The sequence below is a fragment of the Virgibacillus byunsanensis genome, from assembly GCF_042675965.1.
Taxonomy (GTDB): Bacteria; Bacillota; Bacilli; order Bacillales; family Amphibacillaceae; genus Virgibacillus_R; species Virgibacillus_R byunsanensis.
Map to the genome: position 1 here is coordinate 1 of NZ_JBHTKJ010000007.1, position 57,671 is coordinate 57,671.

Here is a 57,671-nt window from a genome sequence, read left to right on the forward strand (position 1 = left end):
ACGCGCCAGAACGGAATAAACACGCGCCAGAACGGAATAAACACGCGCCAGAACGGAATAAACACGCAGCCAGAACGGAATAAACACGCGCCAGAACGGAATAAACACGCGCCAGAACGGAATAAACACGCGCCAGAACGGAATAAACACGCGCCAGAACGGAATAAACACGCGCCAGAACGGAATAAACTCGCGCCACATCTCATGAAACCCGCGCCGAAGGGTTATCCTTCAACAAGCAGTGATCTTTCCTGTCGAAAAGTTTTCCCACTAAAACAGTTGCATTTATAACTTTTTGGTATATAATAACATTAAATCAAATATATTTGATTTATAGAAGTGATTACAGAGTTGAAATTAAATAAAGGAACTTCTAGTGATCGAAATACGCTTGATCAAACGTTTGATCAAATTTTTTATACAGTACAGTACATTAATAAAAGGTGATCTAGTATATTTTTTTCAAAATAAATCAACTTAATTTGATTTAATGCTAAAACAGCGTGCTTATATATTTTTACACAATACATCAAAAAAAATTGATTAAAAGGAGGCACTAAGATGGAAACATTAAAAAGCTTTTTATTTATTGCTCTTGAATTAACAGCTTTATTTTTCATCATCACATTCGCCCTAAGTGCACTTCAAGCCTACATTCCATACAAAAAAATCGAGGGTTATCTTAGTCAGAGCAATACATGGGTGGGAATTATTGCTGCCTTAGTTTTCGCTTTTATTACACCATTCTGCTCATGCTCAACCATACCCGTTATTGTAAATATGCTTCGGAAAAATATGCCATTTTCGATTACAATGATCTTTCTATTCGCATCACCAGTCCTTGACCCGACCATCCTTACCCTTATGGGCGTCATCCTTGGCTGGAAAGTAGCGATCATCTACACCGTGGTTACAGCAGTATTCTCAGTCATTGTCGGACTCACATTAAACAAACTGGGCTTTTCCCGCTACGTCAAAAACGTCACAATGACCGGGTATGAAGAGGAAGAAAAGAAATTCAACTGGAAAAACGCCTGGAACGAAACGCTGACTTTAATGAAAACAGTGTATCCCTATTTACTCATTGGTGCAGGAATCGGCGCAGTCATTCACGGATTAATGCCAACCGAATGGATCTCACAGTGGCTTGGCCAGGAATCATGGTGGATCGTTCCAATTGCGGCAGTCATCGGAATCCCGTTATACATTCGCCTTTCGAGCATGATCCCCATATCACATGTGTTTATCATGAAAGGAATGGCGCTCGGGCCAGTCATGGCAATGATGATCAGTTCAGCGGGAGCGAGCCTGCCAGAATTAATTCTCTTAAAATCAATCTTTCAAAAACAACTAGTCATCGCGTTCGTAGCATCTGTTATAAGCTTGGCGACCATTTCAGGATTTATCTTTTACCTAGTTTAACGATGGGAGGTGACGAGAATGAAAGACTTACTTGCTAAGATATTCAAAACAGACAGTAAAACAGACTGCTGTGACATAAAAATTGAAGAAGTAAAGAAAGAGGTTGAGCCTTGTTGCCAGGAAAACTAACCTATCTGTTTATATTTCATGAAATGGTGAAAATTAGTATTAATAGTATAGATAAAGTAGGGAAAATGGACAGAAATAAAAATATGGAATATTATAAAAATAGTATAAAAAATAATGAGGTGGTAAAGATGGCAGCTATTCCTCAACCAAGAGAAGTTGACCAAACGACACCTATGAAACGACACGCTAATAAGGTAAACAAGAATAAAAGAAAGAATGCATTGGAGATTTCAGAGTCCATTGGTGTATACGGTGCATTTAACCGGACACTATCCGATCTCCACAAGCAAGGTAAATAGCATGTATTTTATTCTTGACGGACAACAAATAGATATGGAAGACATTACGATTCATTGGCAGAACTCCCCTTATTTCAATGAGGGGAGTTCTGCCAAGGCCTTTTTTAAATATTTGTAAATTCAAGGGTTATGGTCTAGTTCACCGAACGTACAGAAGCACGTAGATGTTTGTCTTATTTTAACGACAACTGGTTAATGACAGAGGTAAACTTAAAAATCCTGCTTTTTGTGCATAACATCTAATCTCCGAGCACCCCACCCACAAAAAATCCTCCAAAAGAACCAAGAAGTAATCTATAATAGAATAAACACTACATACATAACCAACGCAAAAAACATAGACAGTACCAAAGAGGAGGATTCTTATGCCTATCCAACCGAAATTCCAAATAGGTCGTAAAGAGCGGAAATATTTTGCCACCAAGCAATTTACCGACCGGAACATTCCAAGAGAATTATTTCTGCATAAAGTTAACGCAATCAAAAATAGAACCGCGGAAGAAGCGAATCATGATGTGATCATGTACTACGGGGTGGGTGGAATTGGGAAGTCCAGTCTGCAAAAACAGTTAAAAATTGAGTTACTTGAAAATGACCCCAACGCTTTATATACAGCCATTGATTTTAAAGACAGTAACTTCCACACTCCGGCCAGGGCATTGCTGGAACTGGTTCGGGAGGTTACCTTTAAACATAAAATAACGTTCCCACACTTTGAGATTGCTTATTCTATCTACTTTTATAAACGAAATCCAGACATAACCTTTAATGAGAAAAAACTTCCATTTGAAAAAGAACTCGGCATCCTTGGCGATGTAATTAGTGTACTGGATGGCATGGGGATTGCTGGGACGATTTCGGGTATCGTTGGAAAAGTTTATGATACGAAGAAGAATTGGAACCTCAATAAAGAAGTCAAAGGCCATTTGAAAGATCTTGAAAATCTCACAGTCCAAGAAATCGAAGAGCAGCTCGTCGCCTTTTTTGCATATGACATCCAAAAAGCGATTGAGAAACACCTGATCCCAAGTACTGTAATATTCCTCGACACGTTCGAAGCACTCTGGTCAGGACTGAGCAACAAAGCAACCGTACATACGAAAGACAAATGGGTGAGAGATTTAATCGGATCATTGCCGAACGTACTATTCGTAATTTGTGGCAGGGAGTATTTGGAGTGGGAAAAATATGATAGCGACTGGAAGGACATTTTAGATCATCATATCATTGAAAACCTTGATCATCATGATGCCGCTCACTTTTTGGAAAACTGCGGGGTCGCCGAGGAAGCTATTCGCAATAAAATGATTTCTTCTAGTAGCGGGCATCCGTATCATTTGGATTTATCAGTAGATACATATTTTGAAATGAAGAATCGGGGCGAGGCAATACATGTAGAAAATTTCGGTTCCAATCAACGTGAAATTCTCGACCGTTTTTTGCAGTATTTAACCGATGAAGAAATCGAAACGTTGAAAATTATGTCCATACCAAGATTCTACAACAAGGAGATTTTTGCTCACCTGATAGCTGAGCATCCCACCGGATATCCAGTGACAAAGTATGATGACTTTAACAAGTTCTCTTTTATTACAAAAGAAAACGATAAACTGTTTATTCATGCACTAATGCGCCAAGGAATGCTCGATTATACGAGTAAGGATTTGGATGAACACGTACATCAAACGATGGCTGAACACTATGACGAAAAATTCACTGAATACGCTGCAACCACTATTAACAAAGAAAAAGAAGTGCAAGTTCTCGGGGAGAGTATCTTCCACCGGAAAGCTTTTATGAAACAAGATGCCTTTATACACTGGTTGTCTCACGACTGCCTCCCAACATTACAAAAATTACAGCTCCGCGGAGAGTCACGTTTTTTACGGGAAACGTTAGGGAACTTATACGAGGATTTAGGGGCACGAGACCTAGGCATCTCACTCCTGCAAATTTTAATCGATATGGTCCACCTGAACGGGGAGTATAAACGTGCAATCGCTATGATTGATGACTATTTTTCAGGAACCAACAGGCTTGAATCCAAGCAAGCGGCACATCTTGCTATCCGAAAAGTACATCACCAAATGTTCTTTATGCCGGTAGACCCGTTAATCCAAGAACTTTTACAATTAGAAGCGGATCTTAGAGCGAAAAATTGGCCCGCGCAATATAACGAGTTACTGTTCATGCTCGGTGGGAATTTAGGCGTATTGTCAGGTGATCTAACATTCAGCCGTAAATGGTTGATCAAATCGATTCGGCACGCCGAGCAAACAGAGCAAAACAACTACCTTTGCCGGTCGCTCCGGAAATACACCGACATTCTAAAAGAGTACGGACACCTCAGCTGGGCAAGAGCGTTTTGTGAAAAAGGAATAGAAGTAGCTAGAAATAGTGGATATGAGCGTTACGAAGCCATTCTTATATGCACTTTAGGTGACATTTATCGTATGGAAAAGAAATACGAAGTTGCCGAAGATCTATTCGAAAAAGCAATGAAAATGATCAAAAAGGTAGGCATCAAAGGATGGGAAGGCCACATTCATTCCTCATATGCCGAATTAAACTATCAAAAAGGCGACTACCAAGGGTCTGTAAATAAATACCAGGAAGCCTTGGAAATATACAAGAACATCCAGCAAAAGTGGGGCCTGATTCAAGCTAATATCGGACTGGAGCGATGCAAACTTAAAGGAGTTACAGTAGAATCAGAACATCCTTTTGACTACTGGAAAAATGAAGCTAAACGACTTAAGTATAGAAGAGAGCAGAGGCTAATAGAAGAAACGATAAGCGGAGAAACTAGTATAGTACCATTGATATTTTTATAGAAATTTACGTAGAGGAGGAATCTTAGGGTTCCTTCTTTTTAGTCTAGGAAATTATAAAATTTGGAGACTCTGGATAATTTATTGACTGTGTAAGCCACATCCAGCTCCAGCGCCCAACGACTAGTGTGCTTCCTTATCCTCCTTTCGATAAGTCAACATCGATTCGCTTTCGCTCTTCGTGTTTCCTTTATCTCACGCGGATATGGAAGATCGACTAAAACCATCGCTTTGCGCGGAAACGTCGACCCACCCGCGATGCGCGGGCGCAGCCCATACGTCGCTAAACGGGCGCTTACGCTTTTGTTCTTATTTTGAAGAAGTGTGAATACAATAGGTTATATGAAATCTATTAAATCAAATAGTTGACGAGGGGGCGGAATGTTGAAAAAGAAAGTTATTATTATTACCCTAGTTGCATTACTTTTCGGAAGTGGAGTGACATATGCTGCAGCAAATAATTATTATAGTAAATTATTAGCTGGTCAACAGGGACAAATGAAAGACATCATAGAGGAAAAATATGACGAGCGCAGTAGTGAGGTAGGAGAGCAAGTTCATCATGATATGGTTATGTTCGTTTCAACTGAACGAGATCGAATCCTTAAGGAAGCACAAGCTTATCTGAAAACAAAGATGGACATGGATCAAAAAGAACGTATGAATGAACATTCGCAGGCGATCCAGGATGAATCAGAACGTATCCTTAGAGAACTGAAATTAAAGATTGATGAACTTACAGAAGGTGAATAAGCTGTACACTACCTACATTAGATAAACTGGATTTCGGGTTTGATGAGAGACGAGAATAGAGACCTATCTGCTTAAAAGCGGAAGGTCTATTTTTATATTCTAGGAAATTATAAAATTTGGAGCCTGTGGATAATTTATTGACTGTGTAAGCCGCGTTCAGCTCCAGCGCCCGTGCTGTTAGTGGACTTCCTTATCCTCCTTACGATAAGTCAACATCGAATCGCTTACGCTCTTCGTGTTTCCTTTAAGGAAGATCGACTAACTTCGCCGCTTTGCGCGGCAACGTCGATCCACCCGCGATGCGCGGGCGCAGCCCATACGTCGCTAAACGGTCGCTTGCGCCTTTGTTCTATTACCAACTTAAGCTAACAAGGATACAATTGAACAAGCTTTTCTTATGTATGTATGGATACAACTAAGCAAACAATAACAAAGCAATGGAATTAAAATCGATTTGGGCTATCTATAAAGCCCCAGTATTCATACAAATAGACTCATAATTCCATATTTCATGAATTGAAGAGCAAAATACGGCCACATGATTCCTCAAGCCCTGATATGCCTAGCAAAACCAACATTGAGTAGCAAATCATAATTTGGTATAAAGGAGAAGTGAATAATTCGACAAGTCACAGGCATCACTCGGAATTTGTCGGAAAGAAAAAATAAAGGAGTCGAAGCATGAAAGAGCGACCGAAAAATATGGAAGAAAGAACGACGCTTAAAAAATCATTAAAGGCACACTGGGTATGGGCAATCGCCCTAGGATCCTCAATTGGTTGGGGGGCATTTGTTCAGCCAACGACCTGGATGGCAGCTGCAGGACCGTTAGGGGTAATACTCGGGTTTGTAATTGGTGCATTATTAATGATGCTAATTGCCGTAAGTTATGGATTTCTTATAAAAAGTTTCCCGGTATCAGGTGGGGAATTTGCCTATTCGTATATTAGTTTAGGCCGTACACACGCTTTTATCAGCGGATGGTTTTTAACACTTGGGTACATATGTATTGTCGCACTCAACGCATCGGCATTTGCATTAATGTTTAAATTTGTTTTCCCAGCACTAATCGAAAATTTACATTTATATCAAATCGCTGGATGGGACGTTTATGGAATGGAAATTATTATAGCATCCGTTGCCCTTGGCGTATTTGGATTTCTTAATATAAAAGGAACAGGCTTAACAGGCCGCATGCAATTTATTTTCTGTAGCATCATGATTATTGGGGTTGTTGCGATAACATTTTTAGTAGGAGCACAACCTGGCGCGGGACTTTCAAACGTTGGTCCACTATTCCCAGCAGAAACAACAGCATTTGCAGCAATTATTTCGATTGTAGCCATTGCACCATGGGCATATGTTGGGTTTGACAATATTCCACAGGCTGCAGAGGAATTTAAATTCTCATCAAAAAAAGCATTCACATTAATTATTCTAGCGATTGTTTTCGCAGCAGTACTTTACAGTCTTATGATCCTTGCAACCGCAATGACACAGCCTTGGCAAGGTCTAGTAGCAGAAGGCCAAGTATGGGGCACAGGGGCTGCGATGCAGGAAACACTAGGTACTATGGGACTAGTTATTTTAGTAACAGCACTAACGATGGGTATTTTCACCGGCTTAAATGGTTTTATCATCTCATCAAGCCGGTTACTTTTCGCTATGTCTCGTGCCAAAATCTTACCAGAAGCATTTTCAAAGCTACATCCCAAACACAAGACACCATATGTCGGAATTATTTTCACGGTGATCATTTCAATGTTCGCACCATGGTTTGGCCGTGACGCATTGTTATGGGTGGTAGACATGTCATCAATCGGTGTCACGATTGCCTATTTCTATACATGTTTTACCGCATTTTCATTATTTAGAATGAATAAAGATACTAACTTTAACCCCGAAAAACATACCGTATCACCATTGAAAAAAGTTATTTCAGCAGTCGGTATGCTAGCAAGTTTAACATTCTTATCACTCTTATTAATTCCTGGATCACCAGCATTCTTAGGAATCGAATCGAGAATCGCATTAGGTGCCTGGATTGTACTCGGTATCATCTTCTATCTTGTAAAACGGAAGGAATTCAATAACATACCAAAAGAAGAACTGAATTATCTTATCTTAGGGAATAAGGAAATTTTGGCGAAGAATAGAGAATAAATAAAGGGGACTGTCTCCCATCTATGCGTCGGGTGGGGGAACATTTCCCTAATTTATTTCTTCACCTTCACCAGTTATTAGTTTCATTTGGCCATTTTCGTATCCTACTGTATAGGTTACTTTATATTTATTATAGGTTAAGTTTCCACTTATTTGTTCTTCAGCGGTAATAATGGCAGTGACTTCTACTATTTCTCCGTCTTTAGATGAAAAAATATCATCAATGATGATTAAATTGGTATATAAATAACCATTACGAAAATGATCATATGATGTATTTGATTGCCATGAGCTTCCTAACAAGGAGTAAGCTGTTACATAGTCATCATAGTTTATGTTTTCATAAAAATAGTTTACTAGATTAAGAGCAAGGTTTTCATCGGTGGCGTATGGAACTTCTTCATTCTCAGATTCCTCTGTATGCTGGACAGCATTTGGCAGGGAAGTCATTGGATTGCTAGACCATCCTTCAATTAATGCTATAACGTTCGTAATTGGGATGCTGAACCCGATCGAACCCTGATCAGAAGCCGCTGAATTAATACCTAGCACTTCTCCAGTCGTAAGATCAATAAGTGGACCACCACTATTCCCGGGTGCAATTGGTGCGGAAATTTGGTACACATCTTCATAATGATAGGGTGCTAAATCAAAGTCACGATTAACACCACTTATAATACCATTCGTTACCGTATTTTCAAGACCGAATGGATTTCCTAGTGCAAGCACTTCATCACCGATTTCGGCTGATTCGTCTGTACGCATCTTCAATGGCTCCATCCCTTTTAACCCGTCAACTCTAACAACAGCAACATCTGTATCACCACTTATGCCAATTACCTTTCCTGAAAATTCACGTGAATCAGCAGTAGTAACATTTACATCTATAACATCAGATACAACATGGGCATTTGTTATAACATCCCCTTTGTCGTTATAAAGAAACCCAGATCCAAGAGACCCGTTTGGCACTTCGATCATTACAACACTCTTCTGATTATCATGGATAATTTCTTTCATATCTTTGGGTTCAGCAATATCACTTACAACGGCACTTGTTGGTTCACTTGCCAGGATTTTTGACGGCTCATTCAATTGCCCTGGAATGGCGTTGCTAAAATAAACATAGCCATACACACTCGCGCCCAAAATTATTACAGTGGAGATGATGCTGAACATCCACTTTATCTTCATACCCTTCACCTGCCTTATTCTAGATACCACGTTATATTATCAATCTCAACGGTAACTTCCTCATTCACATAATAGAAAACATCCTCAAATGATCCTGCTTCACCAGGGTTTAAATAATAAGGATAGACATTAGTGTAACCATCATCATAGTAATTCCCATCCACATCATATATCGTATAGTGAATTTTGACGGTATCAATCGCTTTGGTCGCTACATTTCTAACATCCCCGTAGATATAAAGATCCCCGAATTCATCCATTTCAACTTCAAAGGAGGTAAGTTCCACAGCTTCTGTGCGATTTTTTAAATCTTCCTTAGCTGCAGCTTCCATCGCTTGTTCTATCCGTTCTTGCTCAGCATTTTCAAAAGCACTCTTTGCTTGTTCAATCTCTTCCTTCAAAGAAATCAGTTGTTCATTTTCCGTTTTATATTCCAAGCCCTTATTTACGGTTACTAAAGCATTTGAAAACTGTTTATCATCCAATTCTACAGTAGCCTGATCCGTTGTTATTTGAACAATTTTATTTAAAATTTGATGACGTACTTTTTCTCCGCTATCTGTTGATAATGTTTCCATAACACTAAGTTTGTCTGCTAAAGCTTCAACAGTTGTTAAATCATCCAGTTGATTTTTTATTTTTCCAACGGTAATGGTTACTTCTTTGGAAGCTATCATCTCGTCGAATGATCCATATAGCGGACTTGAATCAGCATTTATAGTAACTTTTAAGGCGGAAAGTTGCTCTTCAGCCTCACCGTATTTTTGATTTTTGATTTTCTCATCTATATCATCGAGATTTGTCAAAACTTCATTAACCTGCATTATTATTTGTAAGTCAGCCTCTAACACATCATAGTTCGGTCGCATACTTTTCGCCTGAGTTAAAAGTCCTTTCGCATCCTCATATTCACCTTCCAAAGCCGCATCTTCAGCTGATTTTTGTAAGGCCAATACTTTATTATTAATGTCTTGTTCATAGTAGTAATAAGCGCCTAATCCACCACCGGCAAGAAGAATACTAATAATTGGAATGAGGAAAGGAAGAATGGAGGTAAAGGTGCTAGAAGATTTTCGTTTGCTTCTCTTTTGACGATCCTCTTGGCTATTATCTGTTTTTGATGGTTTAACATCATCTATTTCGTTCGTAGCTGAGTCGAGTTCATTTGTCGAGTCCTCTTCAGTAAGTTCCACATTATCATTAATGTCCAAGTCTTCTATCTCATTTTCTTCTTGTGGAACCGTCACGGGATCTACTTTTGATCCGCAGTTCATACAATAAATCGACGCTTCGTTTATCTGCTTTCCACACTGTTGACAAAACACCTGTATCCCCCCAAACCCCTAGGTAATATATATTAATATTTTAACATTTTTTTCAAATTTTAAATAGTAGCGTTTTGGAAAGGGACTGTCCTCTTTTATACAGCTAATAAATGGATGGCAACTAGGGGGATTTCAATGTCCCGCTCATCATTTGCCCTGAAGCATTACTATGGTAGAAGACATTTCATTTGTCGGTGGAACTTTCTAAAAAAGGTTCAACCATTACTAAAATGGCTTTGTCATACATAAGTATTAATAAAAGGAATCCATCTTTTTTGAAAGGCTGTTCAAATGAAGGAGGGTTGTCCGATGAAAGTCCGAAAAGCGATCATACCTGCAGCGGGATTAGGCACCCGTTTTTTACCAGCTACAAAAGCCCAGCCAAAAGAAATGCTGCCGATTGTAGATAAGCCAACGATTCAATATATTGTTGAGGAAGCAGTAAATTCAGGAATTGAAGATATCATTATCGTAACGGGAAGAGGAAAAAGGGCAATCGAGGACCATTTTGATATTTCGTATGAATTAGAAGAAGAATTGGCTAAAAAAGGAAAATTCGATAAACGGAAAATGGTTCGATCTATTTCGGAGTTAGCTAACATCCATTACATACGACAAAAAGAAGCGAAGGGTTTGGGTGACGCTATTCTTTGTGCAAATAGGTTTGTTGGTGATGAGCCGTTCGCTATTCTATTAGGGGATGACATCGTACAATCAGATCCTCCTTGTTTGGCCCAATTAATGCATGTATATGAGGAATACCAATCCTCTGTAATTGGTGTGCAAGAGGTCTCTGATGAAGCTATTTCAAAGTACGGCGTAATAGATCCCGCAGATAATCAGAATTCATATATAAGAAAAATTAACACCCTTATTGAAAAGCCAACAATTGAAACAGCACCTTCGAATTTAGCCATTATGGGCCGTTATGTTCTTACTCCAACTATCTTTGAAATTCTAAGAACATTACCACCAGGTAAAGACGGCGAAGTGCAACTAACAGATGCCATCAATATAGTAAACGAAAGAGAACAAGTCCTGTCTTATACCTTCTCTGGAAGGCGATATGACATCGGAGATAAATTAGGATTCATTCAAGCGACCATCGATTTTTCTTTAGATCGTGAAGATTTGAAATATGATGTACGTGCGTATTTAGAAAAAGTCTTAGGAACTCCAATATAATAGTAAGGCGGGATATCAACATGAATATTGCTGTAATTGGTACTGGTTATGTAGGTCTCGTTACAGGTGTGTGTTTAGCTCATATTGGTCATGATGTGACATGTATAGATATAAATGAGGAAAAAATAAAACAACTAAGAACAGGTCATTCTCCTATATACGAACAAGGCTTAGAAGAACTTTTGCAGACAACTATTCATAAAAATAACTTACATTTCACATCCAGCTTTCAAAATGGTTTAACCAATAAAGAGGTTATCTTTATAGCAGTTGGAACGCCACAAAGTGATGACGGATCCGCAGATTTATCTACACTATATACCGTTTGCGAGGAAGTTAGAAAATACATACATAGAAATACAGTGATTGTTACCAAAAGTACGGTACCTATGGGAACAAACGGACAAATAAAAACCATTATAGAACAGAAAACAGCAGAAAATATTTCGATTCAAGTCGTCTCCAATCCTGAATTCCTCCGGCAAGGATCAGCAGTCTACGATACGTTTAATGCTGATCGAATTGTCATAGGTTCTGATGATAAAGAAGCCATAAAAACGATGGAAGAACTCTATAAACCATACAAAATCCCAATTGTAAAAACAGACCTAAGAAGTGCAGAAATGATTAAATATGCAGCAAATGCTTTTTTAGCAATGAAAATAAGCTTTATCAATGAAATTGCCAACCTATGTGAACAGGTTGATGCAAATGTGGATGATGTAGCGCAGGGTATTGGAATGGATAATCGTATAGGAGAGCACTTTTTAAAGGCAGGTATTGGGTATGGGGGATCATGTTTTCCCAAGGATATGAATGCAATCATAACGCTTGGAAAAAGAAGCGGATATACCTTGTCTATATTAGAGGCTGTTAAATATGTGAACGAAAAGCAAAATGACTGGATAGCCGATAAAATCCTGAAAAGATTTGGTGATCTGAAAGGTAAAAAAATTGCTATATTAGGCTTAGCATTCAAGGCAGGGACGGATGATATGAGGAACGCCTCGTCTATTCCAGTCGTACAAAAGATAATCAGCGCAGGGGCCAACATAACTGCCTTTGATCCAGTCGCTATCAGTAATGCAAAACATATTCTTCCAAAAGAAGTAAACTACACAGAGTTATTAGAAGAAGCATTAGATCATGCTGACTGTGCAGTTATATTAACCGATTGGAAGGAAATAAAGGACTACCCAATTCATCTATTCAAACAGTATTTGGCTCATCCGATTATTTTTGATGGAAGAAACTGCCTTTCGCTACAAGCAGTGAAAGAATGTGGTATAGAATACTACTCTGTTGGAAGACCAACCATAAAGAGTTAAAAATCAAAGGTGCCCGAGCGGGTACCTTTTTCTATTCCGTTTAAACTTGGAAAAAATGACTAATAATAGGTAAAGGAATTTATCTGGTGCCTTTAGAGAAAGGGGGAGTTTCCCCTCATGAATCTGGAATTACAAAAAAATCATAAAGTAACGAGCAAAATAGAAACAATGCTTATTTATTTTTTGCTTTTACAACCTGTTTTAGATGTAATGGCTTATTTCAACATACCAGTCTCGATCGTCTTTAGAGTTTTGGCAATGGGGGTTGGCTTTATATATATACTGCTGCAGCCAAATACTAGACTTAAGAGACTATCTATTATGTATATAGCAGTCCTCGCTCTATTTATGGCAACTCACTTTATGATTAATTATATGATGAAAATTCAATTTACGGCCTCACTTGAAATGACGTATATGATAAAAACAGTATTCTTTGTTGAACTACTTATCGTGTACCTATTTGTAATGAAGTCATTTTCTATAAGAGAAAGTTGGCAAAGAATAGTGCAGGTCTGTATTTTTATTAATATGGCAATCATAGGAGTAGTAATGCTAGTAGCAAGTCTTACGAATACTGGTAAAAGAAGCTATGGTTCTCTTGCTAAAGAAGGCCATTCTGGTTGGTTTTTTTCAGGAAATGAGCTTAGTGTCATTTTGGCGATGGGCTTTAGTGTGATGATTTTGTACTTTGTTAATAGGAAAACAGTTCGACATAAAATCACGTTACTGCCCATAATCGGTCTTGTTATTTGGGCTATGCTTACAGTGGGAACGAAAGTAAGTTTTGGAGCTGTCATCATAGTGCTGGGTGTTGCCATTCTACTATCCATACTTGAAGTTATACGTCGTAAAAAAGACGTGCTTAATGTCACAATTCTTTCGACGTTATTATTGGTCACGATCGTTGTAACTCCAAGTTCGCCAATAGGTAATAATTTAAATCTTACGTTTGGATTGAATTTTACTAACGAAGAAAACGGTTCTTTTATTGACGAGGAAGATCAGCTTGAAGCCAAACAACTCCAGCAGGATTTATTAAGTGGCAGAAATGATTTCCTGAACAACGTGAAAGAGCAATACGGGAAAGCTCCACTATCTCAAAAGGTATTTGGAATGGGGATTGGTGGTAACTATGTAGATGCTCCTAAATTAATTGAAATGGATGGATTGGATTGGTACTACAACTTTGGATTCTTGGGCTTTGTACTATTAATTCTTCCGTTGGTTTATATTGGCTATCATATTTTGGCAACTATACTCAAAACCCGTTTAAACATATTAAATGTTTCCATAATTTTTGTTGGTTTATCAATTTGTTTAGGGTTAGGCAGTGCGCTGGTCGCCGGCCACGTTCTCTCATCACCTGCATCTGGTATATATTTGGCCACTTTAATTGGTTATTTATACGTTATCACGAAACAACAGAGATCCGACTACATAAAAAAATAGAAAAAGGACATGTATAAGATGACGGAAAGAGTGGAGAAAATACTAGTTATAAGTACGATGTATCCAAGTGAAACAAATCCTACCTTTGGCATCTTTGTAAAAAATCAGGTGAAAGAACTTAAGAACCGAGGACTGAGTGTAGATGTAGCAGCGGTTAATGATCCACGTGCGGGAAAATTAGTTGTTCTAAAAAAATATCTTATCTGGATACTTCAAGTGATCTATATATTACTAACCAGAGGCTGGAAATATGATGTCGTACATGCCCATTATGTTTATCCAAGCGGTCAACTAGCACTATTGTTCAAAACATTATTCCGCACCCGTATCATCGTGACTGCACATGGTGGAGACTTAGACAAAATGGCTAAAAAAGGCCAATTCTTCTTTAAACGTACAAAACAGGTTTTGCATGAAGCAGACCATGTCATAGCAGTTGGAGAAAAATTGAAGATTGATATGGTGACAGCGTTTGAAGTGAGCGAAGATAAGATTTCAGTTCTAAATATGGGTGTTAACCGCAAGATATTCACACCAATCAGCCAGGAAATCGCTAAGCGCACTCTAGAAATACCTCCACCATCCATAATGATTCTATTTGTAGGAAACATCATTAAGGCAAAAGGGATAGAAGAACTTACAGCAGCGTATCGTCACTTGAAAGAAAATTATCGTAACTTAGAGCTCCACCTAATTGGAGCCCAGAAAGAGCCAGCCTTTGTAAAACGTCTACAAGATAAAATTACAACTAATTCAATTAAGGATGTCACGATTCATCCCGCTATGGAACAAAGAGACATAGCAATCTGGATAGCTGCTGCAGATGTTTTTGTGATTCCATCATACATGGAAGGTTTTGGACTAGTTGCACTAGAAGCAATGTCCTGCCACACACCAGTAGTTGGAAGTGATGTTGGTGGGTTACATTATTTACTCCAAGACCAAGCTGGAGTATTGGTGAAGCCAAAAAATAAAACTTCTTTAAGCAACGGGATTGAATCCATACTAAAAAATGATAATTTGCGCAATGAGCTTATTGCTAATGGGGAAGAGAAAGCACAGTTGTATGACCAAGAAAAATTGATAGGACAACTTATAAAAATCTATCATCAAGAATAGGAGCGAAATAAAGTTGAACCCAAAAAAATTACTTCTTATTTCTTCTGTAGGCGGACATTTAACACAACTATTGCAGCTCGAACCCCTTTTCAAAAATTATCAATACCATATCGTAACTGAAAAGTGTGCGATTACAATGGATCTGAAGGATAAGTACCCTGTCTCTTTGCTTGTTTACGGTGCCAGAAATTATCTATTTCGGTATATATTTAAGTTTTCCTATAATATGATGAAAGCACTCTGTATTTTTATCCATAAAAGACCCGATATAATTATCACGACAGGAGCACACACAGCAGTACCAATGTGTTATATTGCTAAGCTTTTCCGGAAAAAAGTTATCTTTATCGAAAGCTTTGCGAAAACCAGCAGTCCAACCTTATCAGGAAGATTAGTTTACCCAATAGCAGATTTATTTATTGTTCAATGGGAATCAATGAAAGGGATCTATCCTAAAGCTATTTACGGGGGGTCTATCTATTGATATTAGTTGTGTTAGGTACCCATGAATTGCCATTCACAAGGCTATTAAAGGAAGTGGACCGGTTAAAGAGTGAGAACATCATCAAAGACGATATTATAGTCCAGTACGGCCATACCACATATGAAAGTGACCTGTTGACGTTAAAACAATTTGTCAGTTACAAAGAAATGGATCTATTATGTGAGCAGGCTCGAATCATTATCACACATGCAGGCACAGGTTCGATTATTACTGGTATAAAAAAGGGAAAACCCGTCATTGCGTGTGCACGTTTACAAAAATATGGTGAACATAACGACGACCATCAGCTGCAGATTGTATCGGCGTTAGTTAACCAAGAACATATTCTAAGCTGGGAAGAAGAGAAGCGGCTGGAGGATGTTATTCAACAAGCAGAAGCGTTTCAGCCTAAGCCATTTCATTCTGGCAGAGAACAGATATATCAACTAATTGAGAATTTTATAAAGGAAGTGTAACAGAGTCCCTTGTTTGAAAATAAACAGGGATTTTTATGTGTTATTATATAAAGTATTTATTAAACGTTTACTTGATTTACCGTTTGAATACTTGTTCCATTCGTTAGCAAAATCACGAACTTGCTCTAAACGGTATTCGCCATTCTTCAAAACGTCAATAAGTTCTCCAGTAGTTTTTACAACAGGTCCAGGAACAAGTTCCTCATAATCCTCCCAGAATCCTTTATTCTGTGCATACTCTTCTAAGTCATAAGCAAAAAATACCATAGGTTTGTTCAATAACGAAAATTCAAATGGGACAGAAGAGTAATCTGAAATTAAAACATCAGCAATAACGAGTAAATGGTTTATGTGTACACCACCGGAAGCGTCAAACACAAAATCAGGATACTCATTTTGTATAGACACACTAGCCTTTGGATGAAGACTGAGGAATAAAACATATTCATCGCTGAGCACTTCGTACATTTTCTCGATATCAAGTCTTAGATCACCAGCTTGCAGTCTATGATCACGGTAGGTAGGAGCATATAAAATAACCTTCTTTTCACCGATAATGGGAAATTCCTGTATTAAAAATTTTGCAGCTTCATGCTTTGCTACAGTATCAAAAAAGAAATCCGTCCTAGGGATCCCAGTTCGTAAAATACGCTTAGCAGATAAATCAAAGCTTTCTCGGAAAATAACAGCCATCTTCTCGGAACCAACTACAACAAAGTCAAATCGGCCATAAACCTTCCTGAATCGTTTACAGGCCCTAGGATGTCGGTTCTCAATAGACAGGTCTTTTAGTCCAAACTTTTTGATCGCACCGGCTGCGTGCCATAATTGAATGCATTTGGTACCTGACCTAAATTTAGTCACAGCTAAAAAACCATAATAATTATCAACAAAAACCATACGAGAAGTAGCTAAATGATAAATAGATCGAAACCAATCCATAATATGTGGGGCTTTTAATTTTATAATCGTCCTGTTTGGGTTATCTTCAAAAGTAATAAAGCATTGGTGGGTTTTTAGAATAATGATATCTTCATCTGAACATTTTTCCAACTCTCTCATAGTAAATAAAACATTTGTACAAAACGAAGCTACAAAAGTGGTTTTCTTCTTTTGGGGAAGTAACTTAAACATATTGAAAAAAAGGCGAAAGACAAAAAGGTATAAAGTAATTACAATTTCTCTAACCATTTTTATTCAAATCTGTCTTAATCTTTGTAGTAGATATTCCTATTGTTCGAGGTAAATAAACCACTTCACAATAATCTTTTAAATAATCAAATTGGCCTTTCCAATCATCTCCCATTATAAGAATATCAATATCATATTTCTTTACGTCTTCTAATTTTTGTTCCCATGTATCTTCAGCAATCACCTCATCAACATATCGAATTGATTCAAGAATAGTCTTACGTTGCTCGAAAGTATAATAAGCCTCTTTGCCTTTTAAGGCATTAAATTTATCTGAGGAGATAGCAGCTATCAAATAGCTGCCGTACTTTTTGGCACGGCGTAATAAATTTATATGTCCAGTATGGAGAATATCAAAAGTTCCATATGTGATAACTTTTTTCATAAATAAAACCCCCGTGATAAAATAAGGTTTATGTTATGTAGTAGTATGCTATATTTATGAAAAGTTAACCATAAGTTTAGGTAGAAAAAACCAGAGAGTACAGTTATAACTATACACTCTGGTTATACTTTATCTGCAACTTTATATGGTTCCTCTTCAGTGTATAAAGCATTTATTAAATGCTTACTTGAGGAGCCTTTTGAATATTGATTCCATTGATCGGCAAATACTTTCACTTGTTCCATATTAAAATTCTCACTTTTTACTACGTCGATGAGGTCTTCTGTATTTTCAACAACAGGTCCGGGAACAAGATCTTCATAATTCTCCCAAAATCCCCTTGTCTTGGCATACTCATCAAGGTCATATACAAAAAACACCATCGGCTTGTTCAATAACGAGAATTCAAACGGAATAGAGGAGTAGTCAGAGATCAAAATATCTGATACAACTAATAAATGATTCATACTAGGATAGCTTGTAACATTGAAAACAAATCCAGGGAACTTATTTTGATATTTCCCATCAACTGCGGGGTGAAGACGTAAAAATAGTACATACTCATTCTTAAATTCACGATACATCTTTTCAATGTCTAATTCTAAATCAGTATTATTAAGCTCATTATCCCGGTATGTTGGTGCATATAAAATAACTTTCTTCTTATTAATAATTGGAAAATCCTCGTGTAATGATTTTTCGGCTTCTTTTTTAGCGATCCCATCAAAAAAGAAATCACTTCTTGGTATACCAGTCCGTAAAATACGATCATTTGAAATATTGAAGCTCTGACGGAAAATAGATGCCATGCGTTCAGAACCAACAACAACAGAATCAAATCGATGGTAAACCTTTTGGAAGCGTTCATATGCACGTGAAGAACGGTTTTGAATCGATGGATCCTTTAATGCAAATTGTTTAACCGCTCCTGCAGCATGCCAAAGTTGGATACATTGTACGTTGGTATCAAATTCAGTAACAGCTAAAAACCCGTAATAATTATCAGCAATAATTTTTTCAGATGTTGCTAGGTGATAGATAGACCGAATCCAATCTATTATATTACCAGTCTCAAAGTCTAGAACTCTTCTACTCAATGAATCTTCAAAGCTTAGCCTACATTGGGAGGATTTTAGAATAACAACTTGATCATCCGTCTGTTTTTCGAGTTCCTTAATAGTGTACAAAATATTATCCCCAAACGAAGCAACAAAAGTTGTTTTCTTCTTCTGGGGAAATAGTTTAAACATATTAAAGAGTGTTCGGAAAATAGAAAGGTACACGATAATAGCAAATTCTCTAACCATTGTTAACCTCATTCAAATCAGTTTTAATTTTTGTTGTTGATATTCCGACAGTTCTTGGTAAATAAACAACTTCACAATAGTCTTTTAAGAAGTCAAATTTACCTTTCCAATCGTCTCCCATTACGAAAATATCAATCTGATGTTTCTGAACGTCAACAATTTTTTGTTCCCAGTTATGTTCGGGAATTACTTCGTCGACATAACGTATAGCTTCAAGTATAGCTTTCCGTTGTTCAAAGCTATAATATGCTTTTTTATTTTTTATTGCATTAAATTCATCAGAAGAAATTGCTACAATTAAATAATCGCCAATTTCCTTTGCGCGACGTAATATATTTATATGGCCTGTATGAAGCAAGTCGAAAGTTCCGTATGTTATTACTTTTTTCATTTTAACAACCTCCATTAAATATGACGATAAATTTATTATACTATATTCCCTTTACAGTAATTTAACAAACAGTTTTCATTTACTTAAAAATATACTATCCTATTATACAATTAAAAATGGACAAAATAAAGATACATTTACTTACCATGGAGAAGTTGATCGCAAATTTTATATAATTATATATATAATAAAAAACCAAATGCTAGATTAGTAGCATTTGGTTAATGTATGAATTTATTTTACAAAATTCATATATTCTGTTGAATTAGAGGTGGGACCAGTGCTCACCCAAGCTGTATTGTCACCGTAGTAAATTTCATACCACACGTAACCATCAGCTTCTTTTTTATCTAAATTCATGTTTGTTAATACAGCAGTAACTAGATCACCTTGTTCTAGTTGATCATCGTACTTATTATCCGATATTTGTGGGCTTTTACGGATATTCACTGTGTCCTTAGATTTTAGTAGGTTTAATAAAACAACATAATCTCCATGAACCCACCCGGTTTTACTGTTGTATTTAACGTTATACCAACTGCCATTAGTTCCAAGGATATCTAATTCAGAACCATTAGGAATGCTTCCTATAATATTATCATTGTCAGCAGAGTTTGGTGTACTTCTAAAATTCAAATCTGTTTGAGTGTTTGTTACACCAATCACACCAGCTGGATAAGTAGTAACTTTAGAATCAAGAGTTGATGAACTACCTTGCCATGTTGTACTACCCTTAGGTGCATTTTGTTGGCCAATAAAATGTGGCACTTCAAATACCAAGGTGAAATTACTTGCTACTGATTGATACATGTCATATATTTTATTGGTTTGTTTGACTGCCCACCCAACATCAGAAGCGTATTGATGAGAAGCATAATTATACTTTTCTAAATGTCCAGGATTCCATCTCATTTCATATAATGTATTCTGCCCATTATTAATATAATTTTTTGATGCAAAGGCAGCACCTTCTGTGATTGCTGTTTCAGGATCAAACCAACCGTTATCATATGCTCTTTGTGCTCCGCAGTCGTATGGACAGGAATCAAAAGCTCCTATACCATACATGTTATAAACCTTTTTAGGCGATATGTCCATTATAATAGGATTACCACTTTTGTCCTTAACAATGTTTCCGCTAGAAGTTCTCTTGGTCCAAGTGCTTACACCTTTTGCTAATGTGGAACCTCCATAACCTGTTTCCAATAATGCGTGCGATAGTAAATAAAGTTCATTAACATGATACTTATTACCACCATTTATAAATGCTTGTGCTCTTCCGGAAAGAGTACCTGTGTTATTTAAGAACTTTTGATTTAATATTGTTGCATCATTTTTATCTAATCCAGCAGAATGAGAAATATCTAAAAACTGAAAATAAGCTTTTGTACCTTCTTCAAAGTTATTAGGATGGGTATAATATTGCACCTGATTTTTGGATGCATGTTGCCATCCTTTACCACCAGTTAGATCAGTTTGGGGATTGGCATTCATTTGTGCGCCTACCATTTTATCCAACCCATAACTGTAATTTATTATATTTGTTACATCTTCAGTAGTTACATCTTCACGATGAATATACCCAATCCTAGGCTTATCATTTAAGTATACAGTAGCTTGATACCAATTTGGCGAAAAGGTTTTAAACTTTAATATACTACCCTCACCATAATCTTTTAGTACTCTTGAACTCTTAGAAGCTAGTGAATATATATTAGTAGGTTTTTTTAGTGCTCTACCCTCTAGTTTTTTATGAGTGTCATAAATACCTTCAACGTGGTTCGTGTGAATATAACCAGTTTTTGCCTTACCATTTAAGTAAACGGTAGCTTCATACCAGTTACTCGAAAATGTTTTATATTGCAGTACTGTCCCTGCATTATAAGACTTAAGAGCTTTTGATCCAGTTGTAGCTCTTGAATAAATTGGAGTTGAATTTTTTAATCCAATACCCTTCAAATTAATTTGTTCCTTAACAGCATTTTCTACATGTGATCTATGGATATATCCAGTTCTTGGTTTACCATTAAAGTACACAGTAGCCTTAAACCAGTTTTCAGTAAAAGAGCGATAGTATAGAATGCTGCCAGCAGGGTATGACTTTAATGCATTTGAAGCTGTAGAGGCCTCTAAATGAACATGAGTAGAGTCTCTAAGAGCTATTCCCTTGAAACTAGTATTCTGTTGTGATTCACCATCTACATGTGATTTGTGGATGTAACCAGTTTTAGGTGTACCATTCGTATAAATGGTGGCTTCATACCATTCGGAAGAATAAGTTCTGTAGTACAGTTTAGATCCTATGTTATATGACTTAAGTTCTTGAGAATTTGTTGAAGCCTCTTTATACACAACTGTTGGTTTTTTTAACCCTATTCCAGAAACATTACTTTGGTCTTTGACAGCATTGTCCACATGACTTTTATGGATATATCCTGTCCGCCATTTGCCGTATGCATAAACAGTTGCTTCGTACCATTGATCTGTAAAAGTTTTATAAATCAAAATGGATCCTTTTCGATACGATTTAAGTTTTCTAGAATCTGTATTAGCTTCACCATAGATTGTTGTAGGGCTTTTTAAAGCAACACCTTCTAAGTTAGTTTGTTTACTTGTAGCAGTGTCTACATCGGACTTGTTAATAAACCCTTTTTTCCAACCACCATTAGTATATACAGTTGCACTATACCAAGAAGAGTTATAAGAATCATATTTTAGTATAGTACCTTTTTGGTAATCCTTTAGTACATTCGAATTCGTTGAAGTGTTTTCGTATACGTTTGTTGGACTCTTTAAAGCAACACCTTGTAAAGAACCAGCTGCATGTATTGTATTCGTGTTAAATGGTAGGATTGATACTATGAGAACTAGCAGTAAGAAGCAACTGATTATTTGAAATGTTCTATGTTGAGATTTTCTCAATTAAACATATCCCTCCCTTTTGTGTATTCTGATGACCTTTCATTGTTGACGAAAAAAACTCCTCTCTCTTAAATAAAATTTAACAACTCTATTATCGCAATAATTGGCGAAAATGTTAATAGTTTCTTGTAAAAAAACTTGTATTCTGTGATAAAATGCTGCTTAATATCTAATTATGTCGGTTTTATTAAGTGTTTCTAATCCATTAATACTAATTAAGTTCAAGTATCTATGAGTCTATTTTATTAGGTGGTGTAAGTTAATAGTGTTTATCACTAGTTCAAATAAGCTATTTAATATTACAGCTTAAATAATTTTTAATGACACAACAGATAAATTATTGACTATGTATTATAATAAGTGGGTAGAATATGATGAGGGTAATGGGTTGTTTGCTTAGAAAATATTCTTGCACAATAATTTAAACATACATGCTAGGAGAGAATGGACGTGAAACTAAGGAAGCTATTAAAGAGAATTAAAAAACGATTAGTAAAAAAAGTAACGTTATACGAATCCACAAACCATAGTGACTTTTTGGAGTTTAAACTAAAGCTTGGTAATTTCTGGGGATTAAAAAGAAAAGTAACAATTGAATTTACCAATAGTGAAAACACTCAAACCTTGCCGTTTAAAAGAAATAAGAGTGTTCTAGTAGCAAGAGTACCAAAAAATTTCCTATATACCACTGATTCTAAAGCTACAATTAAAATTTATATAAATAATAATTTAATGTGGATAAAACCATCAGAAAATTTTGAGTATAATTCTGAATCTATTATAGCTGGAAAAAAATATTTTGGTATAATGGTTAAAAAAAATATAATACTTAGAAGTCAATTTCCTGAATTTGAATTCAGCAAAGAAAGGTTACTTTCTGATAATATAACAACAGATTATAATTCGTTGCAGTTTAGATTAGAGCATCCTCCACTGGTTAATGATAATAAAAAAATAGAAATTCATGCTTTTCAGAATAGTAAAGTAAGAGTAATTGAAGGTTTTTTTAATAATAACATCGTTGAAGCTTATGACTTTTCCATTCTTTCAATTGGTTTGTGGCAACTATTTCTTGTTGTAGATGGGGTGTTACACCCAATTAGTAATAAGAATGAACAAAAAGAAGCATTTAATACTTATAATCATAAAGTTGAAATAGTGAATAAGTATAATAATCTCTATTTGAATTTGAAGCCACATAAACTTGATAGTAGTTCTATTAACATAGATAGGTTTTCAAATGATCAAGTAACAGTTCAGATACAACCAACGAATATAAATGAAAATTTAGAATACGAACTAGTGATGAATGATACTAAAAGTAATGAAGAGTTTTTTTATTCCTTAATGAAGGATTCTCAAGGGTTAGTTGCTAAGGTCCCTTTAAAAGATATTTATGAAGTACTTTCGAATAAACGCTTTTTTGTAGTTCAATCTGGGGAAAAGTCGTTTAAATATCAAATTAATCTAAACGGTGCGTCTATAGCAGGTGACAGTACATCTTTTGAGGAAACGATTCGCTCTCAAATAGTATCTTTGTCATTTTATAAACGCAAGGATTTTTCACTTGGAATAAAGGTGAGTGAACCAAGATTAAAGAAGATGATTACAAAAATAGATAAATTTAATGTAAGTGGTACGCTAGGTTCAACATTAAATTTTATCAATTGTGACGCATATTTGTATATTGAAGAAAGAAATTCACAAGAAGCTATAAAGGTTCCAATAGAAGGGAGTTTCAACATAGATTTAAACTCACTAAATTTAATAAAATTAAAAAGTAAAGATAAAACAATTTTTGATTTTTATGTTGTAGTTTTAAATAAAGAAAAAGAAATAATAAGAAAGGAAAAAATAAAATACAAATTTTCGAACTATAAAAAGGACAATTACTATGACTATATGTCAATTGAAGATAATGATTTAAATAAACATCATTTTCTAATTACAACAACACCTTTCAATAACTTAAAAATCGAGACATTTTCGATTCCAAGTAATATTGTGGTACCCAAAGACACTTCTGTAAAGGACGGTAATATTTGGTTGTTAGGAGAAAGGTATAATACTGCTCAAGATAATGGTATTGTATTATTTAATTGGTTACAGGAAAATACAAACGTAGAATCTTATTATGTTATTGAAGGTGATTCACCTGAGTATGAAAAACTTAAAGATAACCCTAATGTGTTGGAATTCGGATCCCAGAAACATTATGATATCGCTTTTAAGGCAAAAGTCTTATTGGGGACCCATGATTTAGAAAACATTCTTCCTTATAAGCCTGCCAAAGGTTTTTTCCATTATGAAAATACGTATAAAGTATTTCTTCAGCATGGAGTATTGGGCAGGAAAAATGTTGAGTACCATAAAAAATATTACGAATTACCTTTTGATTTATTTATTGTTAGTAGTGACCCGGAAAAATATGAAGTAGTTATGGAAAAATTAGGTTATGATAAAGATGAAGTAGTTGTAACTGGATTAGCTAGGTTCGATAATTTAGATCAATTTGAAAAACCAAAAAATATCTTACTAATGCCTACATGGAGAGATTGGATAAATACGGATCAACATTTTTTGGATAGTGAATATTATACGGCGTATTCTAATCTAATTAATAACGAAAGATTATTAAATTTATTGGATGAATATAATGTGAATTTAAACTTTTACCCTCACTATCGTGCGCAGGATTATTTCCAGAAAGAGTCATCGACTTTAAACAACAGGATAAAGTTTATCCCCTTAGGTAAGTATAGTGTTCAAGAACTTTTAATTAATCATGCATTGCTTATAACCGACTTTAGTAGTGTTAGCTTTGATTTCCTGTTGTTGAATAAACCAGTTATTTATTATCATTTTGATGTAAAGCGGTTTTTCAGAAAAGGCATCTTAAGACCTGTAGAAGAAACATTTATAGGTAGAGTGGCTAATACAGAAGAAGGGATGATAGACCTTATAGAAGACAGATTAAAACATAATTTTGATAACTATGATGTTGATATTTCTAATATAATAAAGTATCAAGACAGATCAAATAGTGAACGCATATATAAAGCTGTGCGTTCAAATATTCAAGAATAACTTGTGTTTTTTAAAGGGGTAACACGTTAAATGAAGTTAATTATATCTATTATAAAAAGAGTTAGACAGATAAAATTAGTATCTAAATTTTACAGGTATGCTTTTCGTATCATTGGTTTCTTGCCAGTGGATAAAAAGCTAGTTATTTTTGAAAGTTTTCATGGTAAGCAGTATAGTGATAACCCACGAGCAATCTATGAATATATGCTAGAAAACCGCAAACAATATAAGATGTATTGGAGTGCGGATAGAAGAAATACTAAATTATTTGAAAGCCAAAACGTTAAGTTTATTAGAAGATTTTCTGTTAAATGGCTACTAATGATGCCCAGGGCAGCCTATTGGATAACTAACAGTAGACTCCCTTTATGGTTTCCAAAACCAAAACATACTAAATATATACAAACTTGGCACGGTACACCTTTAAAGAAATTGGGTTCAGATATCGAAGAAGTACTTATGCCTGGCACGGATACGGTTAAATACAAAAAAAATTTTCATTATGAAGCAAGTAAGTGGGATTATTTAGTATCCCCTAATGCGTATTCCACAAAAATATTTAGAAGAGCATTTGGTTTCAAAAAGGATGTAATAGAGTCAGGATATCCAAGAAATGATTTTATTATAAATTCAAATAATGATGTGACAATTACAAACCTAAAAAAGCAGTGCAATATACCTGTTGACAAAAAGATTATTTTATATGCACCTACATGGAGAGACAATCAGTTTTATGCTGTAGGAAAGTATAAATTTGAATTGCAATTGGATTTGGATAAGCTATACACATCATTAGGGGATGAGTATATAATCCTGCTAAGACTTCATTATTTAGTAGCAGAAAATATAGACCTGAATGGGTATGAGGGATTTGTATTTGATTTATCATACCACACTGATATTAGAGAGTTATATTTAATATCTGATATTTTAATTACAGACTATTCATCTGTGTTTTTTGATTATGCAAATTTGAAACGACCTATGCTTTTTTTCGTATATGATATAGAGGATTATCGAGACAATCTACGTGGGTTTTATTTTGACTTTGAAGAAAAAGCCCCTGGTCCATTCGTTAAAAAAACGGAAGATATTATAAATGAAGTCCTAGATATTAATGAAAATGGCTTTCAACCTTCAGCTAAAATTGAGGACTTTTATAAAAGTTTTTGCTATTTAGAAGATGGCAATGCAAGTGAACGAGTTGTTGACGAGGTGTTCAATTAATTGATAAAATATTAGGCTTATTCCTATATGGGTAAGTCTTATTGTTTTTTATGAAAAATGCTTGTATAATTTAAAAGCGTATTATGTATTGAAAGGATATATTTATGAAATCTGCAATCAAAATTGTAAAAGAACAAATAGAACATTTTTATTTAATACGAAGGTTGTCATTGTATGAACTGAAGAGCAAAAACCGAAGTAATTATTTAGGTATGGCATGGGAACTTATAAACCCTTTGATTCAAATCCTAATTTATTGGTTCGTATTTGGTAGTATTCGTCAAAGAAATGACGTAGATATAGCACCAGGAATGGATGCTGTACCATTTATTAATTGGCTATTAGCTGGTTTTATTTTATGGATTTTCTTCTACCAGTCAACTATTCAAGGCTCTAAGTCGATTTATTCCAGGTTGCGGATGCTATCTAAAATGAATTTCCCAATGAGTGTAATACCAAACTTTGTGATTTTTTCACAATTTTATATTCACTTAATTATGCTAACAATTACAATAATTATATTTAACTTTACAGGGTATTATATAAACATTTACTATCTTCAGTTGTTATATTTTATCTTTGCTACTTTTTGTTTGTTATTTGCCATATCACTTATAACTTCCACACTCTCAACTATTATAAGGGATGTGCACATGTTCTTAAATGCGACCCTTAGAATGCTTTTGTATTTATCGCCTATACTGTGGCAAATCACAATATTAGCAGATCCATTACCAACAATATTGAAGGCTAACCCGCTTTACTATTTAATAGAAGGGTACCGGTCGGCATTATTTGGACTTGACTGGTACTTCATAGATCATTGGGAATATACACTATATTTTTGGGGTTTAGTACTTGTATTATTCCTTATCGGATCGATTCTACATGTGAAGTTTAGAAGACACTTCATTGATTACTTATAAAGGCTTGTGATAATGATGGAAAAAGCAATAATAGCTAAAAATGTTACGAAAAAATATAAGTTATATAACGGAACAAAGGAGCGAATATTAGATCTTGTGACTCCAAGGAATTATGGTAAGGATTTTTATGCCCTCACAAACGTTGGCTTTGAGGCTGAAAAAGGAGACGTTGTTGGATTTGTCGGAATAAATGGATCTGGGAAGTCTACCTTGTCTAATATTATTGCTGGTATCGTACCTGAGACTTCAGGCTCCGTAAAGGTTAATGGGCAGGCTTCATTGATTGCTGTTGCTTCTGGGCTTAAAGGAGATTTAACTGGAAGAGATAACATTGAATTAAAATGTTTAATGTTGGGATTCAGTAAAGCGGAAATCAACACACTTGAACCAGGTATTATTGAGTTCTCCGAATTAGGTGAATTTATTGATCAACCTGTTAAATCGTATTCAAGTGGAATGAAGTCACGGTTGGGCTTCGCAATTTCAGTTAACGTTAACCCAGATATATTAATTATTGACGAAGCACTTTCAGTAGGGGACAAAGCCTTTGCTGAAAAAAGTTTAGATAAGATGAGAGAGTTTAAAGAAAAAGGAAAAACAATGATATTTGTGAGTCACTCAATTGGGCAAATGAAGCAATTTTGTGAAAAAATCCTATGGTTGGAGTTTGGCACGGTGAAAGACTTTGGTACAGTTGAAGAGGTAATACCAAAGTATGAGGACTTTTTGAAGCAATATAAGGATATGACCAAAAAGGAAAGAATTAAGTATAAAGAGGATGCACTAAAGAAACGAGAAAAAGTACGAATGTAAACAATGCTGTATTGAAAAAATACTAGGACTATTCTATTGATTATGGAATAGTCTTTTTTATATTTGAAATAGTGATTTTTTTAAACATAAATATTAATAATACGCTATTTTACTGCATAACTTGTCGATAAGTTCATGTATATAATCACTAAGCATAGTAGTATAATGAAACCAATATTTATATATGTGGGGGGTAGTTATGAATAATTATAGCTTTATATTATTATCTGGCGGAATTGGAAAACGCATGCAGGTGAATATTCCTAAACAGTTCCTGTTGTTAGCGGGTAAGCCGATTTTTATTCATGTTCTAGAAAAAGTAGACAATATTGATTCGATAAAAGAAATTATTATTCCATGTCCAACAGAATTCATTTCTAAAACTCAAGATATTATTAACGATTACGGATTCTCTACACCTATTAATTGCATAGAAGGTGGGAAAAGCAGACAGGAATCAGTTTATAATGGATTGCTTGAAGCAGAATACGAACATACAGTTATTCATGAGGCGGTTCGCCCTTTTGTCTCACAGGAAGAATTCAAAACATTAATAAATGCTAAAAATGAAAGCGCTATTTTTGGTATTGACATTCCCTTTACCGTCCTAAAAGGGAAAACAAAAGTAGAAGGTAATCTGGAACGAAACCAGTTAGTCAATGTTCAACTACCTCACAAATATAACGTTATGAAACTTCGGTATGCACACGAATGTGCTCGTGAGGACAAGTTAAACTTCACTGAGGATGCAAGTCTTTATTTTCATTATTATGAATCGAATATTCAAATATTAAAAGGTAATGAGTATAATATTAAGATCACTAGACAGATTGATCGGAAAATTGCAGAGGCTATTTATAAAGAATCTATTTTAATGGAGGATTATTAATGTCAAAAACGTGTATTATCACTGGGGCGAGTCGTGGAATAGGAAGAGCGATTGCGGTTTCGATGAGTATCCGAGATGACATTTCCAACTTTGTTTTAATCTCTAGAACAGAGTCGGGACTAGAGGAAACAGCTAAACAGATGAATTCTGAAAAACATATAACTTATTTTGCTTTGGATCTAACACATTATGAAGCAGTTAAGGATCTGGTACACGAAATTGGTTTGGAATATGGTACGATAGATATGCTTATTAATGTTGCAGGGTATGCTAATCCTAAATCTATTCTGGAAACGTCTATCAAGGATTGGGATAAAACCTATCAGATAAATGTACACTCGATTTTTAATATTACAAAGGAAACTGTTAAATTCATGAAAATAACAGGTGGAAAAATCTTGAATGTAGCTTCTACTGCGGGTGGTTCGGCACGACCCGGTTGGTTAGCATATGCTTCATCAAAGGCCGCTATCATTAACATGTCCCAAACGTTATCAGAAGAATTATCTGAATATGGTATATTAGTGTATTGTATTTCCCCTGGGAGGTGTGCTACTGAATTGAGAAAAGTATTAGCTCCTGATGAGGATCCAAATACTATTATGCAGCCTGAACATGTAGGGGAAGTTGTAGGCCAATTATTATCTGATAACGGAGTATGTTTGGATGGGCAGAACATTGTCGTGCGAAAACAGGTAAAGAAAAACCAAAAGAAGCAGCCTTCTAAACAAACAACATAATATAAGTAAGAGGCGATCCTATGAGTAGTGAACAAGTGGATATTCTAATAGTAATTCTGTTAATCTTAATTTTAATTTCTGTTAATGCCTCACTAATTAAAAAGATTAGATTAATAAGTAAACGTACATTGGTAGTAATAATACATTTTTTGTCAAAGCTAGTTCCAAAGTCTAGCAAACTTGTAGTATTTGGCGGAGAAAATGGACAAGGCTTTCGTGGGAATTCAAAATATTTGTTTTTACAAATGGTGGAAGATGAAAAGCTTAAATGTGTATGGATATCAAGAAATAATCAAGTTGTTAAAGATTTGGTAAACAAGGGATATACAGCATATAAACTTCACTCTTTAAAAGGTATTTATGCTCAATTACGTGCTAAATTAGTCATTCATTCTCATTCTATTAATGATGATTTTAGCAAATCGTTTTTAGGAGGAGCTATTTCATATAATACATGGCATGGTGTGGGTTTGAAAAAAGTATGGGGAGCTAATAAAAGTACTTTTTCCTATAAAATATTACATGAAAAAAACCTTTTGAAGCATTTCTTTGGAAAGTTTGTTGTTAAAACAAACCAAGCTAAAATTAATTATGTTGTTTCTACGAGTGAAGATGTATCCTCCTACTACCCAGAAACGTTTATAGTACCTAAAGAAAATATATTAGAGCTAGGGCAAGCTAGAAATGATGTGTTTTTTAAAAATACAAATGAAGATTTGGCTATTCCAGAGTGGATAAGAAACGGAAAAATTATTATGTATATGCCTACACATCGAAAATTTGGTAAGCTCGAAACAGATATTAATCTGTTGTTTGACTTTCAGAAGTTAAACAAATTATGTTCCGACACTGGTTTTAATTTTTTGGTGAAACGCCATATGTATAGTAGTGGACAAGTTCCAACTACATATGAGCATATTATAGATATTAGTGAAGAATCTTATGATCCTCAGTTATTATTAAAATACACGGATATGTTAGTGACCGATTATTCCAGTTGCTATACAGATTACTTATTATTGAATAGACCTGTGCTGTTTTATAGTTATGATTTGGATGTCTATTTGCAAAAATCTAATGAGATGTACTTTAGTTACTTTGATGTAACGCCTGGGCCAAAAGTGAAAGAATTTGCTGAGCTACTTCAGGGGATAGAAAATTTAATGGAAGAACCGAATTTATATGAGGAAGAAAGAAAACGTGTGTTAGATGTTTTTTACTCTGCAGAGAATCAAAAGGAAGTACTAGAAAAACAGGTGAATTACATTTATAATCATTTTCTTTAAATTTAATAGAAAGGTAGGTAAAATGATGAAGAAATTAAAGCTAATACCTACTTTACTAGTAAAATATCTATTAATTATTTCATATAGTTTGTTTTGTTTAGTTTTTAAAATAAACCCAAATAAAGTTACGTTTGCATCCTATCGGTCCAATACTATTAAGGATAACCTGGCTTATGTTAATGAAGAAATTGTTCGAAATTATCCATCCTATAACCGTTGTTATATTTTTAAGAAGTTTAATAGTACATTATTAGGAAAGGTTAGTTACATTATTCATATGATAAAGGCATGCTTTCATTTAGCATCATCTCGTTATTTTATAATTGATGATTACTATTTTCCTATTTATGTAATAAAACCAAGACGGGGAATGGATGTTATTCAATTATGGCACAGTGCTGGAGCGCTCAAGAAGTTTGGCTTAAGTACAGTTGGAAAACCGTTTGGACCTAGCCACGCTTATTTAAATCATGTAAACATTCATGGGAACTATACAAAGGCATATGTAAGTTCAAGTGAAGTCATTCCGTTTTTTGCAGAGGCATTTGGGATGCAAAAAGAAAAAATTTATCCATTAGGAATACCAAGGACAGATTATTTTTTTGATGAAGGAACTATTGAAGAATTATACTTAAGTTTCTATGAAGCCTACCCAGAACTCAAAGATAAAAAACTATTATTATATGCACCAACATTCCGTGGGAAGAGCCACTATCAGGAATCATTTAAATTACCGTTTGACGTAAAGTATATGAGCGCTAACTTGAAAGACGAATATGCATTATTGATTCACTTACATCCTTATATGCAGTCTGAACTAGAAATAGATGCAGATGGCTTTACATACCTTATTCATAATACATACACGATTCAAGAATTTCTAGCATTAGCAGACATATTGGTCACAGATTATTCCACTGTTTTCTTTGATTACAGTTTGCTTAATAAACCAATGATATTTTATCCATATGATTTAAAACAATATAGGCGGGAACGTGACTTTTACTATTCTTATGAAGATATAATTCCTGGGCCGATTGTTACAAATACAGAATTATTGGTTAAAGTTATTAGTGAAAGTTCTTTTGAAAAGCGTGAAATTAATCGGTTCAGGGATCGTTTTTTTGATTATCAAGATGGTAAGGCATCGGAGCGAATTGTTGAACATATCTTTGAACAGTAAAAAGCCTTTTTAGAGAAGGCTTTTTACTGTTGTACAAATAAGGTTGGATTATTTGAGAATACCCCATCCACTCCATAACCTATTAATTCTTCATATCTTTCGTTATTATTCACAGTATATGGGAAAACTTTATAGCCTAGAGCTTTACAGTTTTCTACAAAAGCTTTGTTCGTATAGACATTGTTTGGATGAATACTACTAATTCTTAAGCCACTGTCTCTTGCATACTCCCATGTATTTATTATTCGATAATAAAACAGCATCCCCAGTTCCATATCTGGTGCAATTTCCTGTACTTTCTTTAGTGCGATATGATCAAAAGAAGAGATAATTATATGATCTAAGCGATTATGGTATTCCAGGCGATTTATTAGAATTTTTTCAATTCCATCATAGATTACCGGGATGTTCTTAATTTCAATATTTAATAAAACCTCAGAAGGACAAATTTCTAGTACTTCTTCTAGTGTTGGAAGGGTTACTCCCATAAATTTATCACTAAAAGATGATCCTACTTCTATTTGTTTTATTTCATCTAATGTAAAATCCCTAATCAGTCCATCAACATTCTTATTAAATCGGGAAAGTCTGTGATCATGACAAACCACCAGATAATTATCTTTAGTTAATTGCACGTCTAATTCAAGTGCTCTTGCACCATGTCCAAGCGCTTTTTTAAATGCAGGTATCGTGTTTTCGGGAGCTTCTGTAAGCGACCCTCGGTGGGCGAAGTTTAAAACCAAATGACATTCACTCCTATATAAACGTTTTAGATAATTAGATAATAACATATATCCAACTTTATTTACTGTCAGCTAGAATTTTTTTAATAAATAAGAGGATGCTAACTTTAGGCGGTAAATTAGTATTGGAGAGTTTTGTTCAAAACATTTACAATGGTTTAAGTAGTATAAGCGTAAGTAGAACATAAGGAAATGAGGTGGCTAAGTGTTAAATATAGTTATTTTAGCCTTTTTGACATTATTAATTTCATTAATCATTACTCCGGTAGTTATAAAATATGCTAAAAAATTAAATGCGACAGACAAACCAAATAACCGAAAAGTACATACAGATCCAATTCCGACTTTAGGCGGATTAGCCATTTTCATTAGTTTCCTTATTGGGTTGCTGATTCTACAGCCATCAAGTGAGTATCATTTAGCTATTGTTTGCGGGGCGTTTCTAATTATTACGCTTGGTTTAATGGATGACTTATTTGATTTATCAGCTAAATTAAAGTTTCTAATACAAATAGCTGCTGCTGTATTGGTCGTTTTTTGGGGTGGATTACAAGTTGAATTTATTAACTTGCCATTCGGTGGACAATTGCAATTTGGTTTTTTAAGTACACTTGTAACCGTTCTGTGGATAGTAGGGATTACAAATGCTATTAACTTAATTGATGGGCTGGATGGGCTTGCTGCAGGTGTATCGTCCATTGCCTTATTTACCATTATCGGAATGGCTGTCATTATTGGGGACGTATATGTAACGACAATTGCATTAATATTACTATTCAGTACACTAGGATTCTTACGTTATAATTTTTATCCTGCCAAAATATTTATGGGTGATACAGGGGCGTTATTCTTAGGGTACATGATCTCTGTTCTGGCACTGCTTGGGTTTAAAAATGTAACGATTATTTCATTTGTTATTCCTATCTTTATTTTGGGAGTACCCATATCGGATACATTAATTGCAATCGTACGCAGATATATTAACAAACAACCATTATCAAGTCCTGATAGTTCCCACCTGCACCATCGCTTAGTAAAGTCTGGATTCTCACATAAACAAACCGTGTTATTTATTTACACGTTAAGCGCTATGTTTAGTGTAGCTGCTATATTATTTTCCATGACAACTATTTGGGGATCCATTGTGATTCTTGCGATTTCTTTATTTGCGGTACAGATTTTGATTGAAAACTTGGAAATGATAAATAGTGACTATAAACCAATAACAAAATTTGTTAAAGGTCTTAGGCAAAAATCATAACTAAAAAGCTGCTAACCCTGAAAATGGGGTTGGCAGCTTTAATTTTAGTAAGAGTTATTATCGTTATTTGGAGAAGAAGTGGTTGTTTGACTCGAGTTATTGGAATCACTAGCAACACTTGATTCGTCTTCAATTTCTAAATGACTTTTTAATAAGCTTTTTGTCTCACTTAGTGCAACTTCATCTAATTGATAGTAGTACGTATTACCAGGCTGGTAATCATACCCTTCAAGTGTATGTGTTTCGAAGTCTAGATTGCTACTACTTGATCCATACGATACAAAGCTTTTCATTTCATCGAATGTCATGTTTGTTGTCATGTTATCACCGACAGCATCAATTATATTATCATATTTGAATACAGAACCAAGCGAAATTGACTTTTTCACAACAGACTTAATAATTTCCTGTTGCCTTTTTCCACGTTCAATATCATTATCTAACTTTCTGGTTCTTGCTAAGGCAAGCGCTTCTTCACCATTTAGATCCTGTTCGCCAGGTAATAAATGAATAGCTCCAGCTACGTCTTCTGAATTTTGTTCATATAATTCGTATGGTACTTCCACATTTATTCCATTTATAGCATCGACTACATCAATAAAGGCGTCAAAATTAACTTTTACATGATAGTCAACTGGTATATCCAATAGATTTTCTACTGTCTCAACTGTTGCATCAGTTCCGCCATATGAATGAGCGTGATTGATTTTTGTCTCGTAGCCTACTTCTGGAATATAAACATAAGAGTCACGAGGAATGCTTACCATATTTACACTGTTTTCTTCCTTGTTTAATGTGGCAAGGATTAGCGTATCGGAGAGCGCATTACCTTCATTACCTCGTGTCTCACTTTCGTCTACTCCCATTATTAGAATGGAAACATTATCTTCTGTTGGATCAACTTTTTCTTCACGTAAATCAGATTTTTCGCGACCATCATCTTCATATGATTCCGAAAAGACTGAGTCAGCTTTAGTATATAAATATGCAGCATAGGATGCTACCGAAAGAAATGCAATTAAAATTGGAATCAATATAAATAAGACAATCCGTTTTTTCTTACGTTTTTTACTTTTCCTTACAATGCGTGAGTTTGGTGTTTCATTATCAGACATAAATATTCCCCTTTATTTTAAATCGTTGTTATTAATCTATTAAAAATGAATTGGATATATGAAAAATCAACATTTAATGATATCATATTTTCGATGATACGTTTTAAAAGCACTAATCTTAATTTTACTATGAATAGGCACTTTCGTACATTAAAATTTTATTACATTTTATAAAAAATAGTAGTCACATAATAATTAGACGAATGAGTTACTAAAAAGTTTCAGTCATTAGAAAGAGGTTACAACATATTATGGATATAAAAAATACCGTTACTATTATGGATATAACGTTTTTGAATGTAACAAAGAAAGATTTTTTATATGATGAACTCTTCCCGCGGCTGAACAGACAACAAAAGAGTTTTGTTGTGACAGCCAATCCCGAGATTGTTATGAAAGCAAGAGAAGATCATGGGTATAAGCAAGCTGTACAATCAGCAGATTATATTGTACCAGACGGAGCGGGGATCCTTCTTGCAGCAAAATATAAAAAAGAGCCACTGCAAGAGAGGATTCCTGGATATGAACTAATGCTTGATCTATTGAAGCATGCTAATGACGAAGGTCTTCGATGTTATTTCTTAGGTGCAAAAGACAATGTAATTAACAAAACTATAGTTGAAGTGGAACAACAATACCCAAATATTACAATTGCTGGTTCGCATCATGGTTTTTTTGATATTCATGATTCTAGTATTGCTGAAAATATAAAAGCACAAAACCCTGATATTGTTTTCGTAGCGCTAGGATTACCTCGTCAGGAAGAATGGATTGCAAAGCATAGTAATAAATTTCCGAAAGGATTATTTATGGGAGTAGGCGGAAGCTTTGATGTGATTGCTGGAGAGGTACAACGCGCTCCAGAAAAATGGATTAAATTAAACTTAGAATGGTTATATCGTTTGCTAAAACAGCCACTCCGCTTTAAACGAATTTTGAAAGTTTTTGAATTCATGTTGAGGATTATAGTTAAAAAATAACGGAGCTGGTTCCTTTATGGAACTAGCTTTATTAATATGGTGTATCTTCCTCAGCACCATCGGCAAAGTCAGAGGCTTCATTTATAGTATTGGGTAAACTTAAATGTTCACGCAACTCTGTTTGAACTTGACTTCTACTATATTCGTCTACTTCAAAATACCAGAGGTCATCCTCCTTGAACTTGCCATCGCCAATAAGGTTAACAGTTTCTATATTTACATTTGTATCCAAGCCATAGGATAAAAAGCTTTTCATTTCATTAAAAGTTAGATTTGTATTCATGTTTGCACCGACTGCATCGATCACCTCCTCTAATTTAAAGATGGAGGAAGCGGATGTTGCTTTCTTTGCAATTGTTTTAATGATTTCCTGCTGCCTTTCTCCTCGCTCAATGTCACTATCATATTTTCTTGTGCGAGCTAATGCCAATGCTTCCTCACCAGTTAAGTTTTGCGCACCAGGGTACAGATGAATGGCATTTTCTGTGTCGTCCGAATTCATTTCCTGCATTTCATAAGGAACATCATACGTAATCCCGCCCAACGAATCAACCACATCGATAAACGCATCAAAATTGACACGTACAAAATAATCTACAGGAACATGAAAGAATTCTTCCACTGTTTCAATCGTGGCTTTGGGACCACCATAAAAATGAGCATGATTAATTTTCGTGAAGTATCCGATCTCCGGCACGTAAACGTAAGAATCTCGAGGGATACTTAATAGCTTAACGGAGCTTTTTTCCTTATTAAAAGTGGCTAGTAATAAAGCATCAGAACGACTACCATCCTCATAATCCCTAATTTCACTATTATCAATTCCAATAAAAAGAACAGAGACATTGTCTTCCACAGGGTCTACTGGATCTACACCCTCCTCACGTAGTTGTGATATTTCATTATCTCGACCAACTTCCTGGTGGGAATCAGTTACAATATCTTCGGTTTTATTATAGAGGTTTAAGGTATATCCAACTCCTATAGATAGGAAGAAAAGTAAAGTGAATCCAGTGTATAAGAATAATTTCTTTTTAGAATAATTTCGTTTAATCATAGGACTATCTCCTCATAAATCTCGTTGTATTTATCTTACAGAAAAGTTGAGTGATTGTGTAGTAGATAGGATAAATGTTCTTACATTTATAATCGAATTGACTTTTAAGTTAGGTACATTAAATAAATATCATAAAAAATATAAACATACATGCCCCCAAGTCCATCTCCCGTTCGATTGTAGTTGTGAGAGGAGGTGGGAAGCATGGCAGTAGCAGATAAAATAAATTCAACACTACGTTTAGTTCTTTATGATGGTGAAGATATGGAAACTGGTAAGCCCATCTACAAAACAAAGAGCTTTAACAATGTAAAAACAGACGCAATTGCTGATCAATTGTTACCGATCGCAGAAGCAGTTGCAAGTTTGCAAGAACGCCCATTATTCAACGTTCAACGTAACGACAGTTCCGAACTTAGGGAGGCTTAATGAATCGGAGTCAAAATAAACGAGGAAGGGAGGATAAATCATGAAAAGGTTAGAGCTTAAATTCCTGAACGAGCTTGGTAAAATTGTCACGTATTCACTCGACAAGCCGATCGAACCAGTTGATCCGATAGCAGTAAATACTGCGATGGATGAAATTATCACACAAAACGCATTCACATCATCAGGCGGAGATCTATTACAAAAGCATAGCGCACGAGTAGTTGAGCGTAATGTGGTAGATGTGGAATTGGCGTAACACGGCATCTTTATAAAAGAGAAAATAGTTTGTTTGCAGAACACGACCAGTGGATGTACCACTGGTCTGTTTTGGTAAAGGAGTATTAATAACCGAGAGGAGGTTACACAGTGGAAACATGGGTATCTTTTGTGACAGAAGTCGGCTTCCCGATTGTGGTGACGTTTTATTTGCTGCACCGGATTGAGGGTAAACTCAACGATCTCATAGAATCCATTCATGCCTTGCCTGAGAAGATGCAGTAAACATATATAATGAAGAGGCAGTTCATAGTGTGCCTCTTCAATTAATATAGTATTATGGTAGAAGATTTTTATCACGCTGATATCTATAGTATTAGAGATATAAATATGGAACCTATATAGACGAAAATAAACGTACAAAGCAAATGCATTTAATATTTCCGTTATTTGTTAGATTTTATAGGGTTATTTTCATTCTTAGATTATGGTATAATTTAAAAATAATAAATGAAACAACATAATATGACTATATTCTACAAAAGTCACTAAAAACGTGACCATGATTCTTGTAATATATAAAAGGGATATTTACAAATAGATATACACTTAGTAATATTGTACTATATATATGCACTCGGGGTAATCCCCGTTTTTTTGCGCTATTACACCATAAAGAAAGGAGCTGCCGTTGTGACATATAGATTGAGAATGACTCTATTAATACTGCTTGATTCACTGATTGTAACTTTTGCAATATTTGCTGCATCATGGGTTGTGTACCCGAATATATCCATTATAACTATGCCTGCATTAGTAATAAGTTCAGTCGCACTGCTATTCTTTCATCATTTTTATGCTATGATTTTTAAGTTATACAATAAAGTATGGGCGTATGCTAGTGTCGGAGAACTAACTATAATAGTGAAAGCTGTCACATTTTCAGTTATTTCAGCTGGAATTGTTCAATACATAGTTAATGACTTTACCATATTCAGACGAGCGCTGGTTGTAACATGGATGTTACATGTGATTCTTATTGGCGGATCGCGTTTTATGTGGCGAATATTCAGGGATCGTTACATTTCATCAAGTATTGAAAAAAAACGCACACTCATCATTGGAGCAGGTTCAGCAGGTACTATGATAGCTCGGCAATTAAAAAACAATCATAATGATACAGAGTTATTACCAGTTGCATTTGTAGATGATGATTTTAGCAAACAAAAAATGCACATCTATAATATACCCGTTTTAGGTAGGGTGAAACATATACCATCAATAGTTGAAAAACATGATATAGAGCATATAGTTATAGCCATCCCCTCTTTGCGGAACGGAGCTTTAAATAAAATCGTTGTTGAAAGTAACAAAACTGGAGTCAAGGTACAAATGATTCCAAAAATTGAGGACATCATGACTGGGAAGATATCTGTTAGTCAGTTAAGAAATGTAGAAGTGGAGGATTTACTCGGGAGGGAGCCGGTTGAATTAGATATTGATAAGATATCGGAGTACGTAACTAAAAATACTGTTTTAGTTACGGGGGCTGGTGGCTCTATAGGCTCAGAACTATGCAGACAGTTACTTCGCTTTAGCCCAAGTAAGATTATTCTAGTTGGACATGGAGAATATAGCATTTATAAAATCGATATGGAACTTCGTGAGAAATATAAAAATGATGATATAGAAATTATCCCAGTAATAGGGGATGTTCAGGATCGACATCGAATGTATGAAGTAGTTGAAACATATAAACCATCTGTTATTTACCATGCTGCTGCACATAAACATGTACCACTAATGGAATATAATCCCCGCGAAGCAGTGAAAAATAATATACTTGGAACGAAAAATGTCGCAGAAGCAGCTAGCACTCTTGGAGTAAATACATTCGTATTAGTCTCATCGGATAAGGCGGTTAACCCAACAAATGTAATGGGTGCTACAAAACGAGTTGCAGAAATGGTCATACAAGGTTTAGCGCAACACAGTAAAACTAAATACGTCGCCGTTCGATTTGGGAATGTATTAGGTAGCCGTGGTAGTGTAATTCCGTTATTTAAAAAGCAAATTGAGCGAGGTGGGCCAATCACGATCACTGATCCGGATATGACACGTTATTTTATGACCATTCCGGAGGCTTCAAGATTAGTAATTCAAGCAGGCACGCTTGCACGTGGTGGCGAAATCTTTGTTCTTGATATGGGAGAACCGGTGAAGATTGTTGATCTAGCAAAAAACCTTATTAAATTATCTGGTTTCACAGAAGAAGAGATCCAAATAGAATTTACTGGAATGCGACCTGGTGAAAAAATGTATGAAGAACTACTTGGCGTAAACGAAGTACATCCTAAAGAAGTGTTCGATAAGATTTATATCGGAAAGACAAGAAATGTTGATACTAGCGTCGTAGAAACTATTGCTAATGGCTTCCAAGATGTTTCCGTAGAGGAATTAAAAATACAACTCTTAAATGCAGCGAATCTTGAGCATAAAGAATTAATAACGAATTAAAATTATAGTCTGGAGCACAAATTAAATGAACAAGGGTTATAAAGGACTATTCATAAAGTATATAATTAATATGGTAATAATGATTTGTGTTTTTATTATGGGTATGCAATTTACAGAGCATTACTTCATGGAGAAAGATGCGCTTATATACCCAACTATAATATTGGCTGTTACTAGCATATATTACTTTTTAATTAATAGACAATTATTAGTAAATAGACATACTATACTAGTTACTGTTTTATCAACAATTTTCTTTGTCTTTTATATCATAAATATAAACACTGAAATTGATATAAAGATAGATTATTTGGTATATCTAGCAATCACCTTTCTGTTGTTCTTGTTTATTAGTATTTCAAAAAGTAGTTTATTTATATATCCGCTGTGGACTATTTTCGTCTTTCTGTTCTCAAATATATTATTCTTACCACGATTATTATCAGTAGGAGAATTTACTAATGCTAATTCAACAGGAATAATTGCATTTTTATTGCTGTTCTTTTGTTTTATAACAATAAAAGATTCCAATTATCTATTAAAAACAATTAATATATATACGATTTTAATGCTTATAGTGGTTCTGTTTACAGCAACTTCAAGGACCGCGCAGTTAGCATTTATTATTGTATTAATAACTTATTTGATATTATTTAAGTTAAATAAATATGTCTTTGTTATGGTCACTTTGCTTATAGTATTTAGTATTTCTTTTGTATTTTTCTATACTCTATCAAATGAAACACCAGTTGGTAATAAACTTACTGAATTAAGTAGAGAATACACAGGGAAGAATTTTTATTCTGGAAGGGATCGAATTTGGAATGACGCGTTTGAAGAGGTTACAAATTCAAATGACACCTTAACTGGACTGGGTAATAATATTCAATACGAAGCATTCAGTGGTTATCTTCATAATTTATATGTGCAATTATTTTATCAAGCAGGGATAATAGGACTAGCATTGATGGTGAGTCTTTTACTAGTAATAACATATATAGCTCAGAAAGCAAGCTATCAAACCAATGATCATTATTTTAAAATATTGACAAGCTTCTTTATTGCTATATTAGTAATGCAAATTTTTGAGGGGCATTTGATATATAAGTTTTCCATAATATCAATATTATGTTGGGTTATTATTTCGTTATTTGTTAATAAATCACTTAAATTAATTGTAGAGAATGGAAATTAAATGTATGCAAGAGCATATAATCAGGGGTGAATGACTTGGAAGAGGAAATCAGTTTAAGAGAGATTATTGAAAAGTTATGGAAAGGCAAATGGATTATAGTAGGAATAGCAGTTGCTGCGTTATTAATTAGTTTTGTTTATAGTTTTCTTATTGCAGATCCAGTTTATAAAGGTGATGCAAATGTAACTGTTCACAATGTTGCATCTGTGCCAGAAAATGTCCAGCCGTATATAAACGAAATGACTAAACCAGAAATTTTTGTACAGACAATGAAATCGAGCACTGTTTTGGAAAAAGTTATTCAAAAAGAAAACTTAGATTTAACTGTTAATCAACTACAATCTAAAATAAACGTTGAACTACCTTCTGAAGAAACAAATTCATTTATCTCTATTTCGATGGAAGGTACAGATAAAGAACAAATAAAATCTACTATTGATAGTACTATCTCAATAACTAGAGACGAATTAGGAAATGATATTCAATCTAGACTAACGATGTTAGAAGAAGAATATCAAGCCCAAATGGAAGTAGAAGATAAGCAAATCACAGAAGCTGTAGAAGCATTTAACGATCTTGGTGCAGGTGATGGATTACCAACATTAATTTTATTCCAACAAAACGCTTCTGGTAGTGAGTATGTGTTGGAAGCAGATCAAGACTTATTAAATGAACTTAATGATTTAGATAAGTCTGAGCAAGTTAAATATGAAAAACTTAATAAAAAAATTGATGACACAACGTCTTTATATAATTTTTATAGTAATAAATATGATGAGGTAAGAAGTATTAGTACGATGAACATTGTTGATATAAGTACGAATGTCCTATCTGATACATTTGTACCTGATAGTCCAATATCTCCTAATAAAACGTTGAATCTTGCAATATCACTAGTGTTAGGATTAATGGTCGGATTATTTGTGGTTTTTGTTAGAGAGTACTTCAAAGATGGAATTAATCAAAAATAAAAGATTGGAGGGCTTAAAATGAGAACAGTAAAAAAGACAATCATCCCAGCAGCGGGTCTAGGTACAAGATTCCTACCAGCCACAAAAGCCATGCCAAAAGAAATGTTGCCAATTGTAGATAAGCCCACCATTAAATACATTGTAGAGTAAGCATTTGAATCAGACATTGAAGATATTATTATCGTTACAGGTAAAGGGAAACGCACCAAAGAGGATCACTTAGATCACAATTTCGAATTAGAAGATAACCTGATGAAAAAGGAAAAATTTGACCTGCTTGATAAAGTGAACTATGCATCTAACGTCGATATTCATTTCATACGCCAAAAAGAACCAAAAGGACTTGGGCATGCGGTTTGGTTTGCACGTAAGTTTATTGGTAATGAACCCTTTGCCGTTTTGTTAGGTGATGATATTGTACAAGGGGAAACACCTTGCTTAAGGCAATTAATTCAACAATATGAAGAAACACAAAGTTCCATTGTCGGTGTTCAACAGGTTCCTGATGATCAAACACATCGTTACGGTATTGTAGACCCTAATACGATTGAAGGCAGACGTTATCAAGTCAATAACTTTGTGGAGAAGCCTAAACAAGGTACAGCTCCTTCTAATTTAGCTATTATGGGGCGATATATTTTCAACCCGGAAATATTCACCTTTTTAGATAAGCATGAAATCGGTGCTGGTGGTGAGATTCAGCTAACAGATGCGATTCAGAAATTGAATGAGTTGCAGAACGTGTATGCTTATGACTTTGAAGGTAAGCGATATGATGTTGGGGAGAAGTTAGGGTTTGTTAAGACAACAATTGATCTGGCTTTGGAGAATGATGAGATTAAGGATGAGTTGTTTCATTATCTTACGGAAAAGATAGAAGAAGGCAAGTTAAAAGTTAAATAAACACTGTATTCTTATTCAAACAGCATTAAAGCACTAGGTGATGTCTCCTTACCTCTGTCAACGGATGCACTCGATCATGCTGTGGGTTTAAAAAATTTGAACCTTAGACACGAGTTGTCAATAGTGTTGTGTGAGGTGGGGTTAGATGCCCTGTTAATTTTCAATTATGATTTTGATTTTAGTTATGTAAATATTTACCAGAATCCACATAAGAAATTATCTTTGATGATTTAGTATTACTATATCAGGGTTGTGGGGGGTATTTAGTTATATTCAGAATTGATAAAAGGAAAACGAATGGCAATGAAAAAGGGTTTACTTTAATAGAATTGCTAGCTGTATTTGCTATATTGGGTATCATTATAGCTATAGCTGTTCCATCTATCGGTAACATTATAGAGGATTCAAAAAGAAGCTTGTAATGCAAATAGCAAAATGTTGGAGAAAATGTATGAAGCAGATTTAACCTTAAGAAGTATGGGGCATTCTGAGGCTCTCTTTTCGCATTTCGCTGAGATTTCTCATGGGAATATGCATCCTGAACATGGAAGTTTTATATATATAGATGGAAAAGTGCGATGCAATATTCATCCTAGTGAAGGGGAAAATTTAGAGGAAGAGGACGAAGACGGTGGTGTGCCGTTTTTATAGATAGTTGTTTTATTTGAATGGGATTAGATGGTTTCTATGGAGTGGCTTTTTGGGTTATGCTTTATCAATAGCTCCCATTACAACCTATATGTTAGAGGTATTCATTTTTTTGGTTTAAATTTTATAAATGATTGAATGGACAATCGGAACTGACTATCGTAGTTAGATAGAACGCTAGAAACCTTACTGGATAAGGGTTTGAGGTGATTTTAGTGAGACTTATAGATTGATTGAATGGTTTATATAATAGGAAGAAACTCGGTTTAGGGTGATAGATGCAAGAATGTCTATTTCGTATTTGCATGGTACATTGAATAGATATTACGAGGTGCGTATATTATTTAGATGAAATAAGTAGTTAGTGGGTTAGTAGTTAGTTGGAGGAGTTGAGGTTCCAATTAAGTATTAAACGACTAACTAACTTTTAAGGAGTGTGGCAAAGGTGTATTTGAAAATAAAAAGATTAATTGATTTCAGTCTTTCCTTTTTAGCAATGATTCTTTTATGGCCATTTTTCCTTTTAATTGCGATTATTATCAAAATCGATTCAAAAGGACCGGTATTCTTTAATCAAAAACGAGTGGGGATAAATAAACAGCACTTCTATATATTGAAATTCAGAACGATGAGAACAGATACACCGAAAGATATGCCAACACATATATTACAAGATCCAGACGCATTCATTACAAAGAGCGGGAAGTTTCTTAGAAAGACAAGTTTAGATGAACTTCCACAAATTATTAATATTCTAAAAGGTGAAATGAGTATTATTGGTCCAAGACCAGCACTATGGAATCAGTATGATCTTATTGCAGAACGTGACAAATATGGTGCAAATGATGTTCCGACTGGTTTAACTGGGTGGGCACAGATCAATGGAAGAGATGAACTGCCTATTAAACTAAAATCAAAATTAGACGGAGATTATGTTGAGAATATAGGACTTAAAATGGACGTCAAGTGCTTTTTTGGTACGATCAAAAGTGTTTTGAAGAATGATGGTGTTGTTGAAGGTGGAACGGGAGATTCAGAAATTGCTACTAGCAAGGAGAACTATAAATGAAGAAAATTTGGATTTTTAACCAGTATAATATGCCACCTGAATACGGTCACTTAAATAGACATTATAATTTTGGGAAATATCTAAAACGATTTGGACATAAGCCAAGCCTTTTTGTAGGTAGTTTTTTGCATAACACTGATAAACAGCTGATAAAAGATAAATCTATCTATAAGCAGTATGAAAATGGAGAATATCCATATTTTTTTATTAAGACATGTGACTACTCAAAAAGTAAATTCAAGAGAGTTTATGCGATGATTGAGTTTTACCGTAACCTATTTAAAGCTACGAAATACATGGAAAAGCCTGATGTTATTATAGGATCTTCTGCACATCCACTCGCAGCGATTGCAGCTATACGTCTTGCGAAAAAATATGAATGCCAATCTATAGTTGAAATTAGAGATTTGTGGCCAGAAAGTTTTGTTGCGTATAAAATAATTAATAAGAAAAATCCTATTCTTAAATTACTATATGCTGGTGAGAAGTGGATATATAAAAATGCAGACAAGCTTATCTTTACAATGGAAGGTGGTAGGGACTACATAATCGATCAAGGATGGGATCAAGAACATGGTGGACCTATAGATATAGCAAAAGTACATCACATTAATAATGGTGTCGATTTAGAAGTCTTTAATTATAATCGAGAAAACTATGTAATTAAAGATGAAGATTTAAATAATAAGCAAACGTTCAAAGTTATTTATACTGGATCTATTAGACTTGTCAATAATGTTAAAAGCATAATAGATGCAGCGCAAGTTATTAACAGAGAGCACTCTAATAATATTGAGTTTTTAATATATGGAGAGGGCGATGATAGAGAATATCTAGAAAAATTTTGTTATGATAACAACATTCGGAATGTTAAATTCAAAGGTTTTGTAGATAAAAAAAAGATACCTTATATTTTAAGTAAATCAAACGTAAACATAATGCATTTTGAACAAAATAGTATTAAAAAGTATGGGGCTAGTCTTAATAAAATGTTTGAGTATTTTGCTAGTGGAAGGCCCACTGTTTCGGATTGTGAGTTTGGATACGATGTAGTAAAAAAATATAATTGTGGAATTGTGGTAGATAACGCAAATGAGAAGCAACTAGCAGAAGCAATTATTCAATTTAGTAATATGTCAAAAGATGAGTATAATATATATTGCAAGAATGCTAAGGAAGCCGCTAATAATTATGATTTTAAGGAATTGACTATGAAGCTTGGAAGCTTATTATAAAAAGGATAAATAAATTATGCAACGTTATACGTGAACATAATTTTTTTAATAAACAGAACAATTTATATAAAAGTGGATTCATAAACGATCGATTTAAATTTGAGTTTTTGAAACTGTGAGCAAAAAGAGTCAATGTTTTAAGTAAGCTTTATTATTTGGATAACGAAAAAAGTACAACATATTTTTAAATGCTATTATGGAGGTAAATAATTATGATTAATCTTAAAGAAAAACAAGTTATCAATAATCTCAAAGAAAAATTAATAAACAAAACAGCTACACTAGGAGTAGTGGGACTGGGATACGTTGGACTTCCCCTTGCAGTAGAAAAAGCAAAGGCTGGGTTTAAGACTATAGGTTTTGATGTTCAAGAATCTAAAGTGGAAATGGTAAAATTAGGAGAAAATTATATCGGTGATGTCGTCAATGAAGACCTTGCAGCTATTGTTAAGTCTGGTCTCCTTTCGGCCACGACGAATTTTGACCAGGTAGCGAAAGCGGATTGCGTGTGTATCTGCGTGCCAACACCACTTGATGAGCATCAACAGCCTGATACAAGTTATATAGAAGCTTCAGCTAAAAGTATTGTTCCCTATATGCACAAAGATATGTTGATTGTTCTTGAGTCTACTACTTACCCAGGAACTACTGAAGAACTTCTTAAACCGATTCTTGAGACATCGGGACTTAAGTGTGGAGAAGATTTCTTTCTTGCCTTTTCACCTGAACGAGTTGACCCAGGTAACCTAATATATAAAACAAAAAATACACCGAAAGTAGTCGGTGGTATTACTCCTCAATGTACTGAAGTAGGAGCAGCATTATATGAAAGTATATTAGAAGCACCTATTCATAAAGTGTCCTCTCCGGCAATAGCAGAGATGGAAAAAATTCTTGAGAACACTTACCGAAATATCAATATTGGACTTGTTAATGAGCTTGCTATTTTAAGTAACAAAATGGGTATTAATTTCTGGGAAGTTATTGATGCTGCAAAATCAAAACCATATGGCTTTCAAGCTTTCTATCCAGGTCCAGGACTTGGTGGACATTGTATTCCACTAGATCCTTATTATTTATCTTGGAAAGCTCGTGAATATGGGTTCCATACATCAATGATTGAATCATCTATGATGGTTAACGATCGGATGCCTGAATACTGCGCTGAGAGAGCTAGTAAAATCTTAAATCGACATAAAAAAGCAATGAACGGATCAAGAGTGTTAGTACTTGGTGTAACTTATAAACAAGATATGGCTGATTATAGAGAAAGCCCAGCAATTAGAGTCATCGAACAAATAGAAAAGGAAGGTGCAGAGGTTGTTTACTATGATCCATATGTACAAAAATATCGTGAGCGTGGGAATGTTAAGCATAGTGAATCAGAATTAACGGCAAACCTTATTGAAGGTTCAGATTTGATTATAGTAACAGCTGCACATACGAATGTGGATTATTCATTTGTACAACAACATGCAAAAGCAATATTTGATACTAAAAATGCAATGAAGGATCTGAAGAATAGAGAAAACATTGAATTATTATAGAGGGGGAGCATTATGAGTCTAAAATATGCATTAATAGGATGCGGGAGAATCTCGCCAAATCATATAGCTGCTGCAGTAGAAAATAACTTAGAAGTTGTAGCTTTATGCGATATCGAAAATGATAAGATGGTTAATACAATATCCAACTTTAATCTTCCTAATACTGTTCAGAAATATACTGATTATATAGAAATGCTTAAAAACGAAAAGCCAGATTTAGTAGCTATTTGTACTGAAAGTGGGAAGCATGGTCAAATCGCAATAGATTGTATTGAAGTAAATTGCAATCTTATTATAGAAAAGCCTATTGCACTCTCATTAGAAGAAGCAGATCAGATTATAGAAAAAGCTAAAGAGAATAATGTAAAGGTAAGTGCTTGTCACCAAAACCGTTTTAACAAATCCGTCCAAAAAATTAGAGAAGCTGTTGATCAAGACCGTTTTGGAAGATTACTCCATGGTACTGCTCATATTCGTTGGAACAGAGGCGAAGAATATTATAAACAAGCTCTATGGCGTGGAACTTGGGAACAAGATGGTGGGGCATTGATGAACCAGTGCATTCATAATATCGATTTATTGCGTTGGATGATGGGAGACGATATTATTGAAGTCTTTGGTATGACAGACAATTTAAAACACAGCTACATGGAGGCAGAAGATTTAGGCATGGCACTTATTAAATTTTCCAATGGTAGCTATGGAATTGTTGAAGGAAGTAACAACATTTATCCTAAGAATCTTGAAGAAACGTTATATGTTTTTGGGGATACAGGTACAGTAAAAGCTGGGGGGAAATCAGTAAATCTTATTGAAGAGTGGCACTTTGCTGATATGTTAGATGATCCAGATGAAGTTAAGGAAAAATTTTGTGAAAATCCTCCAACTGTCTACGGATTTGGCCATAAACCACTTTATGCTGACGTCATAGATGCTATTTATAATGATAGACAGCCTTATGTTACAGCTGAAGATGGAAGAAGAGCGCTTGAACTTATACTTGCAATTTACAAATCAGCTGCAGAAGGTAAAAGCATTAAGTTGCCGTTAGGCAACTGTAGTACAAGAGATTTTAAAGGGCGGTTCGATAATGGTGAATTTTAATAATTCCGGAAATTACGTTTCCGAGCTTGAGTCATGTAAGACTAAATATACAATTTTACTTACTTCTGCTGGGGGACTAACAGGCGTTTATTTAAGTAAACATTTTAAAAAAAGTGGGTTATATAGAATAGTAGCCATAGATATGTCAGATACAACTCCGTTAAATAATTGGGTAGACGCTTTTTATGTTGTCCCATCAGTAGAAGATAAAGAGTATATACCAGTTTTAGAGAGCATTGTTTTAAAGGAAGAAGTAGATATTATTATTCCTATAACATCATACGATATAAATCTTTTTAGTAAACAAAAAGTAAAAGATAATTTTCCAAATGTTAAAATGTTATTAATGGAAGATCAAGATAATAGAATATTAAGTAATAAAAGAACTTGCTATGAATATTTAGAGTTGTTAGGAATTAAATCACCACAAGTATATAAATCTATTGAAGAAGTTAATTTTCCATGTATATTAAAACCTATGGAAGGTTCAGGGAGTAAAGATACAGTTAAAATTGAGAATAATATTGATTATAATTATTGGTCAGAAAAGGTCCACGATTATTTCCTAGTTGAGTATATAGGAGGAAAAGAGTTTACAGTAGACTGTTTGTTTGATAATAATGGAAAATGTCTTGGTGCAAATGTAAGAGAACGGATAAAAATAAGTGGTGGCGGTGCCACGGTGACTCGCAACGATTATTCACAGAATATCAATAAAGTTATTCAAATATTGGAAAATACAAGAAAAATTAAAGGACCTATAAACTTTCAATTTAAGAGAATGGATTCAGGAGAATGTTGTATTTTTGATTTTAATACTAGGTTTGCATCTGGTGGTCTTCCTTTAACAGTTGAGTCTGGTTTTGATATACCAAATAGATTAATTCAAATGATTTTGAACGAGCAGGTAGAATTATGGTATCCGCAAAAATCAAATGATGGTCTTACGATGGTAAGATATTACGAAGAGTTTTTTGAGTATACCTTATGAATAAAACTGCATATATAGATTTTGATGGAACAGTTGTGGACGTCATGCCCCGATACCATGGCATACTTGAATCGTATTTAAAAAGAAATACCCAACTAAAATTAGATTATGAAAAGTATTGTTTTCTAAAAAAACAAGGAATAAAAGATCATGCTATCGTTCATGAAATTTGTAAAGGATATAAAATTAATATAAATGATTATGTAGTCTTTAAAGGAGAAAATTTAGAAGATCGGTACTGGCTTAGTAAGGACATTATTATTGGATTTCCAGAAGTTGCATATGAAAAATTGAACAGGCTTGGATACAACGTTAAGTTATTAACGCAGAGAAATTCTGAAAGAGAATTACTATATCAAGTGAATTCTCTTGGTATAAAGGATTTTTTTGATGAAATAGTTGTTTTAAAACCCTTACAAGAAAAAAATGCAAAAGTCAGTTTCTTAACGGATAAGATTTATAGTGAAGATATAATTATCGGCGATAGTAAGATTGAAATGGAGGTTGCTGACGTCTTTAACATAAAAGGTTTCTTTGTTGAATCCGGCTTATGGGGAGCGTCGTTTGCGGGTTCAAAAGATCGGATATTTAAAGATTATAATACAGTTGTTAATTACTTACAATCTTAGTAATAATTATCATTTTAGTATAGGAAGTGAATAATTTGGAGTTCAGAGATTTACAGGCTCAATATCAAAAATATAAGCAGGAAATTGATTATGCTATTCAAGAAGTTATTACCAATGCAAATTTCATTGGCGGCAAAGAAGTCAAAGAGTTGGAATATCAATTAGCTACCTTTGTTGGTGTCAAACATTGTATTTCTTGTGCTAATGGAACAGAAGCAATGACCTTGCTAATGATAGCATGGGATATTAAAGAGGGTGATGCAGTATTCGTACCCGACTTTACATTCTTTTCAACAGGAGAGATTGTTTCATTTAAAGGTGCAACTCCTGTCTTTGTAGACGTAGATAGGGGTACATTTAACATTGATACTATGAAGTTAGAAAAAGCTATTCAAAAGACGCTACATGAAGGAAAGTTAACTCCAAAGGTTATTATTCCTGTTGATTTGTTTGGTCTTCCTGCTGATCATTATGAAATAGAGAGAATTGCAAAAAAATATGATTTATTAGTATTAGAAGATGGAGCTCAAGGATTTGGCGGCAATATTAATGGAAGAAGAGCGTGTAGTTTTGGAGACGCAGCAACGACTTCATTCTTCCCGGCTAAACCGCTAGGCTGTTATGGTGATGGTGGTGCGATATTTACAGATGATGATGTAATAGCAAAATTATTAAGATCATATAAAGTTCACGGTAAGGGTGAGAATAAGTATGACAATGTTAGAATTGGTGTTAATTCTAGATTAGATACTCTGCAAGCGGCAATATTGAATGTGAAATTAAAAGCCTATATAGACCATGAAATGGAAGATGTAAACAAGGTATATCGACTATATAATGATAGATTAAGTGGTGTTATTGAACCTCCGATAATACCAGAAGGATTCTATTCAAGTTTTGCTCAGTATACTATCAAACTTAAGAATAAGGAACAGCGGGATGGTTTACAAGAACAGCTAAAAAAGAATGGCATTCCTAGTATGATTTATTATGTTAAGCCGTTGCATAAACAGGGAGCTTTTGACACTATGGAATTTGATGATAATGACTTTGAAGTAACTAATGAGCTTTGTGATATAGTTCTTTCGTTGCCTATGCATCCTTATATGAGTGATGCTGAACAAGAAATGGTCTGTAAGGTAGTTATAGAGTATCTAAATTGAGAATAGATATAATGTTGAGAGGATTTGTTCAATGCTTATCAATAATTTGGCAAAAAAAATACAGAACAAAATATTAAAGGGCAACCAACCGTTTTTTTTCATGAGCGTTGAATTCCAAAAAAAAATATTGAAAAGTTTTAAAGCACCATCAGACTTACTTGAAAGATCTTATTATCAATACTTATGCCAAATGAAACAACTACCATTAGGATTAAAATTAATTCAATCTTTAACAGCAATCTTTTTAACACCATATTTCTATTTTAAATATTCTAATGATAACGGTATGACAACTGGTAAAATAAAAAAAGTTGCGGTTTTTATCTCAGGTACAAAGGATATTTCTTATGTGCCAAGGACACTCAAAGATGAATTTGATGAAATTATTTTCTGTGATTATAGTGGTCCTTATCAATTAACGGCACAAGAAAAAAGAGTAATAAAACAGATATATCTAAGATACTGGTATAAACCGTACTTTTGCTTGAAATGTATGATGAAAATTGCGTTGTACGCAAATCAAGTATATAAGAACAATCCTTGTGCGGTATTAACTTTTGGAGAGTTTTCATTTACTTCATCCGCGCTTACTTTTTATTGTAGAGAAATTGGAATAAAACATATTAATATAATGCATGGAGAAAAACTATTTAATATAAGAGATTCTTTTGTCAAGTTTGACCAATATTATGTATGGGATCAACATTATATGAACCTTTTAGTTTCCTTACTTGCAGATAAAGGACAGTTTAAGATTGAAGTTCCAGAAATGGTGAAATTAGACATAAAAAAGAAAATAAAACACAAATATGAGTTAACTTATTATCTTGGTGGAGAAAGTGAAAAAGAATTGATGAATATTAGGTCAACCCTTTTAGGCCGCAATATACCAAGGGAAAGAATTTGCGTAAGATTCCATCCTCGCTATTCTGATAAAACACAGGTATCACGCATTTTTTCTAATTTTAATATTGAAAATCCGGATGAAGTTCCATTAAATATCTCACTTTCTCAAACTAAGTGTGTTATTTCACTATACTCTACAGTTTTATTTCAAGCTTTTAAAAACGGTAAGGAGATAATAATTGATGATATTACAGATTCCGAAAAATATGAAAAGTTAAAAAAATTAAGATATATTATGTTAATTAAGCCTCACCTTCGCTTATCAGAAATCCAATTTTAAACATCTTTTACTTAAGGCTTAAATACACTGTAATTTTACTTAAAAAGAAACTTATAGGACTATCATTATATAAGGTAGACTGATACATGTTGAAAATTTAGTACAAAAATATTAAACTGGAGACTTTTTCGATGGCAGATAAACCGAACCTGGTATTGACAAAACAGAAGATGTCAATAGGCATATTTCCTAGTATTATATTAGTGACATATGCATTTGTAGATTTAATAAGATTATTTGAAGTTGTATCGGTAGTTTTGGGAAATTTTATATTTGTTGTTCTTGGTTTAATATCAATCATCTATTCTGTTTTAAAAAATGGCATTAGAAGGCAACTTCCAATTATTTATTTTATATGGATTTATACTTTTTTTGGAGCACTAGGTATATTGTTAAATGGAAATATGGAACTGCAAGAATTAATTTGGCCATTTGCTTTTATGGGTGTTGCCACACTGTTTTTAAATTTTACAATCAATTATAAATTGACTAGAGTATTGTACTATTTTGTGGTTATTCTTTTTATTAGTAGTATCATTCTTTCAAATGGTGTAGATAATTTAAATATGTCTAGCAGTAGAAATGCAATTGGATTAACTGTATTAATTTATTTTTCAATATATGCTATCTCTGGTTATATTCACAACCGTAATTTAACAATATACCCTATTATAATGGGACTAATAGTAAGTACGATGGCGATAGGAAGAAGTGGAATTCTAGTCTTCTTAGTAATATTATTCTTATTTTTACTGTTTAGTTTTAATAGGAAAAAATTAAATATTACATTCTTTTTTAAAAGTATTTTTGTGGGAGCGTTTGTGGTTATCATTTTGTCGATATTCTATAATTTTTTAGAGATTTATTTTACTTCGGCAATTATAAATTACGAAAACAGAGGTCTTGAATCTTTGCGTACTTTAATTTGGACTGATTATTTAAACAAAACATTTACTTCAGCGGGTTATTTTCTTTTTGGGGCTCCAATAAGTGGGACTTTTATATTGGAAAGATTTAGTCAAAATCTGCATAATTCATTCTTGATGTTACACGCAAAGTATGGAATTGTTCCATTCATAATAGTTATTTTGCTAGTTATTAAAGCCTTTTTTCATTTTAAAAAAGAAAATAATCTATTATATTCTATGTTGTTGATAACGTTGCTATTTAGAATGCAATTTGATTATACTAACTTCAATGCGCAATTAGATATAATACTTTTCTATATTATATTCTCTCCCTATATGAGTATTCACGACGATAATAAAAATAGAAGAGTAGGAAAGGTGAAAGAGTTATGACAAATAGAATACTAGTAACAGGCGCCGATGGTTTCATCGGCAGCCATAAAAGGGGCTGTAGATGAATCTAGCCGTCATGCCATTTGAGCAAAGCTGAATTAGAAGTTACAATAGAACTTAAATTAGACAAGCCTTATACAATTGTTATGTTCCATCCTGTTACATTGGAAGATAATAACACAGCAGAGCAGTTCCAAGCTTTGTTGGAAACTTGTAAAAAATATAAGGATTTTCAGATTATCCATAGCAAAGCTCGAAAAGGGCGTATCATTAATAGATGATTGATTCATTTGTAAAAGAAAATGATTATGCTGTTGCTTTTACTTCAATAGGAATAAATCGTTATCTGAGTGCACTAAGATATTGTGTTATAGGGAATTCTTCGAGCGGATTTGTTGAAGCTCCAAGTTTTTGTATTCCAACAATTAATATTGGGGACCGCCAAAAGAGACTGTTACAAGCAGAAAGTGTAATCAATTGTGAGCCTATTAAAGAAGATATGGGACAAGCAATTGCTTTAGCACTGACTGAAGAGTTTATGAGTAAGGCAGGAAAAACTGTTAACCCATATATGGTGATGGAAACACATCAGGGAAAATAGTTGCTAAAATTGAATGTTTTTTATTAAATAATCGAATTTCACTGAAGAAGAAATTCTACGATTGTGGGGTGAGATAAGTGTGTAACATTGCAATTATTCCAGCAAGAAGCGGATCACAGGGTTTGAAAGACAAGAATATAAAGCTTTTAAATGGAAAAATCGAAGCTGCTAAAGATTCAAAGTTATTTGCCCGAATTGTCCAAGAATGGGGGGCAAGTGTTCCGTTTTTATGGAGTTATGAATGTTATAGACGATGTAAACGAGCATCGTGATATCGGCTAAGGATGTTTTTAGCTGAGAGGTATTTTCAACTTAAAATAATAAGAAGAGAGAAATTACTTTTATGTTTTTGAATATCAATAAGTTGTTTAAAAATAAACTTTTTAAAAATTCTTTACTTTATACAGTTGGTTCAATGATGACGCCAATGATTGGCTTGATAATGTTACCAATTTTCACTAAGTATTTAACTACTGCGGAATATGGAATCATGACAACGGTTCAAACATTGGTTGGTATGCTGCAACTAATTCTATTACTTGCTTTGCATGGAGCTGTAACACGATTTTTTTATGATTTTTTGAATCAACCTGAAAAACAAAAAGAGTATATAGGATCTATATTTGTTTTTGTGTTATCTTTTTCCACTATCATTGCAACTATGTTAATGTTCTTTAGTAATTCGGTGGGTTCTTTGTTATTTAAAAACATTCCTATAGACCCATATTATTTCTATTTAATTGGGTTATCATGGGTAACTGCATTATCTGCGTTACCGATGGCGCTATTTAGAGCACAAGAAAAAGCCGGTTTATTTGTTGTTGTTAATCTGATAAAAGCGTTATTTATTATGGCAATAACAATATATTTGATAATAGGTAGAGGTTTAGGCGCAGAGAGTGTCTTAATTGCACAATTATTCATTACATTTTTAGTTGTCTTACTTACATTTGCGATGCAGCTTAAGTATCTTAAATTGTCTTTGAATGTTGCATATGTTAAACAAAGTTTACTATTTAGTTTACCGTTACTACCACACATTGCCAGTGGCTGGATTATTAGTGCTTCTGACAGGGTAATATTAGAAAAATTTGTTGATATCGCTGATTTGGGTATTTATGCGTTAGCTGCACAAGTGTCAATGGTATTAGGATTATTTTATTCAAGTATAAATAATGCATTAGTACCTAGATACACAATACTAAGAAAAGAAGGTAATGAATTAAAGGCAAATAGGCTTCTAAAGATATTTTCTTTCATTGTTATTATATTTGGTGTAGCTTCAATACCAGTTGCAATGTACAGTATAAAATTAATTACTTCAAGCGAGTATTACGGAGCAATTACCCTAATTCCATTCTTACTTATTGGCCAAATTCTGACAGGATTTTACTTTATACCTGTTGCAAAACTCTTCTATGCAAAAAAGACAAATGCGATTGCAACAAGTAGTTCTATGGCAGCCATAATAAATGTAATAATAAACTTGATAGCAATTCCATTTATAGGTATATATGGGGCCATTATCTCAACGATTTTTGCAGATATAATAAGGTTTCTACTTATTTATAGAGCTAGTAATAAATTAAAATTCCAAAAAATGGAGTTACTGTAAACCGTATGAATATAAAGCGTTCAATGATGCAGATTATGCAATTATCTCATTACAAAATAATTGAAAAGTATTTTGGTACGAGTGTAGAAGGTGGGGAAAACTATATTCACCATTAATATAGATGATTTTTGCGTAAAATAAATATAAAACGGAGGTTGAGAAGTATGTCAAAAAAAGTTTTAGTAACAGGGGCTGATGGCTTTATCGGTTCTCATCTAACAGAAGAATTAGTTCGAAAAGGTTTTGATGTAAAAGCCTTTGTTTATTATAATTCATTTAATTCTTGGGGGTGGCTTGATAATGCCCCTAAAGAAATTATTGACAAGGTTGAAGTTTTTTCCGGTGATGTTCGAGATCCATTTGGTGTAAAAGAAGCGATGAAAGGTTGCGATACTGTATACCATTTGGCAGCCCTAATTGCTATTCCATATTCGTACTACTCACCAGCAACATATGTAGATACAAATATTAACGGAACGCTAAATGTTGTTCAGGCTGCTAGAGAATTAGGAGTTTCTAAAGTAGTTCACACATCCACGAGCGAAGTTTATGGCACAGCACAATATGTACCTATTAATGAAAATCATCCACTTCAGGGACAGTCTCCATATTCAGCATCAAAAATTGGGGCTGATCAAATAGCCATGTCGTATTATTTGTCTTTTGATACACCAGTTGTAACGATCAG

Annotated in this window: 53 protein-coding genes and 2 pseudogenes (1 of these 55 running past the window's edge); 44 read left to right on the plus strand and 11 right to left on the minus strand. The window is 34.2% G+C overall.

The features are described 5' to 3' along the window. On the minus strand, positions 1 to 201 hold a 201-nt coding region (locus ACFQ3N_RS01640), incomplete at its 3' end, for a hypothetical protein (protein ID WP_390358946.1). A gap of 360 nt (positions 202 to 561) precedes the next feature. On the opposite strand from ACFQ3N_RS01640, the gene ACFQ3N_RS01645 reads away from it, so the two are divergent. The 5 genes from ACFQ3N_RS01645 (at position 562) to ACFQ3N_RS01665 (ending at position 7,597) form a co-directional block, all read left to right on the plus strand. After that, entirely contained in the window at positions 562 to 1,422 is an 861-nt protein-coding gene (locus ACFQ3N_RS01645) for a permease (RefSeq protein WP_390358947.1), read from the plus strand. Positions 1,423 to 1,535: 113 nt separating this feature from the next. Continuing rightward, positions 1,536 to 1,850 (plus strand): hypothetical protein, encoded by a 315-nt coding sequence (locus tag ACFQ3N_RS01650; RefSeq protein WP_390358949.1) that lies wholly within the window; start codon positions 1,536 to 1,538, stop codon positions 1,848 to 1,850. A gap of 365 nt (positions 1,851 to 2,215) precedes the next feature. Beyond that, positions 2,216 to 4,684 carry a tetratricopeptide repeat protein gene (locus tag ACFQ3N_RS01655; protein WP_390358951.1) on the plus strand — a complete coding sequence of 823 codons (2,469 nt, stop codon included), beginning with the start codon at positions 2,216 to 2,218 and terminating at the stop codon, positions 4,682 to 4,684. Between the two features lie 381 nt (positions 4,685 to 5,065). Continuing rightward, positions 5,066 to 5,434, plus strand: a complete 369-nt coding sequence (locus tag ACFQ3N_RS01660; RefSeq protein ID WP_390358953.1) for a hypothetical protein — start codon at positions 5,066 to 5,068, stop codon at positions 5,432 to 5,434. 702 nt (positions 5,435 to 6,136) lie between these two features. Further along, positions 6,137 to 7,597: an APC family permease gene (locus ACFQ3N_RS01665; RefSeq protein ID WP_390359752.1), complete on the plus strand. Its 1,461-nt coding sequence runs from the start codon at positions 6,137 to 6,139 to the stop codon at positions 7,595 to 7,597. A 48-nt stretch (positions 7,598 to 7,645) separates the two neighbouring features. Here ACFQ3N_RS01665 and ACFQ3N_RS01670 read toward each other — a convergent pair whose 3' ends face one another. Together ACFQ3N_RS01670 and ACFQ3N_RS01675 are read right to left on the minus strand one after the other, a co-directional pair. Next, positions 7,646 to 8,791 carry a S1C family serine protease gene (locus tag ACFQ3N_RS01670; RefSeq protein ID WP_390358955.1) on the minus strand — a complete coding sequence of 382 codons (1,146 nt, stop codon included), beginning with the start codon at positions 8,789 to 8,791 and terminating at the stop codon, positions 7,646 to 7,648. A 14-nt stretch (positions 8,792 to 8,805) separates the two neighbouring features. Further along, positions 8,806 to 10,116 carry an FxLYD domain-containing protein gene (locus tag ACFQ3N_RS01675; protein ID WP_390358957.1) on the minus strand — a complete coding sequence of 437 codons (1,311 nt, stop codon included), beginning with the start codon at positions 10,114 to 10,116 and terminating at the stop codon, positions 8,806 to 8,808. A 309-nt stretch (positions 10,117 to 10,425) separates the two neighbouring features. Here ACFQ3N_RS01675 and galU (ACFQ3N_RS01680) point away from each other — a divergent pair, with 309 nt between their 5' ends. The 6 genes from galU (ACFQ3N_RS01680) (at position 10,426) to pssE (ending at position 16,160) form a co-directional block, all read left to right on the plus strand. Further along, positions 10,426 to 11,301 (plus strand): UTP--glucose-1-phosphate uridylyltransferase GalU, encoded by an 876-nt coding sequence (gene galU / locus ACFQ3N_RS01680; protein WP_390358958.1) that lies wholly within the window; start codon positions 10,426 to 10,428, stop codon positions 11,299 to 11,301. A 20-nt stretch (positions 11,302 to 11,321) separates the two neighbouring features. After that, positions 11,322 to 12,629: a UDP-glucose dehydrogenase family protein gene (locus tag ACFQ3N_RS01685; RefSeq protein WP_390358960.1), complete on the plus strand. Its 1,308-nt coding sequence runs from the start codon at positions 11,322 to 11,324 to the stop codon at positions 12,627 to 12,629. A gap of 117 nt (positions 12,630 to 12,746) precedes the next feature. Further along, positions 12,747 to 14,081: an O-antigen ligase family protein gene (locus tag ACFQ3N_RS01690; protein ID WP_390358962.1), complete on the plus strand. Its 1,335-nt coding sequence runs from the start codon at positions 12,747 to 12,749 to the stop codon at positions 14,079 to 14,081. 18 nt (positions 14,082 to 14,099) lie between these two features. Next, positions 14,100 to 15,200 (plus strand): glycosyltransferase, encoded by a 1,101-nt coding sequence (locus ACFQ3N_RS01695; RefSeq protein WP_390358964.1) that lies wholly within the window; start codon positions 14,100 to 14,102, stop codon positions 15,198 to 15,200. 13 nt (positions 15,201 to 15,213) lie between these two features. After that, a complete protein-coding gene (pssD, locus tag ACFQ3N_RS01700; protein ID WP_390358966.1) occupies positions 15,214 to 15,684 on the plus strand; it encodes a PssD/Cps14F family polysaccharide biosynthesis glycosyltransferase in 471 nt (156 codons plus the stop codon). Continuing rightward, a complete protein-coding gene (pssE, locus tag ACFQ3N_RS01705; protein ID WP_390358968.1) occupies positions 15,681 to 16,160 on the plus strand; it encodes a PssE/Cps14G family polysaccharide biosynthesis glycosyltransferase in 480 nt (159 codons plus the stop codon). Before pssD ends, pssE begins: the two co-directional genes overlap by 4 nt. Before the next feature lie 33 nt (positions 16,161 to 16,193). On the opposite strand, the gene ACFQ3N_RS01710 is transcribed toward pssE, so the two are convergent. The 5 genes from ACFQ3N_RS01710 to ACFQ3N_RS01730 form a co-directional block, all read right to left on the minus strand. Further along, positions 16,194 to 17,351, minus strand: a complete 1,158-nt coding sequence (locus ACFQ3N_RS01710) for a CDP-glycerol glycerophosphotransferase family protein (protein ID WP_390358969.1) — start codon at positions 17,349 to 17,351, stop codon at positions 16,194 to 16,196. Then, positions 17,344 to 17,736 carry a glycerol-3-phosphate cytidylyltransferase gene (gene tagD / locus ACFQ3N_RS01715; RefSeq protein ID WP_390358971.1) on the minus strand — a complete coding sequence of 131 codons (393 nt, stop codon included), beginning with the start codon at positions 17,734 to 17,736 and terminating at the stop codon, positions 17,344 to 17,346. The genes ACFQ3N_RS01710 and tagD (ACFQ3N_RS01715) overlap by 8 nt, the downstream gene beginning before the upstream one ends. A gap of 122 nt (positions 17,737 to 17,858) precedes the next feature. After that, positions 17,859 to 19,043, minus strand: coding sequence for a CDP-glycerol glycerophosphotransferase family protein (locus ACFQ3N_RS01720; protein ID WP_390358973.1), 1,185 nt, complete (start codon positions 19,041 to 19,043; stop codon positions 17,859 to 17,861). Beyond that, positions 19,036 to 19,434 (minus strand): glycerol-3-phosphate cytidylyltransferase, encoded by a 399-nt coding sequence (gene tagD, locus ACFQ3N_RS01725; protein ID WP_390359754.1) that lies wholly within the window; start codon positions 19,432 to 19,434, stop codon positions 19,036 to 19,038. Before tagD (ACFQ3N_RS01725) ends, ACFQ3N_RS01720 begins: the two co-directional genes overlap by 8 nt. 234 nt (positions 19,435 to 19,668) lie before the next feature. After that, positions 19,669 to 22,356 (minus strand): SH3 domain-containing protein, encoded by a 2,688-nt coding sequence (locus ACFQ3N_RS01730; RefSeq protein WP_390358975.1) that lies wholly within the window; start codon positions 22,354 to 22,356, stop codon positions 19,669 to 19,671. Positions 22,357 to 22,806: 450 nt separating this feature from the next. Between ACFQ3N_RS01730 and ACFQ3N_RS01735 the strand changes: the two genes are divergently transcribed. The 8 genes and pseudogenes from ACFQ3N_RS01735 to ACFQ3N_RS01770 all read left to right on the plus strand — a co-directional run bounded on the left by ACFQ3N_RS01735 (position 22,807) and on the right by ACFQ3N_RS01770 (position 32,507). Further along, on the plus strand, positions 22,807 to 25,443 hold the full coding sequence (locus ACFQ3N_RS01735) for a CDP-glycerol glycerophosphotransferase family protein (RefSeq protein WP_390358976.1): 2,637 nt from the start codon (positions 22,807 to 22,809) through the stop codon (positions 25,441 to 25,443). A gap of 33 nt (positions 25,444 to 25,476) precedes the next feature. Continuing rightward, positions 25,477 to 26,670 (plus strand): annotated as a pseudogene (locus tag ACFQ3N_RS01740) (CDP-glycerol glycerophosphotransferase family protein); the annotation flags it as partial. Between the two features lie 104 nt (positions 26,671 to 26,774). Continuing rightward, positions 26,775 to 27,596, plus strand: coding sequence for an ABC transporter permease (locus tag ACFQ3N_RS01745; protein ID WP_390358978.1), 822 nt, complete (start codon positions 26,775 to 26,777; stop codon positions 27,594 to 27,596). 15 nt (positions 27,597 to 27,611) lie between these two features. After that, positions 27,612 to 28,409, plus strand: coding sequence for a teichoic acids export ABC transporter ATP-binding subunit TagH (gene tagH / locus ACFQ3N_RS01750; protein WP_390358980.1), 798 nt, complete (start codon positions 27,612 to 27,614; stop codon positions 28,407 to 28,409). 199 nt (positions 28,410 to 28,608) lie between these two features. Then, positions 28,609 to 29,298, plus strand: a complete 690-nt coding sequence (locus tag ACFQ3N_RS01755) for an IspD/TarI family cytidylyltransferase (RefSeq protein ID WP_390358981.1) — start codon at positions 28,609 to 28,611, stop codon at positions 29,296 to 29,298. Beyond that, positions 29,298 to 30,038 (plus strand): SDR family oxidoreductase, encoded by a 741-nt coding sequence (locus ACFQ3N_RS01760; RefSeq protein ID WP_390358983.1) that lies wholly within the window; start codon positions 29,298 to 29,300, stop codon positions 30,036 to 30,038. Before ACFQ3N_RS01755 ends, ACFQ3N_RS01760 begins: the two co-directional genes overlap by 1 nt. Before the next feature lie 20 nt (positions 30,039 to 30,058). Continuing rightward, complete coding sequence (locus ACFQ3N_RS01765) at positions 30,059 to 31,324, plus strand: CDP-glycerol glycerophosphotransferase family protein (protein WP_390358985.1); 1,266 nt, start codon at positions 30,059 to 30,061, stop codon at positions 31,322 to 31,324. 25 nt (positions 31,325 to 31,349) lie between these two features. Further along, positions 31,350 to 32,507: a CDP-glycerol glycerophosphotransferase family protein gene (locus ACFQ3N_RS01770; protein ID WP_390358986.1), complete on the plus strand. Its 1,158-nt coding sequence runs from the start codon at positions 31,350 to 31,352 to the stop codon at positions 32,505 to 32,507. Positions 32,508 to 32,530: 23 nt separating this feature from the next. On the opposite strand, the gene ACFQ3N_RS01775 is transcribed toward ACFQ3N_RS01770, so the two are convergent. Further along, positions 32,531 to 33,250: a glycerophosphodiester phosphodiesterase gene (locus ACFQ3N_RS01775; RefSeq protein WP_390358988.1), complete on the minus strand. Its 720-nt coding sequence runs from the start codon at positions 33,248 to 33,250 to the stop codon at positions 32,531 to 32,533. 214 nt (positions 33,251 to 33,464) lie between these two features. Here ACFQ3N_RS01775 and ACFQ3N_RS01780 point away from each other — a divergent pair, with 214 nt between their 5' ends. Beyond that, a complete protein-coding gene (locus ACFQ3N_RS01780) occupies positions 33,465 to 34,511 on the plus strand; it encodes a glycosyltransferase family 4 protein (protein ID WP_390359756.1) in 1,047 nt (348 codons plus the stop codon). Between the two features lie 44 nt (positions 34,512 to 34,555). Here ACFQ3N_RS01780 and ACFQ3N_RS01785 read toward each other — a convergent pair whose 3' ends face one another. Then, positions 34,556 to 35,626: an LCP family protein gene (locus tag ACFQ3N_RS01785; protein ID WP_390358990.1), complete on the minus strand. Its 1,071-nt coding sequence runs from the start codon at positions 35,624 to 35,626 to the stop codon at positions 34,556 to 34,558. A 251-nt stretch (positions 35,627 to 35,877) separates the two neighbouring features. On the opposite strand from ACFQ3N_RS01785, the gene ACFQ3N_RS01790 reads away from it, so the two are divergent. After that, the gene (locus ACFQ3N_RS01790) at positions 35,878 to 36,606 is read left to right on the plus strand and encodes a WecB/TagA/CpsF family glycosyltransferase (RefSeq protein ID WP_390358992.1); all 729 of its coding nucleotides are present in this window, start codon (positions 35,878 to 35,880) and stop codon (positions 36,604 to 36,606) included. Positions 36,607 to 36,637: 31 nt separating this feature from the next. Here the strand turns inward: ACFQ3N_RS01790 and ACFQ3N_RS01795 are convergent, their stop codons facing one another. Next, the gene (locus ACFQ3N_RS01795) at positions 36,638 to 37,663 is read right to left on the minus strand and encodes an LCP family protein (protein WP_390358994.1); all 1,026 of its coding nucleotides are present in this window, start codon (positions 37,661 to 37,663) and stop codon (positions 36,638 to 36,640) included. 204 nt (positions 37,664 to 37,867) lie between these two features. Here ACFQ3N_RS01795 and ACFQ3N_RS01800 point away from each other — a divergent pair, with 204 nt between their 5' ends. The 23 genes and pseudogenes from ACFQ3N_RS01800 to ACFQ3N_RS01910 all read left to right on the plus strand — a co-directional run. Next, positions 37,868 to 38,092, plus strand: a complete 225-nt coding sequence (locus ACFQ3N_RS01800) for a DUF1659 domain-containing protein (protein ID WP_390358996.1) — start codon at positions 37,868 to 37,870, stop codon at positions 38,090 to 38,092. A 40-nt stretch (positions 38,093 to 38,132) separates the two neighbouring features. After that, positions 38,133 to 38,348 carry a DUF2922 domain-containing protein gene (locus ACFQ3N_RS01805; protein ID WP_390358998.1) on the plus strand — a complete coding sequence of 72 codons (216 nt, stop codon included), beginning with the start codon at positions 38,133 to 38,135 and terminating at the stop codon, positions 38,346 to 38,348. Positions 38,349 to 38,458: 110 nt separating this feature from the next. After that, positions 38,459 to 38,593 (plus strand): YvrJ family protein, encoded by a 135-nt coding sequence (locus ACFQ3N_RS01810; RefSeq protein ID WP_390359000.1) that lies wholly within the window; start codon positions 38,459 to 38,461, stop codon positions 38,591 to 38,593. Positions 38,594 to 39,001: 408 nt separating this feature from the next. Further along, on the plus strand, positions 39,002 to 40,825 hold the full coding sequence (locus tag ACFQ3N_RS01815; RefSeq protein ID WP_390359002.1) for a polysaccharide biosynthesis protein: 1,824 nt from the start codon (positions 39,002 to 39,004) through the stop codon (positions 40,823 to 40,825). A gap of 127 nt (positions 40,826 to 40,952) precedes the next feature. Beyond that, positions 40,953 to 42,020, plus strand: a complete 1,068-nt coding sequence (locus ACFQ3N_RS01820) for an O-antigen ligase family protein (RefSeq protein WP_390359004.1) — start codon at positions 40,953 to 40,955, stop codon at positions 42,018 to 42,020. Between the two features lie 35 nt (positions 42,021 to 42,055). After that, positions 42,056 to 42,991, plus strand: a complete 936-nt coding sequence (locus ACFQ3N_RS01825; RefSeq protein ID WP_390359006.1) for a Wzz/FepE/Etk N-terminal domain-containing protein — start codon at positions 42,056 to 42,058, stop codon at positions 42,989 to 42,991. A gap of 18 nt (positions 42,992 to 43,009) precedes the next feature. Continuing rightward, positions 43,010 to 43,894 (plus strand): annotated as a pseudogene (galU, locus tag ACFQ3N_RS01830) (UTP--glucose-1-phosphate uridylyltransferase GalU). A 278-nt stretch (positions 43,895 to 44,172) separates the two neighbouring features. Further along, the gene (locus ACFQ3N_RS01835; protein WP_390359758.1) at positions 44,173 to 44,316 is read left to right on the plus strand and encodes a type II secretion system protein; all 144 of its coding nucleotides are present in this window, start codon (positions 44,173 to 44,175) and stop codon (positions 44,314 to 44,316) included. A gap of 16 nt (positions 44,317 to 44,332) precedes the next feature. After that, positions 44,333 to 44,545: a hypothetical protein gene (locus tag ACFQ3N_RS01840; protein WP_390359007.1), complete on the plus strand. Its 213-nt coding sequence runs from the start codon at positions 44,333 to 44,335 to the stop codon at positions 44,543 to 44,545. 442 nt (positions 44,546 to 44,987) lie between these two features. Continuing rightward, complete coding sequence (locus ACFQ3N_RS01845; protein ID WP_390359009.1) at positions 44,988 to 45,611, plus strand: sugar transferase; 624 nt, start codon at positions 44,988 to 44,990, stop codon at positions 45,609 to 45,611. Next, the gene (locus ACFQ3N_RS01850; protein WP_390359010.1) at positions 45,608 to 46,846 is read left to right on the plus strand and encodes a glycosyltransferase family 4 protein; all 1,239 of its coding nucleotides are present in this window, start codon (positions 45,608 to 45,610) and stop codon (positions 46,844 to 46,846) included. Before ACFQ3N_RS01845 ends, ACFQ3N_RS01850 begins: the two co-directional genes overlap by 4 nt. Positions 46,847 to 47,058: 212 nt before the next feature. Beyond that, positions 47,059 to 48,393: a nucleotide sugar dehydrogenase gene (locus ACFQ3N_RS01855; RefSeq protein ID WP_390359012.1), complete on the plus strand. Its 1,335-nt coding sequence runs from the start codon at positions 47,059 to 47,061 to the stop codon at positions 48,391 to 48,393. 12 nt (positions 48,394 to 48,405) lie between these two features. After that, on the plus strand, positions 48,406 to 49,497 hold the full coding sequence (locus ACFQ3N_RS01860) for a Gfo/Idh/MocA family protein (RefSeq protein WP_390359014.1): 1,092 nt from the start codon (positions 48,406 to 48,408) through the stop codon (positions 49,495 to 49,497). Beyond that, the gene (locus ACFQ3N_RS01865) at positions 49,484 to 50,488 is read left to right on the plus strand and encodes an ATP-grasp domain-containing protein (RefSeq protein WP_390359016.1); all 1,005 of its coding nucleotides are present in this window, start codon (positions 49,484 to 49,486) and stop codon (positions 50,486 to 50,488) included. The genes ACFQ3N_RS01860 and ACFQ3N_RS01865 overlap by 14 nt, the downstream gene beginning before the upstream one ends. Next, positions 50,485 to 51,117 (plus strand): HAD hydrolase-like protein, encoded by a 633-nt coding sequence (locus ACFQ3N_RS01870; protein WP_390359018.1) that lies wholly within the window; start codon positions 50,485 to 50,487, stop codon positions 51,115 to 51,117. Before ACFQ3N_RS01865 ends, ACFQ3N_RS01870 begins: the two co-directional genes overlap by 4 nt. Positions 51,118 to 51,152: 35 nt before the next feature. Beyond that, the gene (locus ACFQ3N_RS01875; RefSeq protein WP_390359019.1) at positions 51,153 to 52,280 is read left to right on the plus strand and encodes a DegT/DnrJ/EryC1/StrS family aminotransferase; all 1,128 of its coding nucleotides are present in this window, start codon (positions 51,153 to 51,155) and stop codon (positions 52,278 to 52,280) included. Positions 52,281 to 52,311: 31 nt separating this feature from the next. Continuing rightward, positions 52,312 to 53,466, plus strand: a complete 1,155-nt coding sequence (locus ACFQ3N_RS01880; protein WP_390359021.1) for a hypothetical protein — start codon at positions 52,312 to 52,314, stop codon at positions 53,464 to 53,466. A gap of 131 nt (positions 53,467 to 53,597) precedes the next feature. Then, the gene (locus ACFQ3N_RS01885) at positions 53,598 to 54,767 is read left to right on the plus strand and encodes a hypothetical protein (protein WP_390359023.1); all 1,170 of its coding nucleotides are present in this window, start codon (positions 53,598 to 53,600) and stop codon (positions 54,765 to 54,767) included. A gap of 83 nt (positions 54,768 to 54,850) precedes the next feature. Continuing rightward, positions 54,851 to 55,048: a hypothetical protein gene (locus tag ACFQ3N_RS01890; protein WP_390359025.1), complete on the plus strand. Its 198-nt coding sequence runs from the start codon at positions 54,851 to 54,853 to the stop codon at positions 55,046 to 55,048. After that, the gene (locus ACFQ3N_RS01895) at positions 55,045 to 55,368 is read left to right on the plus strand and encodes a UDP-N-acetylglucosamine 2-epimerase (protein ID WP_390359027.1); all 324 of its coding nucleotides are present in this window, start codon (positions 55,045 to 55,047) and stop codon (positions 55,366 to 55,368) included. Before ACFQ3N_RS01890 ends, ACFQ3N_RS01895 begins: the two co-directional genes overlap by 4 nt. Before the next feature lie 77 nt (positions 55,369 to 55,445). Further along, positions 55,446 to 55,640, plus strand: a complete 195-nt coding sequence (locus ACFQ3N_RS01900; protein WP_390359028.1) for a cytidylyltransferase domain-containing protein — start codon at positions 55,446 to 55,448, stop codon at positions 55,638 to 55,640. Between the two features lie 92 nt (positions 55,641 to 55,732). Further along, positions 55,733 to 56,983: an oligosaccharide flippase family protein gene (locus ACFQ3N_RS01905; protein ID WP_390359030.1), complete on the plus strand. Its 1,251-nt coding sequence runs from the start codon at positions 55,733 to 55,735 to the stop codon at positions 56,981 to 56,983. A gap of 164 nt (positions 56,984 to 57,147) precedes the next feature. After that, positions 57,148 to 57,671: the 5' portion of an NAD-dependent 4,6-dehydratase LegB gene (locus ACFQ3N_RS01910; RefSeq protein WP_390359032.1), read on the plus strand. It continues 478 nt past the right edge of the window; only the first 524 of its 1,002 coding nucleotides appear in the window; the start codon lies at positions 57,148 to 57,150; its stop codon lies off the right edge, out of view.

Excerpts from the sequence above, each read along its gene's own strand:
- ACFQ3N_RS01850 (WP_390359010.1), top strand. The coding sequence starts at position 45,608 with ATGAAGAAAATTTGGATTTTTAACCAGTATAATATGCCACCTGAATAC.
- ACFQ3N_RS01790 (WP_390358992.1), top strand. The coding sequence starts at position 35,878 with ATGGATATAAAAAATACCGTTACTATTATGGATATAACGTTTTTGAAT.
- ACFQ3N_RS01870 (WP_390359018.1), top strand. The coding sequence starts at position 50,485 with ATGAATAAAACTGCATATATAGATTTTGATGGAACAGTTGTGGACGTC.
- ACFQ3N_RS01860 (WP_390359014.1), top strand. The coding sequence starts at position 48,406 with ATGAGTCTAAAATATGCATTAATAGGATGCGGGAGAATCTCGCCAAAT.
- ACFQ3N_RS01685 (WP_390358960.1), top strand. The coding sequence starts at position 11,322 with ATGAATATTGCTGTAATTGGTACTGGTTATGTAGGTCTCGTTACAGGT.
- ACFQ3N_RS01760 (WP_390358983.1), top strand. The coding sequence starts at position 29,298 with ATGTCAAAAACGTGTATTATCACTGGGGCGAGTCGTGGAATAGGAAGA.
- ACFQ3N_RS01645 (WP_390358947.1), top strand. The coding sequence starts at position 562 with ATGGAAACATTAAAAAGCTTTTTATTTATTGCTCTTGAATTAACAGCT.
- ACFQ3N_RS01885 (WP_390359023.1), top strand. The coding sequence starts at position 53,598 with ATGGCAGATAAACCGAACCTGGTATTGACAAAACAGAAGATGTCAATA.
- tagD (WP_390359754.1), bottom strand. The coding sequence starts at position 19,434 with ATGAAAAAAGTAATAACATACGGAACTTTCGACTTGCTTCATACAGGC.
- ACFQ3N_RS01745 (WP_390358978.1), top strand. The coding sequence starts at position 26,775 with ATGAAATCTGCAATCAAAATTGTAAAAGAACAAATAGAACATTTTTAT.
- ACFQ3N_RS01720 (WP_390358973.1), bottom strand. The coding sequence starts at position 19,043 with ATGGTTAGAGAATTTGCTATTATCGTGTACCTTTCTATTTTCCGAACA.
- ACFQ3N_RS01895 (WP_390359027.1), top strand. The coding sequence starts at position 55,045 with ATGATTGATTCATTTGTAAAAGAAAATGATTATGCTGTTGCTTTTACT.
- ACFQ3N_RS01670 (WP_390358955.1), bottom strand. The coding sequence starts at position 8,791 with ATGAAGATAAAGTGGATGTTCAGCATCATCTCCACTGTAATAATTTTG.
- ACFQ3N_RS01820 (WP_390359004.1), top strand. The coding sequence starts at position 40,953 with ATGGAGAAAGATGCGCTTATATACCCAACTATAATATTGGCTGTTACT.
- ACFQ3N_RS01765 (WP_390358985.1), top strand. The coding sequence starts at position 30,059 with ATGAGTAGTGAACAAGTGGATATTCTAATAGTAATTCTGTTAATCTTA.
- tagH (WP_390358980.1), top strand. The coding sequence starts at position 27,612 with ATGGAAAAAGCAATAATAGCTAAAAATGTTACGAAAAAATATAAGTTA.
- ACFQ3N_RS01855 (WP_390359012.1), top strand. The coding sequence starts at position 47,059 with ATGATTAATCTTAAAGAAAAACAAGTTATCAATAATCTCAAAGAAAAA.
- ACFQ3N_RS01710 (WP_390358969.1), bottom strand. The coding sequence starts at position 17,351 with ATGGTTAGAGAAATTGTAATTACTTTATACCTTTTTGTCTTTCGCCTT.
- ACFQ3N_RS01755 (WP_390358981.1), top strand. The coding sequence starts at position 28,609 with ATGAATAATTATAGCTTTATATTATTATCTGGCGGAATTGGAAAACGC.
- ACFQ3N_RS01665 (WP_390359752.1), top strand. The coding sequence starts at position 6,137 with ATGGAAGAAAGAACGACGCTTAAAAAATCATTAAAGGCACACTGGGTA.
- ACFQ3N_RS01865 (WP_390359016.1), top strand. The coding sequence starts at position 49,484 with ATGGTGAATTTTAATAATTCCGGAAATTACGTTTCCGAGCTTGAGTCA.
- ACFQ3N_RS01695 (WP_390358964.1), top strand. The coding sequence starts at position 14,100 with ATGACGGAAAGAGTGGAGAAAATACTAGTTATAAGTACGATGTATCCA.
- tagD (WP_390358971.1), bottom strand. The coding sequence starts at position 17,736 with ATGAAAAAAGTTATCACATATGGAACTTTTGATATTCTCCATACTGGA.
- ACFQ3N_RS01880 (WP_390359021.1), top strand. The coding sequence starts at position 52,312 with ATGCTTATCAATAATTTGGCAAAAAAAATACAGAACAAAATATTAAAG.
- ACFQ3N_RS01655 (WP_390358951.1), top strand. The coding sequence starts at position 2,216 with ATGCCTATCCAACCGAAATTCCAAATAGGTCGTAAAGAGCGGAAATAT.
- ACFQ3N_RS01805 (WP_390358998.1), top strand. The coding sequence starts at position 38,133 with ATGAAAAGGTTAGAGCTTAAATTCCTGAACGAGCTTGGTAAAATTGTC.
- ACFQ3N_RS01795 (WP_390358994.1), bottom strand. The coding sequence starts at position 37,663 with ATGATTAAACGAAATTATTCTAAAAAGAAATTATTCTTATACACTGGA.
- ACFQ3N_RS01785 (WP_390358990.1), bottom strand. The coding sequence starts at position 35,626 with ATGTCTGATAATGAAACACCAAACTCACGCATTGTAAGGAAAAGTAAA.
- ACFQ3N_RS01690 (WP_390358962.1), top strand. The coding sequence starts at position 12,747 with ATGAATCTGGAATTACAAAAAAATCATAAAGTAACGAGCAAAATAGAA.
- ACFQ3N_RS01770 (WP_390358986.1), top strand. The coding sequence starts at position 31,350 with ATGAAGAAATTAAAGCTAATACCTACTTTACTAGTAAAATATCTATTA.
- ACFQ3N_RS01800 (WP_390358996.1), top strand. The coding sequence starts at position 37,868 with ATGGCAGTAGCAGATAAAATAAATTCAACACTACGTTTAGTTCTTTAT.
- galU (WP_390358958.1), top strand. The coding sequence starts at position 10,426 with ATGAAAGTCCGAAAAGCGATCATACCTGCAGCGGGATTAGGCACCCGT.